This is a genomic window from Micromonospora sp. DT228, assembly GCF_049841595.1.
Lineage (GTDB): Bacteria > Actinomycetota > Actinomycetes > Mycobacteriales > Micromonosporaceae > Micromonospora.
This window is the reverse complement of sequence record NZ_JBNCKO010000019.1, coordinates 1-55727: the sequence shown is the minus strand read 5'-3', so window position 1 is coordinate 55727 and position 55727 is coordinate 1. Positions and strand designations below refer to the sequence as shown.

The window sequence follows — 55727 nt, the reverse complement described above, 5'->3', positions numbered from 1 at the left end:
TTGTTCGCTAAAACCCACCCCCACTCGGGTCGATCATGGAGTTGTGGTGGGGGGCGGGGGACGGCGGGGGTGGGTATGGAGCGGCGGTGGTCCGGGACCCCAGGCCGGGATCCGGACCACCGCCGTCGCGGGTGGCGCCGGGAGGATGGGCGCTCGTCAGCCGACGGCGGCCAGGTCGGTGAGCCGGGCCAGCGAGTCCTCCAGGTCGGCGCCGACCCGACGCAGTCCGAGGCGCAGCATTGCCGCCTTGACCGGGCCGGCCGGCCAGCGGACCACGATGAGCCGCACGATGGTCCCGCCCTCCTCCTCATCGGTGGTGAGCTGGACGTAGATCTCGGTGCGCGCCTCCGCCCGAGCACCGGCGCCCTTGGCCCGTTCCCGCCAGCCGATGAGCGTCGGCTCCTGGTAGGCGATCACCTCGGCCTCGTGCGCCGAGCCGCGCCCCGCCTGGACCAGTTGTCGCCGGCCGAAGCCCTCTCCCGAGAGCACTTCGGCCGCGCGGACGCCTGCCAGCCAGGCCGGCAACTGCTCCGCCCGCTGCACGACATCCCAGACCACTTCAATTGGCGCCGCCACGTGCGCACTGCGTTCAACGAGGATCATTTCCGTCTTTCCTCCGGTGAGGACATCCCACGATATCGGCACTCTATGCGCTAAATCGGACTTACCTGGACGGGTTCGGAAAAAGACACGCCGATCAACCATTGCGGATTGCGCCAAGCCGGCCTATGGCGCATTGATGGAGAGCGCCCTAAAGTCCCGAACACGTTTCACGTTGACCGGGAGGGCGCATGTCGACCGCACCGATGCCGGAGTTCCCCGCCGGCTTCCGCTGGGGCGTCTCCACCTCAGCCCACCAGATCGAGGGCGCCGCCACGGCCGACGGGCGCGCGGCGTCCATCTGGGACACGTTCGCGCGCTCCCCCGGACGGATCAGCGACGGCAGCAGCGGCGAGGTCGCCTGCGACCACTACCACCGCTACGCCGAGGACGTCGCGCTGATGGCCGGCCTCGGCGTCGACGCGTACCGGTTCTCCATCGCCTGGCCCCGGGTACGGCCCACCGGCACCGGCCCGGCCAACCCGGCCGGCCTCGACTTCTACGACCGACTGGTGGACGAGTTGCTGGCCGCCGGCGTCGACCCGGTGGCGACCCTCTACCACTGGGACCTGCCGCAACCCCTCGAAGACGCCGGTGGCTGGCTGCACCGCGACACCGCGGCCCGGTTCGCCGAGTACGCCGATCTGACCGCCGCGCGACTCGGCGACCGGGTCCGGCTCTGGATCACCCTGAACGAGCCGTTCATCCACATGAGCCTCGGGTACGGCATGGGCGAGCACGCTCCCGGCCGGACGCTGCTCTTCGACGCCTTTCCGGCCGCCCACCACCAACTACTCGGGCACGGGCTCGCGGTCGCCGCGCTGCGGGCCCGCACCAGCAGCCCGGTGGCGATCGCCAACAACTACTCACCGGCGCGGGTGCTCGGTGACCGCGACGCCGACCGGGCCGCCGGGGCGGCGTACGAGGCGCTGCACAACCGGCTCTTCACCGACCCGCTGCTCGGCCGCGGCTACCCGGAGCTGCCCGGCCTCGACGCGAACGTCGTCCGCCCCGGCGACCTCGACACCATCGCCGCGCCGATCGACGTGCTCGGGGTCAACTACTACAACCCCACGGGTGTACGGGCCGCCGCGGAGGATTCGCCACTGCCGTTCGACCTGGTGCCGTTGGACGGCTACCCACGGACCGCCTTCGACTGGCCGGTGGCCCCGGACGGGCTGCACGAGCTGCTCGGCTGGCTGCGCGACACCTACGGCGACGCCCTGCCACCCATCGAGATCACCGAGGGCGGCTGCGCGTACGACGACGCGCCGGACGCGAGCGGGCAGGTGGCGGATCCGGAGCGGATCGCGTACCTGGACGGGCACCTGCGGGCGGTCCGGGCCGCCATCGACGACGGGGTGGACGTGCGCGGGTACTTCGTCTGGTCGCTGCTGGACAACTGGGAGTGGGCCGAGGGGTTCACCAAGCGCTTCGGGCTGGTGCACGTCGACTACGCCACCCAGACGCGGACGCCGAAGTCGTCGTACACCTGGTTGCGGGACGTGATCGCGGCCTCCCGGGACGGGTCGGCGCGGTGACCACCCTCGACCCGACGCCGGCGTCGCTGCCGGCCGCGCTCGCCGAGCCGACCGTGCCGGTGCGGCGCGGCTGGATCGGTCTGATCTTCGCGGCCAACCTCGGGGTCTGGATGGCGTTCTTCACGCCCATCCAGGTGCTGCTGCCGCAACAGATCGAGCAGATCGCGCCCGGCAACAAGGAGAACATGCTGGCGGTGGTCACCGGCCTCGGCGCCCTGGCCGCGGTGCTCGCCAACCCCCTCGCGGGCGCGTTCTCCGACCGGACCTGCCTGCGGGTGGCGGGCCGGGAGTTCGGCCGTCGGCACGTCTGGACCGCGGGCGGCGCACTGCTCGGCGCGGTGGCCCTGATGCTGCTGGCCCACCAGCGGACCATCCTGGGGGTGGCCCTCGGCTGGGTGGCCGCGCAGGTCTGCTTCAACGCGATGCTGGCCAGCCTCAGCGCGGCCATCCCGGACCGGGTGCCGGTCACGCAGCGCGGCGGTGTCTCGGGTTGGGTGGGCATTCCGCAGGCGCTCGGGCTGGTGCTCGGCGCGGTGCTGGTCACCGCGGTGGTCACCGGCAACGCGGCCGGCTACCTGGCCATCGCGGTGGCCATCCTGCTGCTGTCGCTGCCGTTCGCGCTGCTCACCCCCGACGAACCACTGCCACGTACGCACCGGCCCGCGCTGCGCACGCGGGCGCTGCTGGCCTCGATGTGGATCAGCCCGCGCCGGCACCCGGACTTCGCCTGGGCCTGGATCACCCGTTTCCTGGTCCAGCTCGGCAACGCGCTGGGCACCCTCTACCTGCTGTACTTCCTCACCGACGGGGTGCGCCACCCCGACCCCGAGGGCGGGTTGCTGGTGCTGATCCTGCTCTACACGCTCGGCATGATGCTGACCGCCGTGGTCGCCGGCCGGCTGTCGGACCGCTCGGGCCGTCGCAAGATCTACGTCATCGCGTCCGGGCTGATCATGGCGGTGGCGGCGCTGCTGCTCGCGGTCGCGCCGGTCTGGCCGATGGCGATCGTCGCCGCGCTGCTGCTCGGCGCGGGCTACGGCGTGTACCTCGCGGTGGACGCCGCGTTGATCACCCAGGTGCTGCCCCGAGCCACCGACCGGGCCAAGGACCTCGGTGTCATAAACATCGCCAACTCCGCGCCGCAGGTGCTCGGCCCGGCCCTGTCCGCCCCGCTCGTGGTGTACCTGGGCGGTTACCCCACGCTCTACGCGGTCACCGCCGTGGTCACCCTGGTCGGCAGCGCCCTGGTGGTGAAGATCCGCTCGGTGCCGTGAGTCAGGGGGCCGTGGCCAAAAGCGATCGCCCGCCGCCGTAGGCTGGGGGACGTGACGGTACGCGTGCGCTTCGCTCCCTCCCCGACCGGTATGTTCCACGTCGGCGGTGCCCGCTCGGCGCTGCAGAACTGGATTTACGCCAAGCAGCAGGGCGGGGTGTTCGTGCTGCGCGTCGAGGACACCGACGCGGCGCGCAACAAGCCCGAGTGGACCGAGGGCATCCTCTCCGCGCTGGACTGGATCGGCATCTCCCGGGGCAGCTACGAGGGCCCGCACTTCCAGTCGGAGAACGCCGGCGAGCACCGGGCCGCCGCCGCCCGCCTCTACGACTCGGGCCGCGCCTACTACTGCGACTGCACCCGTGAGGACGTGCAGGCCCGCACCGGCTCCCAGTACCAGGGCTACGACGGCTACCACCGCGACCGTGGCCTCGGCCCGGGTCCGGGGCACGCCCTGCGCTTCCGGACGCCCGACGAGGGCACGACCGTGGTGGTCGACCTGATCCGCGGCGAGCCCACCTTCGAGAACAAGCTCATCGAGGACTTCGTCATCGCCCGGGGCGACGGCTCGCCGGTCTTCCTGCTGGCCAACGTCGTCGACGACATGACCATGGGGATCACCCACGTGATCCGGGCCGAGGAGCACCTGCCCAACACGCCCAAGCAGCAGTTGCTCTGGGACGCCCTCGGGGTCAAGCCGCCGATCTGGGCGCACGTGCCGGTGGTGGTCAACGAGAAGCGGCAGAAGCTCTCCAAGCGGCGGGACAAGGTCGCCCTGGAGGCGTACCGCGAGGAGGGCTACCTCTCCGGCGCGATGCGCAACTACCTGATGCTGCTCGGCTGGGCGCCGTCGGGCGACCGGGAGATCGTCCCCTGGTCGGTCATCGAGGACGAGTTCCGGCTGGAGGAGGTCAACCCCTCCCCCGCGTTCTTCGACGAGAAGAAGCTGCGCGCGTTCAACGGCGAGTACATTCGCGCGCTGTCCGTGCCCGACTTCATCGACGCCTGCCAGCCGTGGCTGACCGGCACCGGGACCATCGCGCCGCCGCCCTGGCAGCCGGAGGAGTACGACGCCGACGCGTTCGCCGCGGTCGCCCCGCTGGCCCAGACCCGGCTCGCGGTGCTCAGCGAGATCGTGCCGAACGTCGACTTCCTGTTCCTCGCCTCCCCGCTGATCGACGAGGCCGCCTGGGCCAAGACGATGAAGGACGGCTCGGCGGAGCTGCTGGACGAGGCCATCGCGGCGTTCGAGGCGCTGGAGTCGTGGGACGCCGACGCGCTGAAGTCGACACTGGAGGCGGTCGGCGCCGAGCGTGGCCTCAAGCTCGGCAAGACCCAGGCGCCGGTACGCGTCGCGGTCACCGGCCGCACCGTGGGCCTGCCGCTGTTCGAGTCGCTGGAGGTGCTCGGTCGCGAGCGCACCCTGACCCGGATGCGCGCCGCCCGACTCCGCCTGGTCTGACTGTCGCTCGGCGACGCGTCAAGTACGCGTCACCGGCGCAACTCCGCATCGCCGCGCCTTTGCTCTGCACCCCGATAGGCACCGGTCACAGACCGTAGCCGTCGCACCCGCGGGTGCAGAGCAAAGGATGACCGGCGCACCTGGCCCACCGGGAGCGGTGAGTGTCAGAGGGTCACCGAACTCGTTGCCGGCGGCGGAACACGAGGCCGGCTGCGAGGGCGGCGAGCAGCAGGCCGCCGAGCGCCCAGAGCCACGGGCGACCGCCGGAGTCGGACTGCTCCGACGCCGCCGGCAGCGCGGAGACCGTCGAGTTGTCAGGTGTCGGCGACGCCGGCCCGGCGGAGGGTGCGCCGACGGCCGCGGGCGAACCGGCCGGACTGGTGCCGACGGCGGCCGACGGCGAGGCGGACGGGTTGGCGGCGGTCCCGGTCGTGAGGGTGAACCGCACCTCGCCCTTCACCGGGTGCCCGTCGCTGGACGCGAGCTGGTAGCCGACGATGTAGAGCCCCGCGGCCGCCGGCGTGAACGGCACCCGCACGCGGTTGCCGGCGAAGACGGGCGGGCCGCCAGCGGCCACATTGTCCGGTCCCGTTATTGTGATCTTCGTCGTAGCCGGTGCCGGCTTGGCGAGGAACCGCAGCTCGATCCGGGCCGGGGCCGTCGCCACTCGGGCACCGTCGCGCGGATCGCTGCCGGTCAGCGAGTTGTGCGCGGCGGCCGGAGTGGGCGGCGCCAGAAACGACACACCGAGCGCCACGCCGAGCACCACTGGCACGACCCGCACCGTACGTGTAACCCTGCCCCCCATGAACCCCTCCGTAAGGGTACGATCCGCCCGCTGATCAAACGGCTCCTCATTAGTCGAGCAGAGATCGCAGATAGTTCCAAATACTGTTCCAAAGGCTGCAACTCATCGACGTTTTGCGGAGTCTGTAGGTGTAGGACCGACCCTCTGGTCGGCGTCGCATCGGCAGACCGCTCCTGGCGTCACACCGAAGCCATCCATCGAACGGGGCGAGGAGGCGGGATGGTCCGACACATGAGGCGGTTGGCCACCGTGTTGGCGGGCGCGCTGGCGACGGCGCTGCTGTCGCTCGGCACCGCCGGCCCGGCCTCGGCGGCGCCGAACCCGGCACCGCCCGGGGTGGACATCACCGGCACGGGGCTCTCCGCGCCGCTGCGGTTGCGCGTGGACACGCAGCCCGCCCACGTGAGCGCGGTCATCGACCAGGTCAACTTCCTGGGGGGCACCGGCATGCCGACGGGGCCGAAGCCGGCCGACCTCGGTCCGAAGTACACGGTCGTGGTGTTCGTCGGTGAGACGCCGCAGCAGACGTTCGACCTCTATCCCAAGGCGGCCGGCGGCCCGCGGGTCTACCGGCCGGCGAAGCAGCCGGACGCCCGCAAGATCAGTGCTGGCTGGTTCCTGGGTCGGCTCAGCATGTCCGAGACCCTGCGCACCGCGGGTGTGCCGCTGGAGCGGCAGTTCGACACGGTGAGTGGCGGCGCGGGCGGTGGCGAACGGGTGCTCCCGGAGGAGGCGCTCGACCCGGCGAAGGACCTCGACGACGCGCTCGGCGATCTGCAGCGCCTGCTGCTGCTCAACGTCGGGGTGATGCTGACGATCACGGTCGGCCTCGCCGGGATCGCCCTGCTGATCCGCCGTCGTACCCGTTAGCTCCTGGCCGCCGTCGCCGAGGCGGCGAGGGCTCAGCACCAGCGGCGCGGTGGGCGCTCCCGACGGGTGGCCCGTGGGCGCGGCCGGACCGGGCCGTGCCGATGTGCCCCGGCCCAGCCGGGAAGTTCACTGAGGCAACCAGCAGGGACGTCCGCGTCGGGCTCGCTCCGGGCGGGGGCCTCGGCGGAGCGCTGGCGCGGGAGCGCGGTCTCGTCGTCGGCCCACGGCTCCACCGGGTGCGACGGCGCGCCGGCGGCCGGCCGACGGTGCTTGCCAGCCACCTGCGGGTCGTGGTGCCCCGGCCGGCAGGACTCGCCCTGGGCGCAGCCGTGCTCGGCCTCCCCGTGCGCCATTCCCGGTCTCCCTCACGCTCGTCTCACCCGCGGGTGCTCCCCCGACGTGCCCCTGTCACCGTACTGGCCGGGGCCGACGGGCCGCGCGCAGCGTACCCGGGGTCGGCACCGGCGAGCTGCCGAAGACGGCGGTGAGCGCGGAACCCGGTCGCGCAGTTCACAGCTTCTTTTCGTGCCGTTCACGCGGAGGCCGCAACCCCATCGGGCCGGCGCTCAGCGGACGCGGTGCGCCTCCAGGTCCGCCCGGCGCAGGAGCGCCCGCAGCGCCACGCCGTGACCGGCGAGAGCCTCGGCCCCACCCTCGACGCGGTCGATGACGCAGAGGGCGTGCTCCACCCGGGCACCCAGTTCGCGTAGCTGGCCGGTGGAGATGACCACCTGCCCGCCGGAGGTGACGACGTTCTCGACCACCAGCACCTGCCGCCCGGTGAGCTCCGCACCCTCGGCGAGCCGGGCCGTCCCGTACGGCTTCGCGCTCTTGCGGACGAACGCGCAGGGCAGCCCGGTGTGCCGGCCGAGCGCGGTCACCACCGGGATCCCGCCCATCTCCAACCCGGCCAGCACCTCGGTGCCGGTCGGGACCAGGTGCGCGAGGTGGGCGGCCACCCGGTCCAGCAGGCGGGGGTCCGCCTCGAAGCGGTACTTGTCGAAGTACTCGTCGGCGGTCCGCCCGGAGCGGAGCACGAACGTGCCGGTCAGCCGGCAGGTGCTGTCGATCTCGCGAGCCAGCGCGGCCAGGTTCTCCCGATCAGTCATGATGATCATTCTTGCGCTGTCGGCCCGTGCTCCGCGTACCCCTTTCGGCGCATGTCGGTGCCGTCGGGCTCGTTCTCCAGGCGGTGTCGAAGCGTCGGGGGCTGTGGTGGGATCGGGGGCATGCGACCGCCACCGTGGCTCGGCTCCGGCACCCTCGGCCGCGACCTCGCGCTCGCCGCCGCGTCGCTGGCCGGCGGCCTGGTGCTCTTCGCCCTGGGCTGGCAGCCGCAGGTCCGTCCGCACACGGGCGTGCCGTCCGCGCTGTTCCTGCCGCCGCTGCTGGTGATGTGCGCGGCGGTGGGCATGCGTCGGGTCGCCCCACGCGCCAGCCTGGCCGTCGGCACCGGGGCGCTGGTCGTGGACACCGCGCTCGGCAACTCGCTGGGCACGATCCTGGTCTACACGCAGGTGCTCTACGACGCCTGCGTGTACGGCCCGCCACGGCTGTGGCGGTGGCTGCTGCGGGTGACCATCGGACTGAGCCTGGTCGGCGCCGCCGTCGGTGTGGTCGCCTTCGACAACTGGCGCGGGGTCACCATCGGGGTGCTCGTGGTGCTCGCCGGGCTGCTGCCGGTGCTGACCGGCATCAGCGTGCGGCAGTACCGCGACCAGGCGGCCGCCGAGCGGGCCCGGGCCGAGCAGACCGCCCGGCTGGTCGAGCTGGACCGCCGACAGGCGGTCAGCGCCGAACGGGCCCGGATGGCCCGGGAGCTGCACGACGTCGTCGCCAACCACCTCAGCGCGGTCGCCATCCACGCCACCGCCGTGCTGTCCGTACCCGGCCTGGATCGCGACCAGGTCTCCTCGGCGTTGCACGTGATCCGGGAGAGCAGCGTGCAGGGCCTCGCCGAGATGCGTCAGATGATCGAGGTGCTGCGGGAGCCGGCGACCGGCGACGGGACGGATTCCGCGGGCGACGGCCCGGCGGTGCCGGAGGCGGTCACCGCCCGGCTCGCCGAGGCGGACGGGCTGGTCGAGCGGATCCAGGCCGCCGGCCTCACGGTGCGGGTACGCACCGACGGCACCCCGGCCCCGCTGCCGGTGGGGGTGGACCTCGCCGCGTACCGGATCGTGCAGGAGTCGCTGACCAACGCGCTCAAGCACGGCACGGGTGAGGCGGAGCTGACCATCGCGTACCGGCCGGCGGAGGTGGTGGTGACGGTGGAGAATCCGGTACGCACGCCCGGGGGCGGGTTGCCGGGCGCCGGAGCCGGGCTGACCGGGATGCGGGAGCGGGCCACGCTGCTGGCCGGGCGGTTCAGCGCCGGGCCGCGCGACGGTCGCTGGCAGGTCCGGGCCGCGCTGCCGACCGGGGCGGGCGGGTGACCGGCCCGGCGGACGACACGGTCGTACGGGTGGTGCTTGCCGACGACCAGCCGGCGGTACGCGCCGGACTGGCCCTGATCCTGGGCGCCGCCCCCGGCCTGACGGTGGTCGGCGAGGCGGCCGACGGCGACGAGGCGGTCCGGCTGTGCCGGGAGTTGCGCCCGGACGTGGCCGTGTTGGACGTACGGATGCCCCGCCGGGACGGCATCTCCGCGACCCGGGCGATCGTCGCCGACCTACTCGCCGACGTGCTGGTGCTCACCACCTTCGACCTCGACGAGTACGTCTTCGGCGCGCTGCGCGCCGGCGCGGCCGGGTTCCTGCTCAAGAACACCGACGCCGCCGGCCTGGTGGCCGCGGTGCGGATGGTGGCGCGTGGCGACGGGTTCATCGCCCCCGCGGTGACCCGCCGGTTGATCGCGGCCTTCGCGGCCACCGCGCCGGGCGCGTCGGCGGCCACCCGGGCCGCCGTGGGCACCCTCACCCCGCGGGAACGTGACGTGTTGGCCTGCCTCGGCCTGGGCCTGTCCAACCAGCAGATCGCCGACCGGCTGGCGACGGCGGAGAGCACCACCAAGACGCACGTGAGCCGGATCCTGGCGAAGCTGGGGCTGCGCAGCCGGGTGCAGGCCGCGATCCTGGCCCAGGAGCTGGGGTTGCCCGCTCCCCCACAACCGTGAGTCCCCGCGTCCACTCCGGACGCCGACGGACCGCCCGTCTGCCGTACGCTGCGCGCCACCGACGTCGATGTCGGCCGCTGAGAATGGGGAGACCGTGCGAAGGTGGTGGGGGACGACGGTCCTGGCGGTGTTGATCATGGGGGCGGGCGGTTGCGACAGCATCTTCGCTGCGGAATCACCCCCGTCCTTCACCCCCGAGGCGGGGGTGTGTCACGCCGTGGCCTCCGACGAGCGCAGCCCTGAGACGTACACGCCGATCCCCTGCTCGTCGAAGCACGAGGTGGAGACGTTCCTGGTCGGCCGGTTCGGTGGCGCGGACGCCGACGCGTCGAAGCCACCGGCCGCCGGCACCGAGGGCATCGGGCGGGCGTACGAATCCTGCGACGCCGAGGCTGCCCTCTTCAAACCCCCGGGCGAACAGCCTGAGCGGCGCGCTGACCGGTGATTCGCCGTTCCGGTACACCTGTTTCACCGATCCGACCGAGTCGGGCGATCTGCCGCCCGCCTCCTGCACCGGGCCGCACGACACCGAGTTCGCCGGCATCTGGCGGCCGGGTCCGGAGGTCGAGAAGCTCACCGACGACAACACGGACGCGGGCTGCCTGTCCACCGTCTCGCGCTACGTCGGGTTGCCGGAGGGTGACGTGGGATACCGGTTCCAGGTGTTCTGGTTGACGCCGGAGGGCGAGCCCGAGTGGCTGGCGGGCAGGCTCGGCGTCCTGTGCTTCCTGCACAGCCCCGGTCCCGTGCTCAACAGCTCGGCGAAGGGTGGCGGGCGAACCCTGCTTCCGGCGGCCCGCTGACCGGTGCCGACGTGGTTGGCCTGGTCACGACGTGTCAGGCTAGGGCGGTGAGTACGCCGGGGGGTGGAGAGCTGGCGGCCACGCTGCGCCGGATCGAGCGTTCGGCGGGGGCGTTGGCCACCTCCAGCGTGGCCCGGATGGACGAGACGCTGCCGTGGTTCCGGGCGCTGCCGGCCGACCAGCGCTCCTGGGTGATGCTCGTGGCCCAGGCGGGCGCCCGGTCGCTGGTGCAGTGGCTGAGCGAGGGTGGCGGCACCGCGGACAGCACCCAGGAGGTCTCGGACGAGGTCTTCGCCGCCGCCCCGCAGGCGCTGGCCCGGTCGATCACCCTTCAGCAGACCGTCGCGCTGATCAAGGTGACCATCGACGTGGTCGAGGAGCAGGTGTCGCAGCTCGCCGCCGAGGGTGAGGAGCAGCAACTGCGCGAGGCGGTGCTGCGCTTCTCCCGGGAGATCGCGTTCGCCGCCGCCCGGGTGTACGCGCGGGCAGCCGAGTCACGCGGCGCGTGGGACGCGCGGTTGCAGGCCCTGCTCGTCGACGCGCTGTTGCGCGGTGACTCACCCGATGTGCTGGCCAGTCGGGCCGCCGCGCTCGGCTGGGCGGACGCGCCGCCGGTGGCGGTGGCGGTCGGTCGATCGCCGGGCGGCGAGGTCTCGGCGGTGCTGCACGTGGTCTACCGGCAGGCCCGCCGGATCGGCGTGGAGGTGATCGGTGGGGTGCACGGCGACCGGCTGGTGATCGTGCTGGGCGGGGCGGCGGACCCGCTCACCGCCACCGCGAAGCTGCTCAGCGCGTTCGGCGACGGGCCGGTGGTGGTCGGTCCGGCCGTACCGAGTCTGGACGAGGCGACCGAGTCGGCACGCGCCGCGCTGTCCGGTTTCCGGGCCGCGCCGGCCTGGCCCGGTGCTCCCCGTCCGGTGCCGGCCGCCGATCTGCTGCCGGAGCGGGCCCTCGCCGGCGACGCGGAGGCTCGTCGGCGGTTGCGCCACGACGTGTACGCGACGCTCGTGCGCGCCGGCGGCGAGTTGCTGGCGACCCTGGACGCCTTCCTGGCCGCCGGTGGCACGTTGGAGAGCGCCGCCCGCGCGTTGTTCGTCCATCCGAACACGGTGCGTTACCGACTGCGGCGGATCGCCGAGGTGACCGGCTTCTCGCCGCTGTCGCCCCGGGACGCGTTCGCGCTTCAGGTCGCGCTGACCGTCGGTCGGTTGGATCCGGTCGTACCGCTCGCCTCGCCGGTCCCGAGTCAGACAATGACCCCGGCCACCCGGAAATCCGCCCAAAATGAGGATGATCCCCGCCGATCTTTGTAGGAAACCTCCAAAGGTCCTAGTACGGTTTGGTCGGAGGCCGCACCGCGTTACCCGCCTTTATCCGGGAGAGTCATAGGCGTGCTCGCCGTACTTAGTCCCGGCCAGGGTTCTCAGAAACCCGGCTTCCTGACCCCCTGGCTCGACCTGACCGGCACCGAGGCGCGGCTGCGCGAGTGGTCGGCGTTGGCCGGGGTCGACCTGGTGCACCTGGGCACCGCCGCCGACGCGGACGAGATCATGGACACCGCCCGTACCCAGCCGCTGCTTGTCGCCGCGGCGTTGCTCGCGGCCGAGCACCTGCCACTGGACGGCGTCGGACTCACCGCCGGCCACAGCGTCGGCGAGTTGGGCGCCGCCGCCATCGCCGGCGTGCTGACCCCCGAAGCCGCGATCACCCTCGCCGGCGTACGCGGCCGGGCGATGGCCGCCGCCTGCGCGCTGGAGCCGACCGGAATGGCCGCGATGCTGGGTGGCGACCCGGACGAGGTGCTCGCCGCGATCGAGGCGCAGGGGCTCTATCCCGCCAACCGCAACGGCGCCGGGCAGACCGTCGCCGCGGGCGCGCTGAACGGGCTCGACAAGCTCGCCGCCGAGCCGCCCGCCCGGACCCGGGTCATCCGACTGAAGGTGGCCGGCGCGTTCCACACCCCGTACATGTCCTCGGCCGAGACGGCGCTCGCCGCCGCCGCCGCCGAGATCACCCCCGCCGACCCGGCCCGAACCCTGCTGTCGAACCTCGACGGCACCGCTGTCGACAACGGCCCGGAGATGGTGCGGCGCCTCATCCACCAGGTCACCGCGCCGGTGCGCTGGGATCTGTGCATCCGTGCGCTTGCCGACCTCGGGGTCACCGGCGTGATCGAACTACCACCGGCCGGCACTCTCGCCGGGCTGGTCAAGCGGGACCTCAAGGGCGAGGGCGCGCCGGAGATCGTCACCCTGAACACCCCGGACGACCTGCCGGCCGCACGGGACCTGATCGCCCGTATCGGAGGTCGTTCATGACTGGCAGTCGCATCGTCGCGATGGGGCACTACCAGCCCTCGCGGGTGGTGACAAACGACGACATCGCGCAGCTCGTCGACACCAACGACGAGTGGATCCGCGACCGGGTCGGCATCGTCAGCCGGCGGATCGCCGACACCGAGACGGTTGCCGACATGGCCGCTGCCGCCGCCGGCAAGGCTCTTGCCAACTCGGGCCTGAGCGCCGCCGACATCGACCTGGTCGTGGTCGCCACGTGCACGTCGATCGACCGCAGCCCCAACGTGGCCTGCCGGGTCGCCGCCAAGCTGGGCATCACCGCGCCCGGCGCGTTCGACCTCAACACCGCCTGCTCGGGCTTCGCGTACGCCCTGGGCACCGTCGACCACGCCATCCGGGCCGGGGCGTCGCGCAACGCGATAGTCATCGGCGCCGAGAAGCTGTCCGACTTCACCGACTGGACCGACCGTTCCACCTGCATCATCTTCGCCGACGGCGCCGGCGCCGCGGTGGTCACCGCCACCGCCGACGACGAGCCGGCCGGGATCGGCCCGGTGGTCTGGGGTTCGGCGCCGGAGAAGAGCGACGCGGTACGCATCGAGGGCTGGCGCCCGTACGTCCAGCAGGAGGGGCAGGCGGTGTTCCGCTGGGCCACCACCGCGCTGGCGCCGCTCGCGCTGCAGGCCTGCGAGCGGGCCGGGGTGGACCCGTCGGAGCTGGCCGCGTTCGTGCCGCACCAGGCCAACGCCCGGATCATCGACGGCATCGCCAAGCGGCTCAACATCCCCGACGCGATCATCGCGAAGGACATCGTCGAGTCCGGCAACACCTCCGCCGCGAGCGTGCCGCTGGCCCTGTCCAAGCTGGTCGAGCGCCGGGAGGTGCCCTCGGGCGCGCCGGTGCTGCTGTTCGGCTTCGGCGGCGGTCTGACCTATGCCGGTCAGGTCGTCCGCTGCCCCTGATGACCCCCTTCGACGCGTACGCGTCGAGGAATGGCGGTCGGCGACGCCGTCCGTCGGACAACCCCGATGAAAGGAACCAACCGCAATGACCCGTGACGAGATCACCACCGGCCTCGCCGAGATCCTCGAAGAGGTTGCCGGAGTGAACCCGGACGACGTGGCCGAGGGGAAGTCCTTCACCGACGACCTCGACGTCGACTCGCTCTCCATGGTGGAGGTCGTGGTGGCCGCCGAGGAGAAGTTCGGCGTCAAGATTCCGGACAACGAGGTGCAGAACCTCAAGACCGTCGGTGACGCCGTCAGCTACATCGCGGCGCAGTCCTGATCATGAGTCGTCCTGACGTCGTCGTCACCGGGCTCGGCGCGACGACCCCGCTCGGCGGGGACGTCGCGTCGACCTGGGACGCCATGCTCGCCGGCCGCTCCGGGGTGAGTGCCCTCACCCAGGAGTGGGCCGCGCAACTGCCGGTCCGGATCGCCGCCCAGTTGGCCGTGGACCCGTCCGAGGTGCTGGACCGGGTCCGACTGCGCCGACTGGACCGCTCCGAGGCGATCGCGATCATCGCGGCGCAACAGGCCTGGGCGGACGCCGGCCTCGCCGGGTCCGACCTCGACGGGGAGCGGTTGGCCGTCAGCGTCGGCTCCGGCATCGGCGGTGCCACCACCCTGCTCGCCCAGGACGACATCCTCGAGGCGTCCGGGCCGCGGCGGGTGTCCCCGCACACCATCCCGATGCTGATGCCGAACGGTCCGGCCGCCTGGGTCGGGCTGGAGCTGGGCGCCAAGGCCGGTGTGCACGCGGTGGCCAGCGCCTGCGCCACCGGCGCCGAGGCGATCGCTCTGGGCCTGGACATCATCCGGTCCGGCCGGGCCGACGTGGTGGTGGCCGGCGGCACCGAGGCGGTCATCCACCCGCTGCCGATCGCCGGTTTCAGCTCGATGCGGGCCATGTCGACCCGCAACGACGAGCCGGAGCGCGCCTCCCGCCCGTGGGACCGGGGCCGGGACGGCTTCGTCCTCGGCGAGGGCGCCGGCATCGTGGTGCTGGAGCGGGCCGAGCACGCCGCAGCCCGGGGTGCCCGGGTGTACGCGCGCCTCGCCGGGGCCGGCATCACCTCCGACGCGTACGACATCGTGCAGCCGCACGCCGAGGGCGAGGGCGCCGTCCGGGCCATCGCCAAGGCGATCGCGGACGCGGACGTGGCCAAGCGGGACATCGTGCACGTCAACGCCCACGCCACGTCGACGCCGATCGGCGACATGCTGGAGATCGGCGGGCTGCACAAGGCGCTCGGCGACCACCCGGTGTTGTCCGCGACGAAGTCGATGACCGGTCACCTGCTCGGTGCGGCCGGCGCGCTGGAGTCGATCGCCACCATCCTGGCCATCCGCGACAGCGTCGTCCCTCCGACGATCAACCTCGACGACCCGGAGCCCGGCCTCACGCTTGATGTCGCGGCGCACAAGGCACGCCACATGGAGATCCCCGCCGCGTTGAACAACGCGTTCGGCTTCGGCGGCCACAACGTGGCGCTCGTCTTCGCCCGACCCTGAGATTCTGCGCAGGGGCCCCAACTCGTCGAGGAGGGGCCCCTGCGTCGTTCAGCCCCGGTTGCGGGGGTGCTGTTTCGCGGTGCGCTCGTTGCCGTGGCGGTAGTTGCCGGTCCAGCGGGCCATCACCAACTGCGGGTCTTCGTCGACCTCGGCCAGGAACTCCGCGGCCCGGGCACCACGCAGCGTGCCGGCGACCCGTCCGTGGTGGGTGATCACGACGGTGCCGTCCGCCCGTCGCACGTGCCGGAATCCCGCTGCCGCTCCCATGGGGTGAGGTTGTCAGACCGACCGAGGCGGAGGCGACCGGATTTCCGTCGCGCGGGCGCCGACCTGGCCGCGCCGGCCGGTCAGGTGCCGCAGGTGGTGGCGGGCAGGCCGGGCACGGCCACCGGGGATCGGCCCCCCGGCTTGGCCTTGCCGGCCAGTACGGCGGCCAGCGCGGTCATGGACGCCCGGCTGGAGGAGTACGTGGCCAGCAACGTCGGAGACTTCGCCGCACCCAGCACGTACGGCGTGTCCATGGCGACCGTGACCGCCGCGTCGGGGCGCAGGTCCTTGGCGCCGTCGCCGTAGCCCACCAGGTGCACGATCGTGCCACCGCTGGCCTTGACCTGCACCCCGGCGGCCTTCAGCGCGGCGGTGAGCGTGGCCCGGGTGCCGTCCCGGCCACCGGAGGAGGTGACGGTGACCGGCCCGGGCACCGGGCCGCCGCAGGTGCCGCGCAGCACGGTGACGGCGGCGGCGGCCAGCGCGTCGGCCGCGGCGCGGTGGGCCGGGGTGTTGAGCGTGGACATCTGCGCGGCCGGGGCCTCCGCGAGCCGGAACTTCATGGTCAGCACCCGGGTGACCGCCTCGACCAGCCGGGCCCGGGGCAGCGACCCGCCGCGTAGCGCGGCGAGCAGCCCGTCGTACGCCTGACCGACATTCGGGGTCATCAGGATGAGGTCGTTGCCGGCGTTCAGCGCCCGGACCGCCGCCTCGCCGGGTGGCCAGCGCTTGGCGGGCGGCATGTTCATCCCGTCGGTGATCACCACGCCCTTGAAGCCGAGCTGACCGCGCAGCACGTCGGTGAGCAGCTTGTGGGAGAAGGTCGCCGGGGTCCCGGGGTCGATCGCGCGCGCGTCCAGGTGCCCGGACATCACCGCCATCGCCCCGGCGTCGATGCCGGCGGTGAACGGTGGCCAGGCGCCGCTCTGCAACGTCGCGGCCGACTGGGTGAGCACCGGCAGGTCCTGGTGCGAGTCGTCGGCGCTGTGGCCGTGCCCGGGGAAGTGCTTCAGGGTGGCCGCGACACCCTCCGCCTGGAGGCCACGGACGGCGCCGCCCACCTGCGCCGCGGCCTGCTTCGGGTCGGCGCCGTACGAACGGGAGCCGATCACGGTGCTGCGGGTGGCCAGCACGTCGGCCACCGGGGCGAAGTCGATGTTGATTCCCATCGCCGCAAGCTCGGCGCCGGCGGCCCGCCAGGCGGTCTCGGTCAGCTTCGGGTCACCGGCCGCGCCGGCCGCGAGGGCGCTGGGCAGCACGGTGACGCCGTCGGTCACCCGGGTGACGACGCCGTACTCCTGATCGGTGCCGACGAGCAGTGGCGCGGGGCCGGCGGCGAGCCGACCGGCGGCGGCACGCAGCCCGCTGGTGAGGTCGTGCACCTGCTTCGGGTTGTCGACGTTCGTGGTCTCCTGGTTGCCCTTGGTCGGGTCGTCGGCACTGAACCCGACGAGGATCAGGCCGCCCAGCCGGTACTTGGCGATCATGTCGGCGGGGGTGTCGACCCCGGCGAGTGCCTGGTTGCCGGCGGCCGAGCCGGCGGAGACCTTCGTGGCCGAGTCGCCGTAGGCGTACGGCATCAGCACCTGGCCGACAAGATCTTCGTCGGACAGCGTGGCGACGAGCGCCGCGGCACGGGCGGCGGGGTCGCCGGCCGGCGTCGGGGCGGGGCCGCTCGGGGCGGCGGACGCGCCGAGCGGGCTGGTCGTCGGTGTGGGCCGTGCGGGGCCACCTGAGCAGCCGGAGGCGAGCAGGGCGGTCAGGGCGGCGACTGCGACAGTGGCGCGCCACGGGCGATTCGACACGCCGCCCATCCCACCAGCTTCCCCCTTATCGGGGCAACTTGACCTTACCGGTCGCGGGCGGCCCGACGGCCACCGCCAGCGCAGTGGCTACCGGGTCAGCCGACACGGGTGAGCAAGGTCACCGGGGCGCCGTCACCTGCGTACCGGTAGGGCTCCAGGTCGGCGTCCCACGCGGTGCCGAGCGCCTTGTCCAGGGCGTGTGCCAGCGCCTCCGGCGCCCGGGAGGCGGCCATCAGGGCTCGTAGCCGGTCCTCGCCGAGCTGGATGTCGCCGGCCACGCCGACGGTGGCCCGGAACATGCCCCGGGCCGGCACGTACATGAACCGCTCGCCGTCGGCGCCGGGACTCGGCTCCTCGGTGACCTCGAAACGGATCATGGGCCACTGCCGTAGGGCAACAGCCAGCTCGGCGCCCGTCCCCGGACGGCCGGTCCACCCGCACTCGGCCCGGCGTGCGCCGGGGTCGACGGGCTGAGCCGTCCACTGCAGGTTGACCGGCGCGGCTAGGACGCGCGCGATCGCCCACTCGACGTGTGAGCACACGGCGAGCGGGGTCGAGTGGACGTATACGACGCCACGCGTTGGCACGGTGACCTCCCGGGAGAGCGAGGTGCGTCTTCCCCTACGACCTCGTCCAACCAGGTGGCTGCTGCAACACATGATGACTCGTGTGGCCAGTGGTGCGCCAGGGAATCGGAAAAAACGCCTGTCGGAATAGCCGGACGGGTGGCTGCCGTTACCTCTCAGGACACCGCGGCGACCAGCATGATGTCGTGGTCCTGTACAGTTCCACCGGCGGCTTATGCCGCGTTACACCTTCGCGGGCCGAGCGCAGTGTGGCCCGCACACAGCCCCCGGACGTCCAGTCCTCCCGTACGTCTTGCAAGGAGTACCTCCGTGGCGAGCAACACCTCTAAGACCGCGCGCGCGTCCGTCCGGGCCGGCCAGGCTGGCCAGGGTGGCGCCCTCAGCGTGCTGGGCGAGTTCAAGTACCTCATCCCGCTCAACGGCGGCAAGCACGCCTACGTGCGGAACCTGACCAACGGCAAGACCGCGCACCTGCGCACGGACTCCGACGCCTTCGTCGAGGAGATCCGCGTGCTGGCCGCGGCCGGTCACGCCACCAAGATCCGGGCCGAGATCAACAACCTGGCTGCCGTTCACCCGAACGACGGCTGGGAGGCCACCGAGAAGCGCCTGGTCGCCGCCGGCGTCTTCGAGGGCTGAGCCCTCCCCCACCGCATCATCGAAACCGCCCGTCGGGAGTTCCCGGCGGGCGGTTTCGCGCGTCCGGCGCGAGATCCACTCAGCTTTCTGGAAACCGGGGTGTCCCGGCAGGCCGGACACCCCGACATCACAAAACCCGAGTCGATCATGCGCTTGGAGCGGGTCGCTCCAGCGGCGTCGGGCCAAGGGTCGGTCGGGGCGTCGGAGTCGGCGCCGGTCGGGGCGCGTCGGGGCACGGTCAGTCCAGATCGAGCAGGGCGACCTCGCCGGTGGCCAGGTCGTAGAGGCCACCGACCACGGCCACCCGGTCGGCGGCGACCGGCCCGGCCAGCAGGTCGTCCTCGCGCAGCGTGCGCACCGTCCGCCGCACGTGCCGGCGGATCGCGAGCGGCAGCACCGCCGGGTCGTCGATCCCCACCCCGGTCACCGCCGGGGCGATCTCGTCCACCAGGTACGCCAGCGAGCCGCCGGGGCGCTCCCCGGCGCGCACCGCGTCCACGGTGGCGCCGACGGCACCACACCGCTCGTGCCCGAGGACCATCACCAGCGGCACGCCGAGCTGGCCGACCACGTACTCGATCGACCCGCACACCGCCCGATCGAGGACGTGCCCACCGGTACGGATCACACAGATCGCGCCGAAGGTCTGGTCGAAGATCGCCTCCAGCGGCACCCGCGAGTCGATGCAGCCGAGCACCACGGCGTAGGGCTGCTGGTCGCCCGAGGCGGCGGCCGCGGCGGCCGTGACGTCGTGCCCGTGGATCGGCTGCCCGCTGACGAACCGCCGGTTACCGGCGAGCAGGTCGGCCAGCGCCGCGCGAGGAGTGCCGCCGGTCTGCCGCCGCTGCCCCGACATGTCGCCCATGGGCGCTTCCGACGACCCCATGCCGTCCAGCTTGGCCCGCCGCCGGGCCCCACGGGCGGGGTCGGGGAATGTCAGCCGCGACGCGATTGGCGTGGTGTCCTGGCGGGTAGCCGGGTATTCGAGGGACTGGTGGGGTGCCGGGCGGCCGGGGGAGGTGGCGATGCCGGAGCGGTTCGAGGTCGGTCTGCCCGACGGCGTACGGCTCAACGTCGAGGCGACGGGGCCGACGGACGCCCAGGTCACCGTCGTCCTGTTGCACGGCTGGACGTTGGACGGGCGCGCCTGGCACCGGCAGGTCGACGCGCTCACCGCGGCGTCGGTCGGCGGGTCGGTGCGGGTGGTCACCTACGACGCGCGCGGGCACGGCCGGTCCAGCTGCATGACGTTGCCCACGGCCACCCTTGCCCAACTCGGCGACGACCTGGCCGCGGTGCTCGACACGGTGGCGCCGGTCGGGCCGGTGGTCCTGGTCGGGCACTCGATGGGCGGTATGACGATCATGGAGTACGCCCACCGCCACCCGGCGCACTTCGCCGCCCGTACCGCAGGTCTGGTCTTCGTGTCGACCACCGCCGAGGGGCACACCCACACCGTCTACGGGCTCTCGCCGCGGATCGCCCGACTGATCCGGCTGGCCGAGACGACGGGTGCCGGAGTGCTGGCCCGGTGCGGCTCGTGGCGAGCGCCCCGGGCGCTGCTGAACGCGCTGCAACCGAGCATCCGGTGGATGCTCTTCGGCGACCGCTGCGAGTCGGCCGACATCCGGCTGGTGACGTCGGCGGTGGCTCGGGCCTCGCTGCGGTCGATCGGCGGGTTCCGTGCCTCCATCGGCACCCAACACCGACTGGACACCCTCACCGCGTTGGCGCACCTGCCGGCCGCCGCCCTGGTCGGCGACCGGGACCGGCTGACCCCGCCGCCGTGCGCCGAGTCGATAGCCGCGGCCCTGCCGGCCACCGAGCTGACCGTCTGCCCGGGCGCCGGACACATGTTGATGATGGAGCGCCCGGACGAGGTGAACGCGGCGCTCACCGGCGTCCTGCGTCGGGTGTTCGCCGAACCGACGCCCCAGATTTCCGGCCCGGCCGCCGCCGGGACGGGCGTCTGAGCGCGTTCCCGCACCTCGGGCGCGGCGGGCCCGGCGCGGGGCCGTACCCTTCTGCGGTTGGCTTGCGCGGTTCTCGCCGCCCGCTGGCGACCTTCGAAGGAGCGTGCGTTGACCGACCAGACCGGCCTGGAGCAGGAGATCGCCGCCGAGCAACGACACCTCGACCGGGTGTACGCCCGACTGGCCGAACTGCGGCGCTCGGCGGTCCGCGCCGAGCGCGACGGCTACCGGATCGCCCGGGTGGGCACGCACGGCTCGTTGGTCGAGCGCGACGCGATGGTCTTCCACGCGGCGCAGCGGCGGCACGTCCTGGACGCTGAGTACGAGGGGTTGGTCTTCGGCCGGCTGGACCTGCGGGACCGGCAGGTGCTGCACGTGGGGCGACTCGGGATCCGCGACGAGGACGCCAGCACGCTCGTCGTGGACTGGCGGGCACCGGCCGCCGCCGCCTTCTACCAGGCCACGCCGGCGCAGCCGCTGGACGTGGTGCGTCGCCGCACGATCCAGTCCCGTGCCGAGCGGGTCACCCGGATCGAGGACGACCTGCTGGACCCGACGGCCGCCCCGGAGGGGATGACTGTCGTCGGCGACGGCGCCCTGCTGGCCACCCTGTCCAAGGCGACCGGCCGGGGCATGCGGGACATCGTGGCGACCATCCAACGGGAGCAGGACGAGGCGATCCGTTCGCCCGGCTCCGGGGTGACGATCGTCGCGGGCGGCCCGGGCACCGGCAAGACCGCTGTCGCCCTGCACCGGGCGGCGTTCCTGCTCTACTCCGACCGCAGCCGGTACGCCGGTGGCGGCATCCTGGTGGTCGGCCCGTCGGGGGTCTTCGTCGAGTACATCGCCTCGGTGCTGCCCTCGCTCGGTGAGGACACCGCCACCCTGCACTCGCTCGGCACCCTCTTTTCGGGGATGACCGCCACCCGCACCGACCCGCCCGAGGTGGCGGCCGTGAAGGGCTCGCTGCGGATGCGCCGGGTGCTGGAACGCGCGGTCCGCGACGCGGCGCCGGGTGGCCCGAATGAGCTGCGGATGCTCTACCGGGGCACGCTGCTGCGGCTGGACCGGGCCGGCCTGGACCGGATCCGGGACCGCGCGCTGCACCGCGGCGCCCGCCGCAACGAGGTGCGCCGGGCCGGCTTCGACGGCGTGTTCGCCGCGCTCTGGGCGCAGGCCCGCGAGGTGGGCATCCGCCTGCCGGAGCAGCGGACCTTCGAGGCGGAGATCGCCGAGCGGTCGGAGTTCCGCGAGTTTCTCAAGGCGTGGTGGCCTCGGCTGCACCCGCGGCACGTGCTCGGTTGGCTGGCCCGGCCGGACCGGCTGCGGCGGTACGCCGGCGGGATCCTCTCCGGCGCGGAGATCCGGCTGCTCAGCGCCGCGTACCGGAGCCTGGACTCGGACGGGTTGACGATCGCCGACATCGCGCTGCTCGACGAGTTGGACGCCCTGCTTGGCAAGCCGGCGCAGCCGGCCAAGGCCCGTCGCGACCCGTTCCAACTCGCTGGCGGCGTACGCGAACTGAGCACCGCCAGCGACCGTCAGCGGGCGGCCCGGGCGGCGGCCCGGGAGCGGCCGGAGGACTACCGGGAGTACGCGCACGTGGTGGTCGACGAGGCACAGGACGTCTCGCCGATGCAGTGGCGGATGGTCGGACGGCGGGGCCGCCTGGCCTCCTGGACGGTGGTGGGTGACCCTGCGCAGACCGCGTGGACGGGTGATCCGGAGGAGCTGAACCAGGCCCGGGACCAGGCGCTGGGCCGGCGTAAGCGACACGACTTCACCCTCACCACCAACTACCGCAACTCGTCGGAGATCTTCGCGGTGGCGGCGGCGGAGATCCGCCGGCTCTACCCCGACCTGCCGCTGCCGACCGCCGTGCGCTCCACCGGGGTCGACCCGGTCGAGCTGGTGGTGCCCGCGACCGGGTTGGAGACCGCCGTCGTGAAGGCGGCCGCCGGACTCCTGACCGAGGTGGAGGGCACGGTCGGCGTGATCACGCCGGTCCCCCGCCGCGACGAGGTCGCCGGCTGGCTCGACGCGCTCGGCGCGCCGCGCCTCCAGGTGGTGACCAGCCTGGAGGCCAAGGGCATGGAGTACGACGGTGTCGTGCTTGTCGCCCCGAGCGAGATCCGGGCGGATCCGGGTGCGGGGGTACGCACCCTGTACGTGGCGCTCTCCCGGGCCACGCAACGACTTACCACGATCGATCCGACCGGCTGATCCGGTGCACCGTGCCGGGCGGGCCAGCGGTCTACGCCACACTTGCATACATAGCGATGTGAGCATACATTTGACCCGGCCCCAACCGGCGGCGGAAGGTGGATCTCGTGGGCGCAGGTCATGACCACCACCATGGGTCGGTCGCCAATGCCGCACACCAGCACAGGGGCCGGCTCTGGGCGGCGTTCGGGCTGCTCGCCACCCTGATGGTGGTCGAGGCGGTGGCCGCCCTGCGCACCGGCTCACTCGCCCTGCTCTCCGACGCCGGGCACATGTTCACCGACGTGCTCGGCATCGGGATGGCGCTCGCCGCGATCACCGCGACCCGGCGGGCCACCACCGACCCGCAGCGCACCTTCGGGCTCTACCGACTCGAGGTGCTCGCCGCGCTCGCCAACGCCGTCCTGCTCTCCGGCGTCGCGATCTACGTGGTGATCGAGGCGATCCGCCGCTTCGGCGACCCGCACCAGGTCGTCGCCGGCCCGATGCTCGCGGTGGCCGTGCTCGGCCTGCTCGCGAACATCGCCGCCTTCGCCCTGCTCCGCGCCGGAGCCCGGGAGAGCATCAACCTGCAGGGGGCCTACCTGGAGGTGCTCGGCGACCTGCTCGGCTCGCTCGGCGTCATCGGCGCGGCGCTGCTCATCACCGTCACCGACTGGTGGTGGGCCGACCCACTCGTCGCGGTCGCCATCGGCGCGTTCATTCTGCCGCGCACCTGGCGGCTGGCCCGCGCCGCCGTCCGGATCCTGGTGCAGGCCGCCCCGGAACACCTCCAGGTGACCGCCGTGCACGACCGGTTGGCCGCGGTCCCCGGGGTGGTCGAGGTGCACGACCTGCACGTCTGGACGCTCACCTCGGGCATGGAGGTGGCCTCGGCGCACCTGACCATGGCACCCGGCGCGGAGGTCGGCACGGTGCTCACCGCGGCGCGTACCGCTCTGCACGACGACTTCCGGATCGAACACGCGACGTTGCAGATCGAGCCCGGCGCCGCCCCCGGCGCCTGCGGCTCGATCGAGTGGTGACAGCTTTCTCGTGACGACGCACGCACCGTCTGTCACATCGGCTGCAGCAGCCCCACCGGCACCGGTAGGCTCGGTCCCGGCCTCCACCAGGCGGCGCCCTCCAGGCGCCGGTGACGGTCGCCGCCTAATCGCCCAACCGGGCGAACCGGGGAACCACGTTCCTGGGGTGCATCCGCGTCAGCGGTAGGGATCTTCCGTCCCGAACCCGTCAGCTAACCCGGTCGGCGGCTGACGGAAGGACATGCGCAGTGGCACCAGCACGACCACCCGCCGCCCGACTGGCGGCCCTGATCGTCGCGATGTTCGCCCTCGGCGTCGCGCTCCCGGCCGGCACCGCCTCGGCCGCTCCCCCGACCGGCCAGCGGGCCGCCGCCGCACCCGACTCCGACGAGGAGGGCGGCACCCCCTCGCTACGCGCCCAACTCGAGGCCGCCAGCAAGGGCTACCTGGACGCGAAACGCGCTCTGGACACCTCCGTCAAGCGGCAGCAGCAGCTCGCCACCCAGCTCAAGGAGATCGAGGTCGAGCTTGCCCAGCGCGACGGCAAGGTCGGCCAGATCGCCGGCGTGGCGTACCGCACCGGGCGGCTCGGCGTGGTGTCGGCGCTGCTCAACAGCAGCAGCCCGGAGGGCTTCATGGACCGGGCCGCCGCGCTGGACGCGGTGGCCGCCAACGAGGACCGGGTGCTGCGCGACCTGCTCGCCACCAAGGACCAGGCCAGTCGTACCCGGGCCGCCCTGAACGGCGAGATCGTCGAACAACGCAAGCAGGTCACGGTGATGGCCAAGCGCAAGGACCAGGCCGAACGGGCCCTGACCGTGGCCAACACCCCCAAGCCGCGGACCACCGCCGACACCGGCTCCAACCGGGGCACCTCCAGCGTCAACGCGAAGGCCGCGCCGCGCAACTCCGACGGCTCGTGGCCATCCGAGTCGTGCAGCGTCAACGACCCCACACCCGCCAACGGCTGCATCACCCCGCGCACCCTGCACGCGCTCAACCAGGCCAAGGCCGCGGGCTTCACCAGGTACGTCTCCTGTCACCGTCCCAGCGGCTCCGGTGAACACCCCAAGGGCCGGGCCTGCGACTTCGCCGCGCAGACGAGCGGCTTCGGCGGCAACGCCACCGGCGGCGACAAGACGTACGGCAACAACCTGGCCGCGTACTTCATCCGCAACGCCGACCAGCTCGCCGTGCTGTACGTGATCTGGTACCGGCAGATCTGGCTGCCCAGCAGCGGGTGGAAGTCGTACAGCGGCGCGGGTGGCACCCCGTCCACCGACCACACAAACCACGTGCACCTGTCGGTCTACTGACCCAGCCGACGGGTGACCCGGCCCGAGCCGGGGTTGATCCACTCGCCATCGTCGACTCCGGGGTATTCGGACCACGGGTTACCCCGGAGTCGGCGGCGTCGTGTTGATCGTGGCGTCGGGTGACGTCGTCGCCCGGGCGGGCTACGTTGCCGGGCCGGCTACGTCGCCGGGCGGGCTACATCGCCGGGCGGGCTACATCGCCGGGCGGGCTACATCGCCGGGCGGGCTACGTTGCCGGGCGTACCCCTGATGTCGTCGGCGGTCGGACGACCCGGCCCGGGTCGGCGGGCAGCATCGCGGTATGCGTCGGATTTCTCCCACCGCCCGCAAGGGACTCCTCACCCTGCACCTGGTCACGTCGCTCGGCTGGCTCGGCGCCGACCTGGTGCTCCTCACCCTCGGCGTCGCCGTGCAGCGTGGCGCCGACCCGGCGGTGGTCTACCCGGTCACGGCGCTGGTCGGCACGCTGCTGTTCGCGCCGCTGAGCGTTGTGGTCTGGCTGATCGGGGTCGCCAGCGCGCTGCTCACCCCGTGGGGCCTGTGGCGCTATCGCTGGGTGCTGGCCAAGCTCGTGCTCACCACGGTGATGCTCGGGCTGGTGCTGTTCCTGCTCACGCCGAATCTGCGGCACGCCGGTGCGGTGGGCGCCGCCCTCCCCGCCCGGGACCGCGTCGACCTGGTGATCGCACCCGCGGTGTCGACGAGCCTGATGATCATCGCGACGGTGCTGTCCACGTACAAGCCGTGGGGCCGACGCCCCGTCGCCCAGCCCGCCCGCACCCCCACCCCGTAACCGCACCCCGTAACCCCCATCCCCGCTCCGCGATCTTGCACTTCCTGCCCCGACATAAGGGGTATAACAACCCATGTCGACGACCGAAACTGCAAGATCGGCGCGATCTTCTCGCTTCACACCCGGGCGGCGGGCGCGGGCGGGCGCTCAGGCCGGGGGTGGTGCGTCGCCGGTGCGGTCGAGGGCTGGGCCGAGGCGGGCGGCGAGCGCCAGGTGAGCGGCTCGCGCCTGGCGAAACGCGTACCGGAACAGCGGCGTCGGCGCGGTCAGGGTGATCTCGACGTCGATCCGGACCAGGCCGTCGGGCTCGGCGCGCAGTCGGGTGTGGTTGCGTACCGTGGTGGCGGGCCACTGGCGGGCCACCATGACGATCTCGTCGGGCTCGCTGATCAGCACGTCCGCGTGGTACGTGGTCCGGAAGCGCAGTGGGCCGGCCACCAGTCTGTCGTTGATCGTGTAGCTGGCCCGGGCGCCGGGTCGGGGCGGCAGTTGGCGGACCCGGACGATGAGCGGATGCAGCTCGCCCTGTCGGGTCAGGTCACTGAGCATCGCCGCGGCCTCGGCCTGCGAGCACCGGGCCTGGACGGTGTAGCTGAAGGTATCGCTGCTGAGCACACGTCTCCCACCGTCGCTTGTCGCACGATCGTCCCGTACCGATGTCCGGCTGGCAACGCCCGACGGCCGCCGATGCCAGGACGAACCCCGGCCGATGAGATGTCGCATCGCCAGTTGTCGCATTAGGGTCGGTTAGTGAGGAATCATCCGACCGGGTGGAAGGGCGGCAGCATGAGCGGCGACGACGGATGAGCGGGCACGTGATGGTCTTCGCGCCCACCCCGCAGCTCACGGTCACCGTGGACCAGCCGAACGACCACCCCGAGCTGCATCTGCACCCCGGCGGGCAGGGTGTCTGGCAGGCCCGGATGGCGATGTCGCTGGGTGTGGACGTGGTGCTCTGCGCGGCTCTCGGCGGCGAGATCGGCCAGGTGCTGGAGCCGCTCCTGGTCAGCGAGGGCGTGGACCTCAAGGTGGTGGTCCGCGACTCCGCTAGCGGCGGGTACGTGCACGACCGCCGGGACGGCTCGCGGCAGGAGATCGCCGACGTGCCCGGGCAGCCGTTGAGCCGGCACGAGCTGGACGAGCTGTACAACCTGGCTCTCGGCGAGGGCCTCCGGGCCGCGGTGAGCATCCTCAGTGGGCCGAACGAGCCGTGGCTGGTCCCGGCCGACCTGTACCGGCGCTTCGCCGCCGACCTCGCCGCCAACGGCGGCCGGGTGGTGGTCGACCTCTCCGGCGACCACCTCGGCGCGGTGCTGCAGAGCGGCGTGTTCTTCCTCAAGGTGAGCCACGAGGAGCTGATCCGCGACGGCCGCGCCCGCAGCGACGACAGCCTGGAGCTGACCCGGGCCATGTACGACCTGCACGCCGCCGGCGCGGAGACGGTGGTGGTGAGCCGGGCCGACCAGCCGGCGCTGGCGCTCATCGACGGGGAGCTGTTCGAGGTCGAGATGCCCCGGTTGGAGGCCGCCGATCCGCGTGGCGCGGGCGATTCGATGACCGCCGGGGTGGCCGCCGTCGTGGCCCGCGGCGGGGACATCCGGACCGCCATCCGCACCGGCGCGGCCGCCGGCGCGATGAACGTGACCCGGCACGGCCTGGGCACCGGACGACTGGACTCGATCACCGGCCTGGTCGACCGGGTCCGGCTGGTGCCGGCGGACAGCCGGCCACAGGAACGGACCACCCCGGACGAGTTGGCCGACCGGGTGGTCGAACGATGACGTTGCGGGTGCTGATCACCAACGACGACGGGATCGCCGCACCCGGCATCCAGGCACTGGCCTGGGCGGCGGCACAGCGGGGTATGGACGTGGTGGTCGCCGCGCCGCTGGAGGAGGCGAGCGGCACCAGCGCCGCGATGAGCGCCGTGGAGCGCGACGGGCGGGTCGTCGTGAACGAGCACCCGCTGCCGGACCTGCCGGGAGTGCCGGCGTACGGGGTGGGGGGCTCCCCCGGTTTCATCACCCTGATCGCGTTGCACGGCGCGTTCGGCCCACCGCCGTCGGTGGTGCTCTCTGGCATCAACCGGGGTGCCAACGCGGGCCGGGCCGTGCTGCACTCCGGGACTGTGGGTGCCGCGTTCACCGCCGCCACGAACGGTTGCCGGGCGATGGCGGTCTCCCTCGACGTGCTCTCCGCCGGTGAGGCGACGGCAGCCAGCGGTGGCGCCGCGGTGGACGCCGCCGCCCGGGTACGCGACGCCGAACGGCACTGGAGCACCGCCGCGCGGGTCGCCCTGGACCTGCTCCCCCGGTTGACCTCCGGGCCGATGGAGAGCGTACTCAACGTGAACGCCCCGGACCTGCCGCACGGGCGGCTGCGCGGGGTGCGACACGGCACGCTTGCCAGCTTCGGTCAGGTGCAGATGACGGTGGCCGAGTCCGGCCACGGCTTCGTCCGTACGTCACTCGAGGAGCCGGGGCAGGCCGCGCAGCCCGGCACGGACGTGGCGTTGCTGGCCGCCGGGTACGCGTCGGTGACGGCCATCCGAGCAGTCACCGAGGCGACGGACATCGACCTGACCGGACTGGACGACCAGCCCTGACCATGCTGCCTGGTGGCGCTCAGGCGCCGGGCAGCACCTCGGGGGTGGCAGCGCCGGCGAAGTAGGGCTCCGGGGCGCCGAACAGGCCGAGCAGGCCGGTCACCCAGAGCTGCCGGTGCACGAACCGGCTCGGCTCGGTGACCACCAGCTTGACGTCGCTGACCTCGGCCGTCTGGAAGCCGGCAACCATGGCGCTGATGCCCACGGAGTCGATGAAGGTGACAAGCCTCATATTCAGCTCGATGCGGAGCGGCCGGCCCTTGGCCAGCACCTCCGCGATCGCCTCGCGCACCTCGTACGCTGTGTCGACGTCGATCTCGCCCCGCGGGGCGATCTCCACGACTCCACCGGACAAAACCGACTTCACGATCGACAGGCTCACGCGAGCACCTCCACCCGCCCGTCCCCCGGGCGCCTCATCAGTACGCGGGCCGCGACCGAGAGTATTCCTCTGACGGCCTCGGTCGCCACCCCTCGGGATGAGCAATTCACGGATCCGACCCCACAAAGGCACCCATATCCGTACTTTTGAGTATCTGATTGCTCAAGACTTTTTGTTATTTGACCTCCGACGACCGGTCCGGACCGAGCGCCGCGAACCAGGGTAGCGGCCTGGGCCCGACGCGCCCGACAACCGACCCCGACCGACGGCCCGCCCCGCGCCACCGGCGTGTCGCCTGCGGACACCCGCCAGACCCGGTCCCCCGTTGCCGGCGCCACCCAGGGCCTGTGTCAAAGCCTTCGGTCGAGCCGAGGCGGAGTCCAGGCGGCGATCCGGCAAGGCGGAGATTCGTCCGGATACCGGTGTTGTATCCGGACGAATCTCCAACGCGGCCGGTCGTCGTCTGGGCCCGCCGCAGGCCGGCCAGGAGCTTTGACACAGGCCCTAGCATCGGGCCGGGAGACCCCCCGCAACGGAGAGGACCTTCGATGATCAAGCGACTTGCCGGTCTGGCCGGCGTCGGCGTTCTGCTCGCTCTCGTACTGGCCTGCGGTTTCGGCGGTGGGGACGACGATGACGACGATGACGACGACTTCGCTCGCGGCGTCGCCGTGGTGGGGGTGCGCTGAGCTCCCGGCGGCGCGACGGAGCCGGCCGGGTTTGCGCCCGGGCGGCCCTGGGCACTGGCGGGGTAGGCGAACCGTGACGCGCTGAACAGACGCCGAAGTCCGAAGTGGCCGGCGGCTTCGGCACCCGAGGAGGTAACCACGATGTTCGGAACCAACGTGCTGGACCGCCGCAGCAAACCGGAGCGGATTGCGGACCATGCCTGGGAGCACCTGCTCTCCGCCGTCAACTCGGCCGGAGACAGCGTGCGGGACACCGCCCGCTCGGCCCGTCGCAACAGCGGCGACCTCGCCGACGGCGCGGGTGACCTGGTGGGCTCCGCCGCCGAGGAGGCGCGACGTCGCGCCTCGCTGGCTCTCGACGCGCTCGCCGGCCGGCAGCCGGCGCTGCCCTGGACCCTGCTGATCGGCGCCGCGCTTGTCGGCGCCGCCGTCGGCTGGGCCGTCGGCTCCGCCGCGCGGGCCGCCGGCAGCCGGGACGACCACGCCCTCGACGACGTGGAGTTCGTCGACGTGGACCGGCCCAACTCTCCGGCGGTCTGACCGCCCGAACGACGCAGGGCCGCATTCGACCTCGATCGAGTGCGGCCCTGCGTCGTTCGCGTCTCACGTGTCGATCATGGAGTTGTGGTGGGAGACAAAAGGCGCAAGCACCTTTCTCCCCCCACCACGGCTCTATGATCGACGTTGTCGGGCGGGGCGAGGGGCCGGGCGGGGCGAGGGGGGACCGGTCCGCCGGGTGCCGGACCCCTCAGGCAGCCCGACGGACCGGTGTTCGGGTGGTGATCCGGCCCGGATCACCAGGTCAGCGACTCAGGCAGGTGATGGTGGCCGGCGGCGCGTTGCTGCCGGTCCACGAGCCGAGGAAGCCGGCAGTGGTGGTGGCCCCGGCACCGAGCGCGCCGTTCCAGCCGCTGTCGCGAACCGAGACGACAGCCCCGGCCTGGGTGTGTGTCCCGCCCCAGAATTGGGTGATCTGCTGCCCGTTGGGGAAGGTCCAGCCGAGCGTCCAACCGGCGATGGACACGCTGCCGGCATTGCGGACCACCAGCTCCGCCTGGAAGCCACCCGACCACGAACCGGTGACGCGATAGGTCGCCGTACACCCACTCGCCGGCGGCGGCGTCGTGGGAGGGGGTGTGGTCGGCGGCGGCGTGGTCGGAGGAGGCGTCGTGGGCGGCGGTGTGGTCGGCGGCGGTGTCGTCGGAGGAGGCGTCGTCGGAGGAGGTCCATCGGCCCGATCGGCGACCAGGATGCCGCGCCCGTTGGAGCCGAGGTACACCCGGCCGTAGACGCGGGGGTCACCGGTCAACGCCTCGGCCGGGTTGCCGTACTGGTGGCGGTCGTCGTTGATGCGTACCCACGTCGCGCCGGCGTCGTCGGAGCGGTGCACGCCGGGCTGACCGTTCACCGTGCCGTACAGGAAGACGGCGGGGTTGGTCCGCCCGGGCGCCGCCTTGCCGAAGCCGACGTTGCCGGAGGCGCTGACGCCGTCCAGCGTGGTGAAGCTGGCGCCGGAGTCGGTGGATCGCCACAGGCCGCCGGGCCCGGCCAGCCACAACTCGCCGGAACGGCCGGGCAGCGCCTTGAACCGGACGTCGGTGGCGGGCAGACCGGTCGCCGCTGTGGCGGTGAAACTCGCCCCACCGTTGGTGCTGAGGTAGAACCGCCCGCCGCTGAAGCCGTAGAACCGGTTGGGGTCGACCCGGTCGGACTCGATCGTCGCGTTGGCGGGGATGCCGGCCGAGGGCGCCCACGAGTTGCCGAAGCCCACCGAGTAGACCACCCGTTGACCGGCGTCGCCTGGCGCCCAGACGAACCGGCTGCCGTCGGCCGCGGCGGCGACCGTGCCGCCGGTGTTGACCCCGGACGGTTCGGTGCCCTGGAACCAGGTGGCCCCACCGTCGGTGGAGAACGCGACATGGCTGTCGTTGGGCCGGTCGGAGTCGGTGAAGCTACCGGCCCGCACCAGTACGGCCGGCTTGCTCTCGGCATAGTCCAGGCTGGTGGTGGTGGTGAATACCGGCTGGGTGAACAGCATGGGCGGAATGGCGTCCAGGTCGGTGTGCCGGAAGCCACCGACGTCACCGAGCGCGCTGATCAGCGGTGCGCCGCTGGGCGGGCTGACCAGGTCGAGCACCGCCGTCTCCTCCAGCCCGCGGACCATCGGACGGATGGTGAACTGGCTGCCGGTGTCCCACTTGGTGAGGTCGGTGGTGCCGTAGATGGTGGCCCCGGTGCCGTACATCATCCGGTTGGAGTCGTGCGGATCGATCTCCACCGACTCGTTCATCCAGCCGAGCTTGGGCGAGGCCTCCGGGGGCGCCGGGTTGACGCCGAAGGTCAGCCAGGGCACCGAGCTGATGTCCATGGTGTAGCGGCGGGACCGCTCGGGATAGCTGGTGAAGTCCCAGATTCGGGTCCAGGTCGCCCCGCCGTCGGTGCTGCGGAAGAAGATCGCGTCCGGCCACCAGGAGACCTGGGTGGCCACCATCAGCGTGTTGGGGTGCTGTCGGTCGATGGTCAGGCCGCTGTAGCCGAAGTAGTCGTCGGCGCTGGTGGAGGGCACCGGGCTGATCCGGGTCCAGGCTCCGGTCGACCGGGTGAACTTCCAGACGTCGCCCTTGCCGCCGTCGTACGGGCCACCGGTGTCGCTGGTGGCGATGTAGAGGTGGCCGCCGACCGGGTCGACGACACCCTTGTGCGCCAGGTAGCCGGTGGGCTGGCCGGGGATGCGCGACCAGCTCACGCCCCCGTCGGTGCTGCGGTAGACCGGATTCTCCTTGTCCGCCACGCCCACGTAGATGGTCTGCGTCGTGGATCCGGCGGTGCCGGTGCTCTTGTCGAAGCTGACCCAGGTCAGGCCCTGGTTCTGCCCGTTGTAACCGTTCGGGTCGCTGGGGTCGGCCCGGTAGTTGCCGACGTTCGGGAAGGCGGTGACCCTGGCCCAGCTCGCCCCGTGGTCGGTGCTGCGCCAGAGCCCGTTGCCGCCCTCGGCGCCGTAGTAGACGATGCTGTTCCGGTTGGGGTCGACGGCCAGCCGCTCGCCCATCCCTCGGCCCGGCATGTTGCCGCCGTTCTTGAACGGCAACTCGGTGGTCTGCCAGGTGGCGCCCTTGTCGGTCGAGCGCAGGATCGCGCCGTTGTTGGGGTCCCAGCCGTTTGTGTACATGCCGACCGCCGCGTACACCCGGTTGGTCTGCACCGGGTCGGTGGCGATGCTGACCACGCCGTTGTAACCCCAGCGGTCGGCGCCGACCCAGTCGAGCAGCGGCGTCCACGACTGGCTGGCCTGTTCCCAGCGGTACGCCCCACCGATGTCGGTGCGCGCGTAGATCAGGTTTTTCTCGGTGGGGTTGAAGACGATGCCGGGCACGAAGCCGCCGCCACCCACCGGGACGTTGCGCCAGGTGTACGCCTCCGCCGCGGTCGGGGCGGAGGCCGACCCGGCGGGGGTGAGCGGGACCACCACGACGGCTGTGGCGGCTGCCAGCACGGTCACGACCGTGCTGGCGAGACTTCTGGGCATCTGTGGTTCCTCTCGGGAGGCAACCCCGGGGGACGGGGTTGGTCACCTGGCGACGCCGTGGCCCGGGGGACGGGCACAACGACGGGACGGACGGAGCTGCCCTGGCTCCCACCACCCGACGCGACGGCTCCCGCAATCGAGGAATGTGACTACCGTAACCGAAGTTGACTCGCTTTGGAAGCGCTCCCAGCGACTGCGAGTACCGAGGTCCCGGCCGTGCCCTCACCCGGCGCGGGTGAGGACGGTTCACCCGGCCCGGCGGCAGGCTCGGACCCCGGCGGACCTCGGCCGCAGCCGCCACCGGTCCGCCACGCCCCGTCGAGGCGCCACGAACGCGGTGGCCGCCGCGAGGGCCAGCGAAACGCGCAGGGAGGAGGCCAGATGGCGATCGCCGAGATCGACCGCACCGACCAGGACATCCAGTCCGCCGTGCTCGACGAGCTGACCTGGGAACCGAGGGTGCAGCCGCACGAGATCGGCGTGACCGTCGCCGAGGGCGTCGTCACGCTCACCGGCCGGGTGGACAGCTACGCGAAGAAGTGGGCCGCCGAACGGGCCGCCCACCGGGTCGCCCGGGTCCGGGCGGTCGCCAACGACCTGGCCGTACGACTGGCCGACGGCGGCGAGCGCGCCGATCCCGACCTGGCCGCCGCGGCCAGCCACGCGCTGGAATGGGACGCGTTCGTGCCCATCGAGAAGCTCCAGGTCACCGTCTCGGCCGGCTGGGTGACGCTGCACGGCGAGGTCGAGTGGGAATACCAGCGCCGAGCCGCCGAGCGGGCCGTGGGACGGCTCACCGGCGTACGCGGGCTGAGCAACGGCATCACCGTGCGGCCGACCGCCGCACCGGACGGCCGAGATCTGGCCGACCGGATCGTCGACGCCCTCGCCCGCGCCGGGGCGACCGAGGCCGAACGGATAAGCGTCCGGGTGCACGGCGACACCGCGGTGCTCGCCGGGTTGGTCCACTCGATGCCCGAACGGGCCGAGGTCGAGCAGGTGGCGTGGTCCGCCCCGGGCATCCGGGAGGTGCAGAACCACATCGCCGTCGCGCCGGTGCTGCGCTGACCGAGCGCGGGCGAGCACCCGGCGGGCGCTGAGCGAGCGCGGGCGAGCACCCGACTCGCGCTGAGCGAGCGCGGGCGAGCACCCGACTCGCGCTGAGCGAGCGCGGGCGAGCACCCGACTCGCGCTGAGCGAGCGCGGAACCACCCGGGGTGGGTGAGCCGGACTCACCCGCCCCGGGGACAGGCTGGGGGCATGAGTGATCCGAACGGGCTGATCCGACCGGGGCGTCCCGCGCCCGGTTTCACCCTGCCGGCCACCCCGGACGGGGCCCTGACCGGGCCCGAGCAGTTCCGAGGACGACCGGTCGTGCTCGCCTTCTATCCCGCCGACTGGAGCCCCGTGTGCGGGGACCAGATGTCGCTCTACCAGTCGGCGGCACCCGTGTTCGCCCAGTACCGGGCGGTGGTGCTCGGCATCTCGGTGGACAGCATCTGGTCACACCGGGCGTTCGCGGAGAGCCGGGGCATCGAGTTTCCCCTGCTTGCCGACTTCGAGCCGAAGGGCGAGGTGGCCCGCCGCTACGGCGCGTACAACGCGCAGGGTGAGTCGGACCGCGCGCTCGTGGTGCTGGACCCGGCCGGGGAGGTGACCTGGAGCTACGTGTCGCCGCCCGACGTCAACCCGGGCGCCGACGGCATCTTCGACGCGCTCGACCAACTCGCCGCCGATCGGAAGGTGATGACCGGATGACCACGCCACTGCAGGTGACCGCCCGACTCCGGGACCCGGTCACCACCGAGGACCACATCCGCGGGCCGGCCGACGCGGCGGTGACCGTCGTCGAGTACGGCGACTTCCAGTGCCAGTTCTGCGGTGCGGCGTACCCGAACCTGCACGAACTGCTGCGGCAGCGGGCCGACACCGTCCGGCTGGTCTACCGCTACTTCCCCATCGCCAACGTGCACCCGTACGCCGAACGCGCCGCCGAGACGGCCGAGGCCGCCGCGGTCCGGGGCCGGTTCTGGGAGATGCACGACTGGCTCTACGAGCACCAGGACCAACTCGACCCGGTGCACCTCTCGCTCGGTGTCGAGCAGGTCGGCCTGCCGCCGGACGAGTTGAACGCCGAGGTGGAGAACCGGGCGCACGCGGACCGGGTGCGCCGGGACTTCGTGGGTGGCATCCGCAGCGGGGTGAACGGCACCCCCACCCTGTTCGTCAACGGTGTCCGCCACGAGGGCGGGTACGACCTGCCCGATCTGCTGGCGGCAGTGGACGGGGCCGGCGACGCCTGACCGCCGACCCGCTCAGATCAGCCGCAACTCGCGCGCCCGCCGGACCGCTTCACGCCGGCGGGTCGCGTCGAGTTTGCGGTAGATGTTGCGTACGTGGGTCTTCACCGTGTTGACCGACAGGGACAGCTCGCTGGCGATCTCCACGTTGGACAGGATGCTCTGCAGGTAGCGCAGGATGGTCAGCTCCCGCTCGGTGAGCGGCTCGTCGAGCCCGCCCCTCGGCTCGGCGGCCGGCCGGGCGGCGCTCGGGCCGGCACCGCGTACCAAATCGCTGACCAGGGTGAAGTGGGCGGTGCCCGCATCCAGGTGGGCGGCCAGCAGGTCCCGGACCGGCCCTCCGGCGTGGGTGAAGACCCGCCGGCAACCCTGCGGCCCGGCCAGATCCAGCACCTGCTCCAGGAGCCGGCCCGCCCGTCGCCCGTCCCCGGCCTGCTCGGCCAGCACCGCGTCCAGCAGGCCCGCGTCCAGGCGTACCGGCAGGGGCCAGGCCGTGGCCGCCGGCGCCTGCCAGCCCGGCAGGCCGCGGCCGGCGGCAGCGGCGTCGCCGGCCAGCAGCTCCACCTTCGCCGACGCCACCGCGAGCACCGGGTCGGCGCCCGCGTCGGCCAGCAGGTCACGGGCGGCGTCCAAATCGCCCCGCTCGGCGCGCAGCTCGGCCTCGGCGGCCCGCAGCAGACCGGTCAACTCGACGGCGGACGGCTTGTCGGCAAGAGCCTCCCGAGCCCGGACGAGAAGTCGTTGGCCGGCCGCCGGGTCGCCGGCGTCGCGGTGCAGGTGCGCGCGGCACAGCGCGGCGACCGCCGCGGCCACCGGTTCGTCGCGAGCGCCGGCAGGCCAGCCGTCCGCCTCCGGATCGGGGCCGCCGACCCGGTCGCCGGTGACGCCGAACGCCGGGCCGGCGAGGTTGAGGTTCGCCGTGGCCTCGTCGGGCTGGTCGCGCAGCAGCGCCACCTGGGCCAACGCCAGGTACGCGTAGGCGCAGTCGAGCCGACAGGACCAGCCCCGACACGGCGGCATGCGCAGCGCTTCCCGGGCCGCCTGCTCGGCCGCCCGCAGCTCACCGCGGACCGCGAGCAACAGCGCGGCGCGGCTGGTGGCGACCAGTTCGGTGCGGGGCCGGCGCGCCTCCCGGCCGGCCGCCCGGGCGCGGACGAACCGGGCGGTCGGCAGCGCGCCGCCGGCCAGCTCGACAAGCCCCAGAGCGGTGCCGGTGAACGCCCGCAGGTCGGCGTCGTCGGCGGCGCCGCCCCCACCGGACGTCGGCGCGGACCCCGCCGTCGACGCGGAGTCCGACAGTCGAGTCGACGCGGAATCCGGCGGGCGGGTCCGCAACAGCCGGGCGGCGGCGGCCCGCACCTCCACCGGGTCGTCGGCGAGCCGGGCCACGGTCAGCTCCAGCACGGTGACCAACCGCAGGAATCGTTGCCGGCGCGGCACCGGCAGGTCTCTGGCGTGTCCGGCGGCGGCGCGCAGGTGACCGGTGGCGGCCGCGAGATCGCCCGCGAAGGCGCGTTCGGCGGCGTAGGCAAGGGCCACCTCCGGGTCGGCGCGGATCACCTCGGCCGGCGGGGCCACCGGCGCAGGGGCGTACGCCGGGGAGCTGTCGTACCGGATCAGTTCCGGCCAGTGCGCGACGAACAGGTCGCCGGCCAGGTCCCACCGGCCGGCGGTCAGCGCGTGCCGCAGCGCGTCGGCCGGCCGTCCGTCGCCCGCGTACCAGTCGGCCGCCCGCACGTGCAGATCGCGTACCTCGGGGTCGGGCAGCCGGGCCAGGTCGGCGCGGAGCAGGTCGGCGAGCAGCGGGTCGCAGCGGTACCACGGCGGTCGGGTGTCCTCCCGGTGCAGCAGTCCACCGGTCCCGGCCAGGTCGGCGAGCGCCCGCCCGGCGTCGGAGCGGCCGGTCAGCGCCGCGGCCAGGTCCGCGCAGACGGCCCCGACGACGGCGGTCCGGCGCAGCAGGTCCTCCTCGGCCGGGTCGAGCGTCGCCAGCACCTCCTCGCGGAGGTATCCGGCGATCTCCGGTTGGTCGCCCCCGAACTGCCCCACCCAGCGCCCCGGGTCGGGCTGCCCGCGTACCGCCAGGGCGGCGATGCGCAGGGCGGCCGGCCAGCCCCCGGTGCGTTCGCGCAACTGGCGCACGTCGGTCGCCGGCAGGGCCGCGCCGTGCGCGGTGAGCAGGTCGGCCACCTCGTCGTCGGTGAACGCCAGCTCGTCCGGGCCGATCTCGGTCAGCTCGCCCGCGAGGCGGAGCCGGTGCAGGGGCAGGTGCAGCCCGGCCCGCGCCCCGATCACCAGGCGTAGTCGCTGCCCGGCATGCCGCAGCAGGAACTCCACGCCGCTCAGCGCCGCCGGGTCGGCGACCCGGTGCAGGTCGTCGAGGATCAGCAGCACCGGCCGGTCCGCGGCGGCGAGGGTGGCGGCCAGCACCTCCAGTTGGTCGGGGCGGGGCGGCCGGTCGGGCACCGGGCCGTCCTCCGCCGACCCGGTCGCGGTCCGTAACGCCGCCGCGAGGTACGCCCAGAGCCGAGAAGCGTCGTCGCCGACCTCCACCGACACCCACGCCAGGACCGGGCCGGCCGGGACCGAGAGGTCGCCGGAGTCGGGCACGACCGCGCCCGGCGCGACGTCGGGCGTCCCACCGTCCAGCCGCGTCCACGTGGCGAGCAGTGTGGTCTTGCCCCAGCCGGCGGGGGCGGCGACCAGGGTGACGGGTCCGGCAGCGCCCTCGTCCAACCGGCGCAGCAGCCGGGGCCGGGCCAGCACCGGCTCCGGGGGCACGGCCGGGCTCAGCCGCGACGCGAGCAACGGTCGCTCCGGTGCCGTGTCCACGCGTACACGACTCTGCTGTTCCGGCACTCAGCCCCACCCCCACCACGCGCTCCGCCCCCGGTCGGCGAGCGGTTACCCGGCGCGGGCCGGTTCACCCCTTCCGGGCGAGCACGCTTCACCCGACCGCGACCGACGATCGGGGGACGTGGACGGGGAGGACGTGGGACCGGTGGGAGCGATGGGACGGCTGGTGCGGGCGGGACCCGCCCTCGGCGGCGCGGCGCGGACCGGGATGCGCCGGCTGCGCGTACCCCGGTGGCACGGCCGCGGTGGCGGGGACCGCGCCCCGGTCACCACGCCCCGGTGGGAGGTGGTGACCGTCGACCGGCCGCCCGAGCAGGTGCTTCCCGCTGGTCCGTGGCCGGAGCCGCTGCGCCGCCTGGACGGCGCCGTCGAGGTGCGGGTGCGGCCGGCGCCCGGCGACCGGGGCACCGAGTTGGCCGCCCGGCCGGTGGCCGGTGCCACCCCGCCGGTCGGGCTGGCCGCCCACCTGGTCGGCGACGACCCGGGTCTGCTCGTCCGCCGGGCCCTGCGCCAGATCAAGCAGCGGGTGGAGGCCGGCGAGGTGCTGCGCGCCGACCGCTCCGCGCTGGACCGCCCCGAGGTCCGCGGGTGAGGGCGCTGTGCTGGGTGGCCGCCGACGAGGTGGCGGTACGCGAGGTGCCCGACCCGGAGCTGCGCAACGAACGCGACGTCATCGTCCGGGTCCACCGCAGCGCCACCTCGGGCGGCGACCTGCCGCTGCTCGCCGGCCGCAACCCGCTGCTGCGCGCCGGCGACGTGCTCGGAGCCGAGTTCCTGGGCGAGGTGGTCGAGGTCGGTCCCGGGGTCCGCCGACACCGCAGCGGTGACCGGGTGGTCGTCGGCGCGAGCGTCGCCTGCGGCGGCTGCTGGTACTGCCGCCAGGGCCTGCACTCCTGCTGCGACAACGCCCATGCCGACCCGGCGAGCGCCGACCCCGGATGGGAACGCGCGGACGCCGGCTGCTTCGGCCGTCCCCGGGCGGCGGGCGGGTTCGCGGGCGGCCACGCCGAGTACGTGCGGGTGCCGTACGCCGACGTGGGCGCCTTTCGGGTGCCGGACGCGGTCGACGACGACGGGGCGGTGTTCGCCGCCGACGCGGCGCCGACCGGGTGGCTGGCCGCCGAGTTGGGCGCCGTGCGTCCCGGTGACGTGGTGGCGATCTGGGGTGCGGGGGCGGTGGGCCAGTTGACCGCGCGGGCGGCGGTGCTGCGCGGTGCCGCCCGGGTGCTGGTCGTCGACAGGTACGAGGAGCGGTTACGGATGGCCGAGCGGCACGTCGGCGCGGAGCCGCTGGACTACCGCCACACCGACGTCGCGGCGGAGCTGCACGACCGCAGCGGTGGGCGGGGTCCGGACGTCTGCGTGGTGGCCGTCGGCACGCCGCCGCCCGAGCGGTTCGGTGGCCATGCCGACCGGCCGGACGCGCGACGCGAGGCCGTGCACGCGTGCCGCAAGGGCGGTGTGGTGGTGCTGCTGGGCGGGATGGACGGGTTCGTCGACGCGTTCCCGCTGGGCACGGTGACCGACCGACGGCTGACGCTGCGCGGGGCCGGCCGGCCGGACCTGCGGGACGTGCCGATGCTCCTGGACCGGATGGCCCGCGGCGAGCTGCGCACCGCACACCTGGCCACCCACCGACTGCCGTTGGCGCACGGCCCCCAGGGGTACGAGCTGTTCCGGGACCGGGCCGACGGCTGCGTACGCGCCGTGTTCACGCCCTGACGCCCTCCTCGTGAGCTGCCGTCGGGCACCGCGAATGGCACACTCTGGGCATGGCTGGGGAGCGGACGTACGACGTGGTGCTGTTCGGGGCGACCGGGTTCACCGGCGGCCTGACCGCCGATTACCTGGCCCGACACGCGCCGGCCGGGCTGCGCTGGGCGTTGGCCGGGCGTAACCCGGACCGCCTCACCGCCGTCCGGGACCGGCTCGCGGCGGTCGACCCGACACTCGCCGACCTGCCGCTGCTCACCGCCGACGTGACCGACGCCGACTCGTTGCGGGCCGTGGCGGAGAGCGCGCGGGTGGTGGCCAGCACGGTCGGCCCGTACGTCCACCACGGCGAGCCGCTCGTCGCGGCCTGCGCGGCGGCCGGCACCGACTATCTGGACATCACCGGCGAGCCGGAGTTCGTCGACCTGATGTACGTGCGCCACCACGCCGAGGCGACCCGCACCGGCGCGCGGCTGGTGCACGCCTGCGGGTTCGACTCCGTCCCGCACGACCTGGGCGTCTGGTTCACGGTCAAGCAGCTTCCCGCCGACGCTCCGCTCACCGTGGACGGTTACGTCCGCGCCGGTGGTCGGTTCTCCGCCGGCACCTACCATTCGGCGCTCACCGCGTTCTCCCGTACCGGGCAGGCCAGCCAGGCCGCCCGGGAGCGCCGGGCGGTCGAGCCGCGCCCCACCGACCGCCGGGCCCGCGCGGTGCCCGGCCGGCTGGCCCGCTCCGCCGAGCTGGGCAGTTGGACCGTGCCGCTGCCGACAATCGACCCGCAGGTGGTCCGCCGGTCGGCGGCGGCCCGACCGGAGTACGGCCCGGACTTCCGGTACCGGCACTTCGCCGCCGTGAAGCGGCTGCCCACCGTGCTGGCCGGCGCGGTCGGGCTCGGCGCGCTGATCGGGCTGGTGAAGCTGCCGCCCAGCCGACGCTGGCTGCTCGGCCGGCTCGCCTCCGGGCAGGGGCCCACCCCCGAGCAACGGGCGAAGTCCTGGTTCCGGGTCCGGTTCGTCGGCGCCGGCGGCGGTCAGCGGGTGGTCACCGAGGTGGCCGGCGGCGACCCGGGGTACGACGAGACGGCGAAGATGCTCGCCGAGTCGGCGCTCTGCCTGGCGCTCGACGAGCTGCCGCCGACCGCCGGCCAGCTCACCCCGGTCGCCGCGATGGGCGACGCGCTGCTGGACCGGCTCGTCCGGGCCGGCCTCACCTTCCGGGTGCTGGAACGCTCGGCTTGACCCTCGACCGGGTCGAGGGGGCAGGATGCCCAGCGTGAGTGACCTGCACAGCATCGGCGAACTGGCCCGGGCCAGCGGCCTGACCGTCAGCGCGCTGCGCTTCTACGACTCGGCGGGGGTGCTGGAGCCGGCCCTTGTCGACCCGGTGACCGGCTACCGCTGGTACACCGACGAGCAGATCACGCCGGCCCGGTTGGTGGCCGGGCTGCGCCGCATCGGCATGCCGGTCCCGGAGATCGCCGCCGCGGTACGCGCCGAGCCGGCCGCGGTGCGCCAGTTGCTCGACACGCACCTGCGCCGGTTGGCCGACGGCCTCACCGACGCGCGCCGCGAGGCCGCCCGGCTCCGGGCCCTGGTCGACCCGGCCCAGCCGGCCACCACCTCGCTGCTGCTCTCCCCCACCGACCTGGCCGCCGCGCTGGACGCGGTGCGCTTCGCCGTCGGCGTCGACCCGGAGCTGCCGATGCTCTCCGGCGTACTGCTGGACGTGGAGCCGGACGGCGTACGGCTCGTCGCCACCGACAGGTACCGGATCGCGCTCGCCCGCGCCACGGCGGACGTCGACGGCCCGCCGGCCCGGGTGTTCGTGCCGGTGGCCCTCGTCGACCAGCTCCGACCCCTGCTCGACGCCACCGACGCCCGGCCGGTGTGGCTGAGCGTGGCCGGCGCGGAGCTGCGGGTGCTGGTGGCCGGTCGCACGCTCACCGGCACCGCCCTGCCGTACGACTTCCCCGACTACCGTCGGCTGCTGCGCAAGGCCGTCGGCGAGCGGCCGGCCGCGTACCGCATCCCGGTGGACGTGGTGGCGCTGCGCGCGGCGCTGCGGGATCCGGCTGCTCCCACGCTGGCCCGCGAGTACGCCGGCACGCCGCTGGCGGTCTCCGTCCTCGGTCTCGACGACTCCGGCGGCCTGCGCCTGCTGCACCCCGCCGAGCTGTCCACGGCCGACCCGGCCAACGATCGGGTGGGCGGGCTGCGATTCGGGGTGAACGGCGAGTACCTGCTCGACGCGCTGGACGCGGCCGGCGGCCCGCAACTGGTGCTGGAGCTGGACGGGCCGATCGCCCCGCTGGCCGTGCGCCGCCCGAACGACGAGGACACCTACTCCGTGTTGATGCCGATCCGGCTGTAGAAACCGGTCGCGCTCCCCGTCCCCGGGTGGAAACGTGCGCGACGGTAACATCTGATGGTTCACCAGTGAACCCCGGACGGAGGCGTACAGAGCAGCATGCTCGACATGGAGTTGATCCGGAAGGATCGCGAGGCGGTGGCGACCGCGCTGGCGAAGCGTCTGGATCCCGCCGAGGTCAGCCGGGCGCTGGACGAGATCCAGCGGCTCGACCAGGAACGCCGCGCCCTGATCACGGGGATCGACGCCGAGCGGCAGCGCCGCAAGGCGGAGGCCCGGGCGTACGCGCAGGCGAAGCGGGCCGGCGAGGAGCCGCAGGCCGCCGCGCCGGAGGCCGAGCGTCAGCAGCTCGCCGAGCTGGAGTCCCAGCTGGACGAGGTGCAGTCGCGGCTGCGCACGGCGATGAGTGAGCTGCCCAACCTGCCGGCCGACGACGTGGTGGCCGGCGGCAAGGAAGCCAACCGGGTCGTGAAGACCTTCGGCGAGCCGCCGGTGATCGACAAGGTCCGCGACCACGTGGAGTTGAGCCGCGCGCTGGGCCTCGTCGACTACGAGCGCGGGGTCAAGCTCGGTGGGTCCGGCTTCTGGATCTACACGGGCATCGGCGCCCGGCTGGAGTGGGCGCTGCTCAACTACTTCATCGACCAGCACGTCAAGGCCGGGTACGAGTTCCTGCTCCCGCCGCACCTGCTGCTCGACTCGGCCGGCTTCGCCGCCGGGCAGTTCCCGAAGTTCTACGACGACGTCTACCACCTGGACGCCGAGTCCGCCCCGCGCGGGCAGTTCCTGCTGCCCACCTCGGAGACGGCGATCCTCGGGGCGTACCAGGACGAGATCCTGGAGACCCCGAAGCTGCCGCTGAAGGCCTTCGCGTACACGCCGTGCTACCGGCGGGAGTCGGCCGGCTCGCACTCCGACGAGCGCGGCACGGTGCGCGGGCACCAGTTCAACAAGGTGGAGATCTTCCAGTTCACGCTCCCGGAGCAGGCCGACGCGGCGCTGGAGGAGATGCTCGCCCACGCGGAGAGCCTGGTCGAGGGGTTGGGCCTGCACTACCAGCGCAGCCTGCTCTCCGCCGGTGACGCCAGCGCGTCGATGAAGAAGACCCTCGACATCGAGGTGTGGATGCCGAGCACCGGCAAGTACAAGGAGGTGTCGTCGGTCTCGTGGGCCGGCGACTACCAGGCTCGGCGGGCGGCCATCCGCTACCGCGAGCCGGGCGGCAAGCAGACCCGATTCGTGCACACCCTCAACGGCTCGGCGCTGGCCACCAGCCGACTCTTCCCGGCCATCCTGGAGCAGAACCAGCAGGCCGACGGCAGTGTCCTGATCCCCAAGGTCCTCCAAGACCGCCTAGGAACAGACCGCCTAACCCCGCGCTAGCCCCCGCGTCCCCGCGTCCCGGCCCAGCCCTGTTGATCATGGAGTTATTGCCCCTCGCCTCGGCGTGTCGCGGCAATAACCTCATGATCAACAGGGCTGGGCTGGGTGGGCGTGCGGTGGGAGCGCTTGATCAGGAGTGCGGTCAGGACCAGGGTTCCCAGCGCGGCCAGCAGCACCTGTGGGCCTACGGCGTCCAGGGTGTCGGCCAGGGTGTGTTGTAAGCGGGACGCCGCCTGGATCACCGGGTCCCGGAGCGCTTCTCGCCGGCCGGCGGCGAGCCTTAACTCGTACCAGCCGTACCAGGCGACGTACCCGCCGGCGAGCAGCAGCACCAGGCCACTGAGCCGGGGCACCAGCGCACCGGCGACGCGCAGCCGGGCCACCAGGCCGTCGCGCAGCAGCGCCACGCCGAGCGCGGCGACCGCGACCACCAGGCCCATCCCGAGGGCGTACGCGCCGAACAGCGCCAACCCGCGCCCGGTCGAGCCGGCCTGGAGGCTTGTCACCACGATGGCCAGGAACGGCGCGATGGCGCAGCCGAGCGACGCCAGCGCGTACGCCGCGCCGAACAACGCCATCGACGGCCAGGTGCGGGTGAGCCGGGGCGCACGGGCCGACCAGCCGGGCGCGGGCAGCCGCCGGCCGGCGATTAGCCAGCAGCCGGCCACCGCCAGCAGCACGCCGAGCACCACGGTCATCCAGGGCAGCCGGGGCCGCAGCCAGCCGGCCAGCGGCGCGAGCGCCAGGCCGAACGCGCCGAAGACCAGCACGTACCCCAGGGTCAGCCCGGCCGCCGCGGTGAGCGCGCGGCCGACCGCGCCGCGGACGTCCGACGCCCCGGCGACCAACAGCGAGAGGTACGCGGGCAGCAACGCGAAGCCGCACGGGTTGACCGCGCCGAGCATGCCGGCGGTCAGCGCGAGCAGCAGTGGGCCGCTCACGCCCCGGCCAGTGCGGCGACCCTGGCGGTGAGCGCCTCACCGTCCAGGAACCCCTTGTGGACGACCGCGCCGTTCCGGTCGATGATCACGAAGATGCTCTGCTCGGTGACCCGGAACCGCTTCCAGAGCGCGCCCTTGCTGTCCTCGATCTGCGGCGTCCCGGCGAGGTCGAACTCGGTGACGAACTCGTTCATGGCCTTCCGCTCGCCCAGCCCGGCGACGCCGACGATCGGCACGGTGTCCCGGTAGCGGGGCGCGATCTCGGCCACCGTCCAGGCCTGGCTGGCGCAGGTGGCGCACCACGGCGCCCAGAACCACAGCACCACAGGCTTGCCGGCGAGCTGCGCCGCGTCGAACGCGGCGCCGCCGAGGGTGGTGCCGGTGAAGCGCAGCACGTCCGGAACCTGCGCCGGGGGCGGCGAGCTGGTCGCGGTGGGGGCGGGGGTTGACGCGGTACCTGTGGTGGCCGGCGCGGTACCGGCGACCGCCGCTGGCGGACTGGCCGTGCCGGTGCAGGCGGCCGTGCCGAGGAGAGCGGCGGCCAGCGCCGCGGCGGTGCCGGCACGGCGGGCCGCACCAACCCCCGACGGTCGCCTCCGGGTGGGCCAGCTGGGCATGCGCGTCTCCGTTCGTTCGGCGAGAGGGCGCCCTTGCCTACTCGGCCTTGGCGAGGCGGAGAGCCAGCTCGGGGCATACCTTTACCGCCTTCAGCGCGCCCTCCCGCAGCCAGGTCGGCACGGGGGTGGGCGGGAAGGCGGGATATCCGTTCGCGTCGAGCCGGATGAAATCCGGTACGACGTGCGCGCACAGGCCGTGCCCGTCGCAGCGCGACCAGTCCAGGGTGAGCTTCTGCGGGTTCGCGTCGGGTGCGCCGGGCAGCCCCATCACACCCTTGACCCGTCGGCCACAGCCGTCACCGGTGCTGTGCAGCCGCAGGTCCTCGGCGAAGACCTCGATCGCGGAGAGCGCGAAGCGGGCGGTGCCGTCCGGGTGGCTGCACGCGCCCCGGCCCTTCACCTCGCCTGCGGCGGCCCGCACCACCTCGGCCGGCTGACTCCCGGCCACGGCCAGGTCCACCGCGCGGGCCAGGTCCGGCAGGCCCATCTTGCACGGTCCACACTGGCCGGCGGACTCCCCGGCGAGGTAGCGCACCACCTGGGCGGCCTCCCCGAGCGGGCAGGTGTCGACACCGAGCGGGACGATGATGCCCGCGCCGAGCGTGCCGCCGACAGCGGCCAGGCCCTTGCGGGACACCTCGGCCTTCTCCGCCGCCTCCGGGGTGATCCACTTGCCGTGGTAGCCGCCCATCAGGATGCCCTGGGTCTCCGGCACCTCGCACAGGTCGAGGACGTCGCGCAGCGGCATGCCGGCGGTGCACTCCACCACGGCCGGCCGGCCCGCCGCGCCGGTCACGGTGAGCAGCACGGTGCCCGGCTCGTCGTCGGTGCCGAGGGCCGCGTACTCGTACGGGCCGAGTCGCGCGCCGACGGCGAGCTGCGCGTACGTCTCGGCGTTGGACAGCAGGGTGGGCAGGCCGCTGACCCCGGAGTCGCTGGAGCGCTTCTTGGTGCCGGGCGGGATGTGCGGCAACCCGTTGATCCCGTTGACAAGCGCGCCGCCCTCGCCGGAGATGAACCGGTGCGGCACGGTGACGATCGTCGTCAGCACCGGCATCCGGCGCTCTTCGAGGGCCTCCATCAGCGACTCCCGACCGACCCCGTCGTCGGCCACGCCGATCACGATCTCGTCGGCGTCCAACGCGTACGCGGCCAGCGCCGCGCCGTCCAGGATCAGGTGCGGGGCACGGGTGAGCAGCACCTTGTCCTTCCAGCTCGCCGGCTCCCCCTCGGTGGCGTTGACGACCACGACGGCGGCGAGGTCCTGCCGTTCGCAGGACTCCAGCACCGCGCGCAGTTTGCGGGCGAACGGGAAACCCGCACCGCCCTTGCCCTTGAGCTGCATGCCCTCGGCGAGCCGGAGCAGTTGCGCCGGCTCCATCGGGCCGATCGGGCCGTGCACCTCCTCGTGTGCGGCCAGGTCCAGCCGACCGAACTCGGCGAAGCCGGCGGTGAGCCGAGGCTCCCCCACGCAGGCGACGGGCGGCACTGTCGTCCGCATCACTTCGCCTCACCCCGCAGCCCAGCCCAGTACGCCCCGTCCACCGCGTCGGCGCTGGCCTTGCGGCGCTTGGCGGACCGGCCCTCGCCGGCTGCCCGCCGAGCGCGCCGGGACGCCAGGTCGACAAGGGTCGGGGTGTCGTCGACGGGCGGCGCGACCTCGTCCGGCACGTACCGGGCCGGCGGACGCCAGTAGTCCGGCTCCTCCGGCACGTCGTCCTCGGCGCTGTGCCGGCCGCTGCCGCTGCGCGGCGCCGCCGAGATGGGGCTTGCCGAGATCGGGCCGGCGGAGATCGGCTCGGCGGAGACCGGCTCGGCAGCCTGCCACCGGCGCGGGCTGTCCCACGGCTCCTCCGGCTCGACCGTCGGCTGCGGCGGCGCCGAGTAGCGGCTGCCGTCGTCCTCGCTGCGGGACCGGCGGCGGGACCGCTCGGTGGCCGGCTCGTCGGCGCGTCGCCGACCGCTCGGAACGGCCTCGTCCCGGGTACGGGAGCCGCGCCGCCGGGTCACCGGCTCCAACTCGTCCTCGTCGTCGCGTCGGCGGGTGTCGGTCTCCTCCACGCCGCGGCGGGCCGATCGGCTGGTCGTGGACTCCTCGACCCGCCGGCCGCGCGAGGTTCGTTCGGTGTCGCGGCGGGCCGCCGGCTCCTCGTCGCGTCGACGTCGGCTCGGCCGGGTCGGCTCCACCAGGGAGCCGGGCTCGGGTACCACCGGCACGGTGAACCGTTCCGGGTCGCGTCGCGCGGCCGGCGCGGCCCACGTGGCGGTGGTGGTCTCCGCCCAGGCGGGACGCTTGTCCGCGTCGGCCTTCTTGCGGCGGCTCAGCCCGGCCAGCAGCGACCGGCCACTGTTCGTCTCGCTGGTCCGCCCGGCCAGCACCGCGTTGCGCACCGCCGCCTGGTGCTGTTCGCGGCTGCGTCGACCGATGGTGACCGAGAGCCGGACCAGCAGGGCCAGCACCACGAGCAGGATGCAGCCCAGGTAGCTGAACACCACCCAGGGCTGCGCGGCCCGGCCGGCGTTGAGGCCGTGCAGCACGGCGAACGGCCAGGCCAGGTACGCGGTGGAGTGCAGCGTGCGCCACAGCCACTTGGGACCGACGCCGGCGAAGCGGGCCCGGATGATGCCGGTCCAGATCACGCTGACCATCAGCAGGGCGGCCACGGTGCCGAGCCCGACGTAGAGCCCTCGGCCACCGACGAACGGCACCAGCGCGTCGGTCGCGGCGGCCCGCCCAGTGGCGATCTTGGTGAGGACGTGGAAGCCGAGCCCGGCCACGCCCAGCACGCCGGTGGCCCGGTGCGCCGACTGCATCAGCACCCGGTGCGAGATGCGCAGCACCAGCCGATCGGTGGCGAGCAGGCCGAGCATCACGGTGAGGCTCAACGTCACCAGGGAGATCACCCCGGCGAAGAACTCGGTGAAGAAGAAACCGTACGCGTACGCCGTCTGCCCGGCGCCCGTGAGCATGATCGCCGCCCACAGTGCCGCGAGCGCCGACGCGATCAGCAGTGTGGTCGCCGACCGTGACGGTGTGCGTACCCCCCGACTGCTGGCGCTGGTCCGGACGGTGGCCGCCTTCTGGTTCTGCTGTGCCCGGGCCATGTGCTCCTCGATCGTCTCGCGGCGGCGTACCACCGGCCGACCCCTGCTCCCCCATCCAGTACGGACCGGCGGGGCGCGCGGATCATCCGTCCGGAAAATTTCTGGGCCGCGATCGAACCGAACCGTGTCGACGTGCGTTTCGGCGCACGCCCGGGACCTTCGGTGGGCGCGTATCGCCGAACCGGGAGCCCGGCGGCGTCCGCCACCTTAGAGTGGTTTAGTGCCGTTTGACCGAAACTCCCCGTACCGTCGCCGCGGCCCCTGGGTGGCCGCCGCCATCGCCGTACCGACCCTGTTGGTGGCCGCGCTCCTGGTGGGCCAGGCCCTGACCCCCGGCACGACGGCCCCCGACCGACGGATCGCGGCGGCCGACCCGACGCCGAGCAGCGCGGAACAGAGCCCCGAGGAGTCGATCCCCCCGGCCGCGCCCGCCCCGGCCGGGCTGCCGGTCGTCGACTACGACCCCGCGCCCGGAGGCTTCCCCACGGACCCGGCCACCCTGGACACCACGCCGCTGACCGAGGGCGTGCACCCGACCAGGCGGATCACCGCGTACGACGCGCCCGGCGGCCGGCCGCGAGCCTTCCTCGAACCCATGATCAGCGGCGTCGACCTCACCATGCCGATCGCCGACCGGCGCGCCGGCTGGACGGCCGTCCTGCTGCCCTCGGCCAATCGGCGACTCGCCTGGCTGCCGCCCGGTGGGTTCGACACCGTGGCGCTGCGCGACCAGATCGTGGTGGAACGCGCGGTCCACCGGCTCACCTGGTACCGGGCCGGCACGGCGGTGCGTTCCTGGGAGGTCAGCCTCGGCCAGTCGGGGCAGGAGACCCCGCTCGGGCGGACCTTCGTCCTGGGCCGCACCCCGCCGCCCGAGGAGGTCTACGGCGGGGTGGACATCTACGCCCTCGGCTCGGTGCCCGACGACCCCGAGTCGGTGCCGGCCGGGCTGCGGGGCGCCCACATCGGGGTGCACACCTGGCACGACGACGACGAGTTGGGCGAGAACACCACGAACGGCTGTATCCGCCTGACCCGCAGCGGTCAGCGGGAACTGCTCGCCGAGGTCCGCCCCGGCAGCAGCGTGGTGGTCGTCGACAAGCTGGCCGCACCGCCCCCGACCGCCTGACCGGCAGCCGTCACTCGCCGAGCAGCCAACCGTTCTGCTCGGCGACCCGGATCGCCTCGGCCCGGTTGCGGGCGCCGGTCTTACCGATCACCGCCGAGAGGTGGTTGCGTACCGTCCCCTCGGACAGGTGCAGCGCCCCGGCCAGGTCGGCGACCGTGCCACCGCCCCGGGCGGTCCGCAGCACCTCGGTCTCCCGGTCGGTCAGCGGGCTTACCCCGGCGGCCAGGGTCTCGGCGGCCAGGGTGGGGTCGACCACCCGCAGGCCGGCGTGCACCCGACGAACCGCGTCGGCGAGTTGCCGGGCCGGGGTGTCCTTGACGACGAACCCGCTCGCGCCGGCCTCCATCGCCCGACGCAGGTAGCCCGGCCGCCCGAAGGTGGTCACCACAAGCACCCGGCAGGTCGGCAGCGCGATCCTTAGGGCGGCGGCGGCGGCGATCCCGTCCAGGCCGGGCATCTCCACGTCCAGCAGGGCGACGTCGGGGTTGCTGCGGCGGGCCGCGGGCACCACCTCGTCGCCCCGGCCGACCTCCGCCACCACGCTCAGGTCCTCCTCCAGCGAGAGCAGCGCGGCCAGCGCGCCGCGGACCAGCGCCTGGTCGTCGGCGAGCAGCAGCCGGATCGGCGGGGCGGCGCCGCTCACCGGGCCCCCGCCGAAGGCACTCACCGGGCCTCCGCCGGGGCGTGCACCCGGAGCAGGAAGCCACTCCCGTCGCGTCGGCGACCGACGCTCACCACGGCGTCCAACTCCCGCGCCCGCTCCCGCAGGCCGACGAGCCCGTGCCCGCTGGCGTCCGGGGTGGAGGGACCCCGACCGTCGTCGCTCACCTCGACCCCGGTCGGCTCTACTCGGATCGCGCAGCACCGCGCCCCGCTGTGCCGGACCACGTTCGTCACCCCTTCCCGCACCGCCCACCCGAACAACCGGTCCCACTCGTCCGGCAGCGCCGGCACCTCGGCCGGCAGGTCCGCCGCGATGCCCGCAGCGGCCAGCGCGGAGCGGGCGCCGGCCAGCTCCGCGGCCAGGGTGACCTCGCGGTACGCCCCGACCGTCTGCCGTACGTCGGCCAGCGCCGCGCGGGCCAGCGCCTCCACCTCGGCGATCTCGACGGCGGCGCGCTCACGGTCCACCTCGATGAGCCGGCCCGCCAACTCGGCCTTGATGGCCACCACGGTCAGCGAGTGCCCGAGAATGTCGTGCAGGTCGCGGGCGGCGCGGGCCCGCTCCTCGGCGACCGCGAGCCGGCCGATCTCCCGCTGGGCGGCCTGCAACTCGCTGTTGCGCTGAGCCAGGTGAGCCACCCCGAACATCGCGAACGAGGCGAGCAGCACCGCGAACGCGATGCCGCTCTCCGTCTCCCACCCCGGCACCAGCCAGGACGTCAGCGCGGGGGTCACGGCACAGATCAGTACGACGGCCAACGCCTCCCGCAGGGGCAGCAGGAACACCGCCGCCGCCGCCACGTAGACAAGCGTGGCCATCCAGTCTCCGCCGGTGCCTGGCATGCTGGCCAGGCCCACCGCGAGCAGCAGCACCAGCCCGACCCGCGCCCGACCCGCCGGGATCGGCCGCAGGGTCTGGCGCTGCCTGCGGGCCCACTGGAAGAGCAACACGTAACCGGCGCCGAAGGCGACAAGGGCCGCCACCCCGACGATCCGCCGCCACGGCTCCGGCTGGTGCAACGCGGTGCCGAGCGGCACGTTGAGGAAGAACAGCCACACGGCGGCCAGCAGCCAGCCGATGCGCCGCCAGTGGCGGCTCACCGGCCAGGGCTGCGCGGTCGAGAGGTCCATCGGGTTCACGCTAGCGCCTGCTTCATCAGGGCGGTCGAGCCGCTCAGACCCGCGCGGTGTCCCGGCGGAACAGCCGGGATGCGCCGACACCGAAGACCAGCGCCCAGCCGACGAGGTTGACCACTGCCGCCACGCTCACCCCGTCGCCGGTCAGCGGGGCGCGGGCCAGCACCCCCATGCCGTACACCGGGGTGAACTTCGCGACCTGCTGGAGCACCTCGGGCAGCACCTCGACCGGGACGAACAGCCCGCCGAACATGGCGAGCACGGCCAGGATCGGGCCGATGAACTGCATGACGTTCTCGGCCGGCACCAGATAGCCGATGAACAGGCCGAACGCGGCGAAGACCAGCGAGCCGACCCAGGCGGCGAGCCCGGACAACAGCCAGACGTACACGGGGATGCGCACACCGGCCGCGGCGCCCACCAGAAACTCGACGACGACGGCGAGCAGGCCGAGGGTCATCGCGGTGACCAGCTTCGTCGCCACGTACGCGGTCGGGCGCAACGGGGTGAGCCGCAGTTGACGGCTCCAGCCCAGGGCCCGCTCGGTGGCGACCGCCCCGCCCGCGCTGGTGGTCGCCACCATGGCCGCGTACACGGCCAGGCTGATCATGACGTACGCCGTGACCGGGCGGCCGTTGTCCAGCGACTGCCCGCCCTGCGGCAGACCGAAGATGAGGAAGAAGACGCCCGGCATGATCAGCGTGAAGGCAAGGGTGCGGCGGTTGCGCAGCACCCGGCGCAGCTCGATGCGCAGGACGCCCGGGGCGAAGCCGCCCAGGGCGGGCAGCCGACGGTCCGGCTCGACGGCACGGGTGGGGGTGGGGGTGACTGTGGTCATCTCAGGCTCCGGGGTGCGCGGTGGTCAGGGCGAGGAAGGCGTCCTCGAGGTTGCGGGAGGTGATCTCCACGTCCCGCGCGTCGGTCCGGGTCAGCAGGTGTCGGGCGATCGCGTCCGAGTCGCCGGTGCGCACCAGGACGCTGTCGCCGCGTACCTCCACGGCGTCCACGCCGGGCAGCGCGGCAAGCGCGGCCTGGTCGGCGCCGGGCAGGGTGGCCCGGACCGTGCGGCCGGCGGCCAGGTTCTTGATCTCCGCGGTGGTGCCGTCGGCGACGATGCGCCCCTGTCGGACCAGCACGATCCGGTCGGCGTACGCGTCGGCCTCGTCCAGGTAGTGGGTGGCGAAGATGACGGTCCGACCGGCCCGCGCGTCGCGACGCAGTGCCTGCCAGAAATCCCGCCGGCCCTCGACGTCCATGCCGGTGGTCGGCTCGTCGAGCACCATCAGATCCGGGTCGGGCAGCAGCGCCAGCGCGAAGCGCAGCCGCTGCTGCTGACCGCCGGAGCACCGCCCGACGATCCGCCCGGCGATGTCGGCGATACCGGCCCGCTCCAGCACCTCGGCCGTCGGGCGGGTGTGCCGGTAGAAGTGGGCGCTCATCTCGACCGTCTCGCCGACGGTGAGGTCCTTGAGCAGCCCGCCGGTCTGGAGCACGGCGGCGACCCGACCTCGGGCCACCGCGTCGTCCGGGGTGCCGCCGAGGATCCGGACGCTGCCCTCGTCCGGGCGGGCCAGACCGAGCAGCATGTCGATGGTGGTGGTCTTGCCCGCCCCGTTGGGGCCGAGGAACGCCACCACCTCGCCGGGCTGCACCCGCAGGCTCAGCCCCTCGACTGCGGTGACCGCGCCGAAGGTCTTGGTGAGGCCGTTCAACTCGACGGCCGGATGCGTACTGGTCATGGCACTCATGCTCCGGCGACGCGGACCTCGCCACCCGGAGCGGTCGTCACGTTCCGACCGTGACATTTGTCAGGGGCCGTCCCCGGACGCGTGACGGCGGCGGGAGCGGAGCGGGCCGCCGTCGGCGCTCCATCGCCGGCGGGGAGGAATTCCCGGCGCGGCAGCGGGTAACCGCCGGGCCGGACGCCGCGACACCGGGAGGACGCGATGGGTGCCACGCCGCAGGGCCAGGTCGACACGGTCGTGCTGATCCACGGACTCTGGATGACCCCGCGAAGCTGGCAGGGGTGGGTGGAGCGGTACACCCGACGCGGCATGCACGTCATCGCCCCGGCCTGGCCCGGGATGGACCGATCCGTGGAACAGTTGCGCGACGATCCCACACCCATCGCCGACCAGAGCATGGCCACGATCGTCGCGCACTACGACAAGATCATCCGGGCGCTCCCGCGACCACCGATCATCATGGGCCACTCCTTCGGCGGCCTGTTCGCCCAGGTCCTCGCCGACCGGGGTCTCGGCGCGGCCGTGGTCGGTGTGCACCCCGCCGCGGTGAAGGGGGTGCTGAAGGTGCCGCTGAGCCAACTGCGCTCCGGCTTCCCGATCCTGCGCAGCCCCGCCAACCGGAGCAAGGCCGTCCCGTTCACCGCCGACGACTTCGCCTACACCTTCGGCAACACGATGAGCCGCGAGGACTCCGACCGGGCCTGGCTGCGCTACGCCGTCCCCGGTGCGGGCCGGGTGTTCTTCGAGGGCGCCTTCGCCAACGTCGACCCGCGCTCGCCGGCCCGGGTCGACACCACACGCGACGACCGCGCGCCGCTGCTGCTGCTGGCCGGCGGGGCGGACCACGTGGTGCCGGCATCGGTGGTCCGGGCCAACGCGGCGCTCTACCAGAAGTCCCGGGCGCTCACCGCCTACCAGGAGTTTCCCGACCGGTCACACTTCACCGTCGGCGCGGACGGCTGGGAGGAGGTCGCCGACTACGCGCTGGACTGGGCGCTGCGCGCGGCGGCACTGCCGCGGGAGGCGACAATCGCCAGCGAGAGCCCTCGCCGCTGAGCCGTAGCGATCATGAGGCGCAGTCCGCGCAGATGAGCGCGGGCACTGCCCGGTGGTTGATGGGCGGCTTCCGGTGGCTGTCGATGCCTGACGAGATTTGGGATCGAGCGATCGACGTGCAGGTGGAGGCCCTACACGAGGGCGACCACCGGGCGTTGTCCATGGCGGATCTGCTGATCGCCGCCACCGCCGAGCGACACGGGGTCACCGTCCTGCACTACGACGGCGACTTCGATCTCATCAGCGCGATCACCGAGCAGCCCAGCTCTTGGGTTGTCCCACCCGGCACCGCCGACTGATCACGGGGTATGCCTGATGCCTCGGCATGCCCAGGGTCTGGCGGGGTATCTCGGGGGGATGAGGGCCAGTTTCCGACTCGGTCGGATCGCGGGAGTGCCGGTCGGCGTCAACTGGAGCGTTCTGGTCATCTTCGCGTTGATCGCGTGGGGTCTGGCGGCCAATCAGTTCCCCCGCTCGTACCCGGACCGCTCGTCCGTGGCGTACCTCCTTGCCGGGTTGGCCGCGGCGGTGGTCTTCTTCGTCGGCCTGCTGGCCCACGAGGTGTCGCACGCGGTGGTGGCCAAGCGCAACGGGCTCACTGTCGACGGCATCACGCTGTGGCTGTTCGGCGGCGTGGCCGAGTTGCGGGGCGAGCCGCGCGACCCGGGCGCGGAGTTGCGGATCGCCGGCGTCGGTCCCCTGGTCAGCCTGCTGCTCGGGGCGTTCTTCGGCGCGATCGCCGCGCTGCTCGCGCTGGCCGGGCAGGACGGGCTGCTCTTCGGGGCGGTGGCGTGGCTGGCCGGCATCAACGTGCTGCTGGCCATCTTCAACGTGCTGCCGGCCGCGCCCCTGGACGGTGGCCGACTCCTGCGCGCCGCGGTGTGGAAGGCCACCGGCGACCGGACCAGAGCGTCGGTGGTCGCGGCGCGGGCGGGCTGGGTGCTGGGCGTCCTGCTGATCGGCCTGGGGCTGTGGCAGTTCCTGTCCGGGGTCGGCTTCGGTGGGCTCTGGCTGGCCCTGATCGGCTGGTTCCTGATCGGTGCCGCCGGGACCGAGGAGCGGCAGGCCCGCACCGGCAGCGCGCTGCGCGGGGTCCGGGTGGGCGACGTCATGACGCCGCAGCCACAGACCGTCGCGGCGGAGATGACGGTCGCCGACTTCGTCGACCACTACCTGTTCGCCTACCGGCATTCGGCGCTGCCACTCACCGAGGAGGGTCGGCCGACCGGCCTGGTCACCGTCGACCGGGTACGCGGCGTGCCGGCCGAGCGGCGGGCGACGACCACCCTGGCCGAGGTGGCCTGCCGGGCCAACCAGTTGGTCCTCGCCCAGCCCGGCGAGCAGCTCAACGACCTACTCCCCCGGCTCAGCGACTGCGCCGACGGCCGAGCCCTGGTGGTCACGGACGGTCAGTTGGTCGGCATCGTCAGTCCCAGCGACATCAGCCGAGCGGTCCAACGAAACACCCTCCGCACCCCGGCCACCTCTCGGTGATCATGAGGTTATCGTCGCGACACGCCGCTTGGGGTCAAGGGTTGAGTGCAATCGTTAGGGCGCGATGAGTTCCGCGAGGCGTTGGGTTGGGGTGGCCCAGCCC

54 protein-coding genes, 1 pseudogene and 1 riboswitch are annotated in these 55727 nt (G+C 73.3%); of the genes and pseudogenes, 35 read left to right on the top strand and 20 right to left on the bottom strand.

Translation table 11 applies throughout. The annotated features are described in order from the left end of the window. Positions 1 to 156 precede the first annotated feature (156 nt). Positions 157 to 603 carry an SRPBCC family protein gene (locus ACLQ29_RS29320; protein ID WP_393363997.1) on the bottom strand — a complete coding sequence of 149 codons (447 nt, stop codon included), beginning with the start codon at positions 601 to 603 and terminating at the stop codon, positions 157 to 159. A 188-nt stretch (positions 604 to 791) separates the two neighbouring features. On the opposite strand from ACLQ29_RS29320, the gene ACLQ29_RS29315 reads away from it, so the two are divergent. From ACLQ29_RS29315 to gltX, 3 genes are read left to right on the top strand one after another with little or no spacing between them, the layout of a single operon-like run. Beyond that, on the top strand, positions 792 to 2141 hold the full coding sequence (locus tag ACLQ29_RS29315) for a GH1 family beta-glucosidase (protein ID WP_425774651.1): 1350 nt from the start codon (positions 792 to 794) through the stop codon (positions 2139 to 2141). Then, complete coding sequence (locus ACLQ29_RS29310; RefSeq protein WP_425774650.1) at positions 2138 to 3415, top strand: MFS transporter; 1278 nt, start codon at positions 2138 to 2140, stop codon at positions 3413 to 3415. Before ACLQ29_RS29315 ends, ACLQ29_RS29310 begins: the two co-directional genes overlap by 4 nt. Positions 3416 to 3466: 51 nt before the next feature. Next, positions 3467 to 4876 (top strand): glutamate--tRNA ligase, encoded by a 1410-nt coding sequence (gene gltX / locus ACLQ29_RS29305; RefSeq protein WP_425774649.1) that lies wholly within the window; start codon positions 3467 to 3469, stop codon positions 4874 to 4876. A 172-nt stretch (positions 4877 to 5048) separates the two neighbouring features. Here the strand turns inward: gltX and ACLQ29_RS29300 are convergent, their stop codons facing one another. After that, entirely contained in the window at positions 5049 to 5651 is a 603-nt protein-coding gene (locus ACLQ29_RS29300) for a copper resistance protein CopC (protein ID WP_425774648.1), read from the bottom strand. 252 nt (positions 5652 to 5903) lie between these two features. Between ACLQ29_RS29300 and ACLQ29_RS29295 the strand changes: the two genes are divergently transcribed. After that, positions 5904 to 6554 (top strand): hypothetical protein, encoded by a 651-nt coding sequence (locus ACLQ29_RS29295; RefSeq protein ID WP_425774647.1) that lies wholly within the window; start codon positions 5904 to 5906, stop codon positions 6552 to 6554. Between the two features lie 32 nt (positions 6555 to 6586). On the opposite strand, the gene ACLQ29_RS29290 is transcribed toward ACLQ29_RS29295, so the two are convergent. Then, complete coding sequence (locus ACLQ29_RS29290) at positions 6587 to 6907, bottom strand: hypothetical protein (protein ID WP_425774646.1); 321 nt, start codon at positions 6905 to 6907, stop codon at positions 6587 to 6589. Positions 6908 to 7120: 213 nt separating this feature from the next. Then, positions 7121 to 7663, bottom strand: coding sequence for an orotate phosphoribosyltransferase (locus ACLQ29_RS29285; protein ID WP_425774645.1), 543 nt, complete (start codon positions 7661 to 7663; stop codon positions 7121 to 7123). A 120-nt stretch (positions 7664 to 7783) separates the two neighbouring features. Between ACLQ29_RS29285 and ACLQ29_RS29280 the strand changes: the two genes are divergently transcribed. The 9 genes and pseudogenes from ACLQ29_RS29280 to fabF all read left to right on the top strand — a co-directional run bounded on the left by ACLQ29_RS29280 (position 7784) and on the right by fabF (position 15285). Continuing rightward, complete coding sequence (locus ACLQ29_RS29280) at positions 7784 to 8989, top strand: sensor histidine kinase (RefSeq protein WP_425774644.1); 1206 nt, start codon at positions 7784 to 7786, stop codon at positions 8987 to 8989. Then, the gene (locus ACLQ29_RS29275; protein WP_425774643.1) at positions 8986 to 9669 is read left to right on the top strand and encodes a response regulator; all 684 of its coding nucleotides are present in this window, start codon (positions 8986 to 8988) and stop codon (positions 9667 to 9669) included. The genes ACLQ29_RS29280 and ACLQ29_RS29275 overlap by 4 nt, the downstream gene beginning before the upstream one ends. 94 nt (positions 9670 to 9763) lie before the next feature. After that, entirely contained in the window at positions 9764 to 10114 is a 351-nt protein-coding gene (locus tag ACLQ29_RS29270) for a hypothetical protein (RefSeq protein ID WP_425774738.1), read from the top strand. Then, positions 10062 to 10472: a septum formation family protein gene (locus ACLQ29_RS29265; protein ID WP_425774732.1), complete on the top strand. Its 411-nt coding sequence runs from the start codon at positions 10062 to 10064 to the stop codon at positions 10470 to 10472. Before ACLQ29_RS29270 ends, ACLQ29_RS29265 begins: the two co-directional genes overlap by 53 nt. Then, positions 10364 to 11785, top strand: a complete 1422-nt coding sequence (locus tag ACLQ29_RS29260) for a PucR family transcriptional regulator (RefSeq protein ID WP_425774642.1) — start codon at positions 10364 to 10366, stop codon at positions 11783 to 11785. Before ACLQ29_RS29265 ends, ACLQ29_RS29260 begins: the two co-directional genes overlap by 109 nt. 78 nt (positions 11786 to 11863) lie before the next feature. Then, positions 11864 to 12781 (top strand): annotated as a pseudogene (locus ACLQ29_RS29255) (ACP S-malonyltransferase); the annotation flags it as partial. A gap of 5 nt (positions 12782 to 12786) precedes the next feature. Next, the gene (locus ACLQ29_RS29250) at positions 12787 to 13731 is read left to right on the top strand and encodes a beta-ketoacyl-ACP synthase III (protein ID WP_425774641.1); all 945 of its coding nucleotides are present in this window, start codon (positions 12787 to 12789) and stop codon (positions 13729 to 13731) included. Positions 13732 to 13816: 85 nt separating this feature from the next. Continuing rightward, on the top strand, positions 13817 to 14056 hold the full coding sequence (locus tag ACLQ29_RS29245; RefSeq protein WP_030330276.1) for an acyl carrier protein: 240 nt from the start codon (positions 13817 to 13819) through the stop codon (positions 14054 to 14056). Between the two features lie 2 nt (positions 14057 to 14058). After that, positions 14059 to 15285: a beta-ketoacyl-ACP synthase II gene (gene fabF / locus ACLQ29_RS29240; RefSeq protein WP_425774640.1), complete on the top strand. Its 1227-nt coding sequence runs from the start codon at positions 14059 to 14061 to the stop codon at positions 15283 to 15285. 48 nt (positions 15286 to 15333) lie between these two features. Here fabF and ACLQ29_RS29235 read toward each other — a convergent pair whose 3' ends face one another. The 3 genes from ACLQ29_RS29235 to ACLQ29_RS29225 all read right to left on the bottom strand — a co-directional run bounded on the left by ACLQ29_RS29235 (position 15334) and on the right by ACLQ29_RS29225 (position 17944). Beyond that, a complete protein-coding gene (locus ACLQ29_RS29235; RefSeq protein ID WP_393364037.1) occupies positions 15334 to 15552 on the bottom strand; it encodes a hypothetical protein in 219 nt (72 codons plus the stop codon). A gap of 80 nt (positions 15553 to 15632) precedes the next feature. Beyond that, on the bottom strand, positions 15633 to 17366 hold the full coding sequence (locus tag ACLQ29_RS29230) for a glycoside hydrolase family 3 protein (RefSeq protein ID WP_425774639.1): 1734 nt from the start codon (positions 17364 to 17366) through the stop codon (positions 15633 to 15635). An 86-nt stretch (positions 17367 to 17452) separates the two neighbouring features. Continuing rightward, on the bottom strand, positions 17453 to 17944 hold the full coding sequence (locus ACLQ29_RS29225; protein WP_393364043.1) for a DUF3145 domain-containing protein: 492 nt from the start codon (positions 17942 to 17944) through the stop codon (positions 17453 to 17455). A gap of 309 nt (positions 17945 to 18253) precedes the next feature. On the opposite strand from ACLQ29_RS29225, the gene ACLQ29_RS29220 reads away from it, so the two are divergent. Continuing rightward, the gene (locus ACLQ29_RS29220; protein WP_425774638.1) at positions 18254 to 18583 is read left to right on the top strand and encodes a hypothetical protein; all 330 of its coding nucleotides are present in this window, start codon (positions 18254 to 18256) and stop codon (positions 18581 to 18583) included. A gap of 238 nt (positions 18584 to 18821) precedes the next feature. Here ACLQ29_RS29220 and ACLQ29_RS29215 read toward each other — a convergent pair whose 3' ends face one another. Beyond that, on the bottom strand, positions 18822 to 19448 hold the full coding sequence (locus tag ACLQ29_RS29215) for a carbonic anhydrase (protein ID WP_425774637.1): 627 nt from the start codon (positions 19446 to 19448) through the stop codon (positions 18822 to 18824). 160 nt (positions 19449 to 19608) lie between these two features. On the opposite strand from ACLQ29_RS29215, the gene ACLQ29_RS29210 reads away from it, so the two are divergent. The 5 genes from ACLQ29_RS29210 to ACLQ29_RS29190 all read left to right on the top strand — a co-directional run bounded on the left by ACLQ29_RS29210 (position 19609) and on the right by ACLQ29_RS29190 (position 25913). Further along, on the top strand, positions 19609 to 20556 hold the full coding sequence (locus tag ACLQ29_RS29210) for an alpha/beta fold hydrolase (RefSeq protein WP_425774636.1): 948 nt from the start codon (positions 19609 to 19611) through the stop codon (positions 20554 to 20556). A gap of 108 nt (positions 20557 to 20664) precedes the next feature. Beyond that, positions 20665 to 22779, top strand: a complete 2115-nt coding sequence (locus ACLQ29_RS29205) for a HelD family protein (protein ID WP_425774635.1) — start codon at positions 20665 to 20667, stop codon at positions 22777 to 22779. A 107-nt stretch (positions 22780 to 22886) separates the two neighbouring features. Further along, on the top strand, positions 22887 to 23804 hold the full coding sequence (locus tag ACLQ29_RS29200; RefSeq protein WP_425774634.1) for a cation diffusion facilitator family transporter: 918 nt from the start codon (positions 22887 to 22889) through the stop codon (positions 23802 to 23804). Positions 23805 to 23915: 111 nt separating this feature from the next. Continuing rightward, positions 23916 to 24047, top strand: a riboswitch (cyclic di-AMP (ydaO/yuaA leader). 5 nt (positions 24048 to 24052) lie between these two features. Then, complete coding sequence (locus ACLQ29_RS29195; protein ID WP_425774633.1) at positions 24053 to 25120, top strand: coiled-coil domain-containing protein; 1068 nt, start codon at positions 24053 to 24055, stop codon at positions 25118 to 25120. A gap of 301 nt (positions 25121 to 25421) precedes the next feature. Further along, positions 25422 to 25913, top strand: coding sequence for a hypothetical protein (locus ACLQ29_RS29190; protein ID WP_425774632.1), 492 nt, complete (start codon positions 25422 to 25424; stop codon positions 25911 to 25913). Between the two features lie 147 nt (positions 25914 to 26060). On the opposite strand, the gene ACLQ29_RS29185 is transcribed toward ACLQ29_RS29190, so the two are convergent. Beyond that, positions 26061 to 26528: an SRPBCC family protein gene (locus ACLQ29_RS29185; protein WP_425774631.1), complete on the bottom strand. Its 468-nt coding sequence runs from the start codon at positions 26526 to 26528 to the stop codon at positions 26061 to 26063. A gap of 188 nt (positions 26529 to 26716) precedes the next feature. Between ACLQ29_RS29185 and ACLQ29_RS29180 the strand changes: the two genes are divergently transcribed. Then, positions 26717 to 27694, top strand: a complete 978-nt coding sequence (locus tag ACLQ29_RS29180; protein WP_425774630.1) for a 1-phosphofructokinase family hexose kinase — start codon at positions 26717 to 26719, stop codon at positions 27692 to 27694. Continuing rightward, positions 27691 to 28518: a 5'/3'-nucleotidase SurE gene (gene surE / locus ACLQ29_RS29175; protein ID WP_425774629.1), complete on the top strand. Its 828-nt coding sequence runs from the start codon at positions 27691 to 27693 to the stop codon at positions 28516 to 28518. The genes ACLQ29_RS29180 and surE overlap by 4 nt, the downstream gene beginning before the upstream one ends. A gap of 19 nt (positions 28519 to 28537) precedes the next feature. Here surE and ACLQ29_RS29170 read toward each other — a convergent pair whose 3' ends face one another. After that, the gene (locus ACLQ29_RS29170) at positions 28538 to 28900 is read right to left on the bottom strand and encodes an STAS domain-containing protein (protein WP_030330302.1); all 363 of its coding nucleotides are present in this window, start codon (positions 28898 to 28900) and stop codon (positions 28538 to 28540) included. Positions 28901 to 29448: 548 nt separating this feature from the next. Here ACLQ29_RS29170 and ACLQ29_RS29165 point away from each other — a divergent pair. Both ACLQ29_RS29165 and ACLQ29_RS29160 read left to right on the top strand, forming a co-directional pair. Beyond that, positions 29449 to 29589, top strand: coding sequence for a hypothetical protein (locus tag ACLQ29_RS29165; protein WP_393364072.1), 141 nt, complete (start codon positions 29449 to 29451; stop codon positions 29587 to 29589). 141 nt (positions 29590 to 29730) lie between these two features. Continuing rightward, positions 29731 to 30129: a hypothetical protein gene (locus ACLQ29_RS29160; RefSeq protein ID WP_393364075.1), complete on the top strand. Its 399-nt coding sequence runs from the start codon at positions 29731 to 29733 to the stop codon at positions 30127 to 30129. A 262-nt stretch (positions 30130 to 30391) separates the two neighbouring features. Here the strand turns inward: ACLQ29_RS29160 and ACLQ29_RS29155 are convergent, their stop codons facing one another. Next, entirely contained in the window at positions 30392 to 33115 is a 2724-nt protein-coding gene (locus tag ACLQ29_RS29155; RefSeq protein WP_425774628.1) for a cellulose binding domain-containing protein, read from the bottom strand. A 381-nt stretch (positions 33116 to 33496) separates the two neighbouring features. Between ACLQ29_RS29155 and ACLQ29_RS29150 the strand changes: the two genes are divergently transcribed. The 3 genes from ACLQ29_RS29150 to ACLQ29_RS29140 all read left to right on the top strand — a co-directional run bounded on the left by ACLQ29_RS29150 (position 33497) and on the right by ACLQ29_RS29140 (position 35418). Further along, complete coding sequence (locus ACLQ29_RS29150) at positions 33497 to 34183, top strand: BON domain-containing protein (RefSeq protein WP_425774627.1); 687 nt, start codon at positions 33497 to 33499, stop codon at positions 34181 to 34183. Positions 34184 to 34375: 192 nt separating this feature from the next. Further along, the gene (locus ACLQ29_RS29145; RefSeq protein ID WP_425774626.1) at positions 34376 to 34873 is read left to right on the top strand and encodes a redoxin domain-containing protein; all 498 of its coding nucleotides are present in this window, start codon (positions 34376 to 34378) and stop codon (positions 34871 to 34873) included. After that, positions 34870 to 35418, top strand: a complete 549-nt coding sequence (locus tag ACLQ29_RS29140; RefSeq protein WP_425774625.1) for a DsbA family protein — start codon at positions 34870 to 34872, stop codon at positions 35416 to 35418. The genes ACLQ29_RS29145 and ACLQ29_RS29140 overlap by 4 nt, the downstream gene beginning before the upstream one ends. A gap of 12 nt (positions 35419 to 35430) precedes the next feature. Here ACLQ29_RS29140 and ACLQ29_RS29135 read toward each other — a convergent pair whose 3' ends face one another. Further along, positions 35431 to 38274, bottom strand: coding sequence for a LuxR C-terminal-related transcriptional regulator (locus ACLQ29_RS29135; RefSeq protein WP_425774624.1), 2844 nt, complete (start codon positions 38272 to 38274; stop codon positions 35431 to 35433). A 205-nt stretch (positions 38275 to 38479) separates the two neighbouring features. Between ACLQ29_RS29135 and ACLQ29_RS29130 the strand changes: the two genes are divergently transcribed. The 5 genes from ACLQ29_RS29130 to serS all read left to right on the top strand — a co-directional run bounded on the left by ACLQ29_RS29130 (position 38480) and on the right by serS (position 43737). Then, the gene (locus tag ACLQ29_RS29130; RefSeq protein WP_425774731.1) at positions 38480 to 38863 is read left to right on the top strand and encodes a hypothetical protein; all 384 of its coding nucleotides are present in this window, start codon (positions 38480 to 38482) and stop codon (positions 38861 to 38863) included. After that, complete coding sequence (locus ACLQ29_RS29125) at positions 38860 to 39993, top strand: alcohol dehydrogenase catalytic domain-containing protein (protein ID WP_425774623.1); 1134 nt, start codon at positions 38860 to 38862, stop codon at positions 39991 to 39993. Before ACLQ29_RS29130 ends, ACLQ29_RS29125 begins: the two co-directional genes overlap by 4 nt. 50 nt (positions 39994 to 40043) lie before the next feature. Then, on the top strand, positions 40044 to 41225 hold the full coding sequence (locus ACLQ29_RS29120) for a saccharopine dehydrogenase family protein (RefSeq protein ID WP_425774622.1): 1182 nt from the start codon (positions 40044 to 40046) through the stop codon (positions 41223 to 41225). A 25-nt stretch (positions 41226 to 41250) separates the two neighbouring features. After that, positions 41251 to 42357: a MerR family transcriptional regulator gene (locus tag ACLQ29_RS29115; protein ID WP_425774621.1), complete on the top strand. Its 1107-nt coding sequence runs from the start codon at positions 41251 to 41253 to the stop codon at positions 42355 to 42357. 96 nt (positions 42358 to 42453) lie between these two features. Next, on the top strand, positions 42454 to 43737 hold the full coding sequence (serS, locus tag ACLQ29_RS29110) for a serine--tRNA ligase (RefSeq protein ID WP_393364102.1): 1284 nt from the start codon (positions 42454 to 42456) through the stop codon (positions 43735 to 43737). 44 nt (positions 43738 to 43781) lie between these two features. Here serS and ACLQ29_RS29105 read toward each other — a convergent pair whose 3' ends face one another. Genes ACLQ29_RS29105 through ACLQ29_RS29090 form a run of 4 tightly spaced genes read right to left on the bottom strand, consistent with a single transcriptional unit; the run spans position 43782 to position 48433 of the window. After that, positions 43782 to 44678: a cytochrome c biogenesis CcdA family protein gene (locus tag ACLQ29_RS29105; protein ID WP_425774620.1), complete on the bottom strand. Its 897-nt coding sequence runs from the start codon at positions 44676 to 44678 to the stop codon at positions 43782 to 43784. Then, positions 44675 to 45295, bottom strand: coding sequence for a TlpA family protein disulfide reductase (locus ACLQ29_RS29100; protein WP_425774619.1), 621 nt, complete (start codon positions 45293 to 45295; stop codon positions 44675 to 44677). Before ACLQ29_RS29100 ends, ACLQ29_RS29105 begins: the two co-directional genes overlap by 4 nt. A 37-nt stretch (positions 45296 to 45332) precedes the next feature. Continuing rightward, positions 45333 to 46799, bottom strand: a complete 1467-nt coding sequence (locus ACLQ29_RS29095) for an NADH-ubiquinone oxidoreductase-F iron-sulfur binding region domain-containing protein (protein WP_425774618.1) — start codon at positions 46797 to 46799, stop codon at positions 45333 to 45335. Further along, the gene (locus tag ACLQ29_RS29090; protein ID WP_425774617.1) at positions 46796 to 48433 is read right to left on the bottom strand and encodes a hypothetical protein; all 1638 of its coding nucleotides are present in this window, start codon (positions 48431 to 48433) and stop codon (positions 46796 to 46798) included. The genes ACLQ29_RS29095 and ACLQ29_RS29090 overlap by 4 nt, the downstream gene beginning before the upstream one ends. 187 nt (positions 48434 to 48620) lie before the next feature. Here ACLQ29_RS29090 and ACLQ29_RS29085 point away from each other — a divergent pair, with 187 nt between their 5' ends. After that, positions 48621 to 49529, top strand: coding sequence for a L,D-transpeptidase (locus ACLQ29_RS29085; RefSeq protein WP_425774616.1), 909 nt, complete (start codon positions 48621 to 48623; stop codon positions 49527 to 49529). A 10-nt stretch (positions 49530 to 49539) separates the two neighbouring features. On the opposite strand, the gene ACLQ29_RS29080 is transcribed toward ACLQ29_RS29085, so the two are convergent. Genes ACLQ29_RS29080 through ACLQ29_RS29065 form a run of 4 tightly spaced genes read right to left on the bottom strand, consistent with a single transcriptional unit; the run spans position 49540 to position 53068 of the window. Next, positions 49540 to 50196, bottom strand: coding sequence for a response regulator (locus tag ACLQ29_RS29080; protein ID WP_425774615.1), 657 nt, complete (start codon positions 50194 to 50196; stop codon positions 49540 to 49542). Beyond that, entirely contained in the window at positions 50193 to 51323 is a 1131-nt protein-coding gene (locus tag ACLQ29_RS29075; protein ID WP_425774614.1) for a sensor histidine kinase, read from the bottom strand. Before ACLQ29_RS29075 ends, ACLQ29_RS29080 begins: the two co-directional genes overlap by 4 nt. Before the next feature lie 43 nt (positions 51324 to 51366). After that, on the bottom strand, positions 51367 to 52167 hold the full coding sequence (locus ACLQ29_RS29070; protein ID WP_425774613.1) for an ABC transporter permease: 801 nt from the start codon (positions 52165 to 52167) through the stop codon (positions 51367 to 51369). Between the two features lies 1 nt (position 52168). Further along, positions 52169 to 53068 carry an ABC transporter ATP-binding protein gene (locus tag ACLQ29_RS29065; RefSeq protein ID WP_425774612.1) on the bottom strand — a complete coding sequence of 300 codons (900 nt, stop codon included), beginning with the start codon at positions 53066 to 53068 and terminating at the stop codon, positions 52169 to 52171. Between the two features lie 207 nt (positions 53069 to 53275). Between ACLQ29_RS29065 and ACLQ29_RS29060 the strand changes: the two genes are divergently transcribed. The 3 genes from ACLQ29_RS29060 to ACLQ29_RS29050 are packed head-to-tail and all read left to right on the top strand — an operon-like array spanning position 53276 to position 55624. Beyond that, on the top strand, positions 53276 to 54130 hold the full coding sequence (locus ACLQ29_RS29060; protein WP_425774611.1) for an alpha/beta hydrolase: 855 nt from the start codon (positions 53276 to 53278) through the stop codon (positions 54128 to 54130). A 32-nt stretch (positions 54131 to 54162) separates the two neighbouring features. Beyond that, positions 54163 to 54429, top strand: coding sequence for a PIN domain-containing protein (locus tag ACLQ29_RS29055; protein WP_425774610.1), 267 nt, complete (start codon positions 54163 to 54165; stop codon positions 54427 to 54429). A 58-nt stretch (positions 54430 to 54487) separates the two neighbouring features. Next, positions 54488 to 55624 carry a site-2 protease family protein gene (locus ACLQ29_RS29050; protein ID WP_425774609.1) on the top strand — a complete coding sequence of 379 codons (1137 nt, stop codon included), beginning with the start codon at positions 54488 to 54490 and terminating at the stop codon, positions 55622 to 55624. The last annotated feature ends 103 nt before the right edge of the window (positions 55625 to 55727 follow it).

What these genes read in the sequence shown, in the direction of transcription:
- ACLQ29_RS29320 (WP_393363997.1), bottom strand. Translation starts at nt 603, where the DNA reads ATGATCCTCGTTGAACGCAGTGCGCACGTGGCGGCGCCAATTGAAGTG.
- ACLQ29_RS29315 (WP_425774651.1), top strand. Translation starts at nt 792, where the DNA reads ATGTCGACCGCACCGATGCCGGAGTTCCCCGCCGGCTTCCGCTGGGGC.
- ACLQ29_RS29295 (WP_425774647.1), top strand. Translation starts at nt 5,904, where the DNA reads ATGGTCCGACACATGAGGCGGTTGGCCACCGTGTTGGCGGGCGCGCTG.
- ACLQ29_RS29290 (WP_425774646.1), bottom strand. Translation starts at nt 6,907, where the DNA reads ATGGCGCACGGGGAGGCCGAGCACGGCTGCGCCCAGGGCGAGTCCTGC.
- ACLQ29_RS29285 (WP_425774645.1), bottom strand. Translation starts at nt 7,663, where the DNA reads ATGACTGATCGGGAGAACCTGGCCGCGCTGGCTCGCGAGATCGACAGC.
- ACLQ29_RS29280 (WP_425774644.1), top strand. Translation starts at nt 7,784, where the DNA reads ATGCGACCGCCACCGTGGCTCGGCTCCGGCACCCTCGGCCGCGACCTC.
- ACLQ29_RS29250 (WP_425774641.1), top strand. Translation starts at nt 12,787, where the DNA reads ATGACTGGCAGTCGCATCGTCGCGATGGGGCACTACCAGCCCTCGCGG.
- ACLQ29_RS29245 (WP_030330276.1), top strand. Translation starts at nt 13,817, where the DNA reads ATGACCCGTGACGAGATCACCACCGGCCTCGCCGAGATCCTCGAAGAG.
- fabF (WP_425774640.1), top strand. Translation starts at nt 14,059, where the DNA reads ATGAGTCGTCCTGACGTCGTCGTCACCGGGCTCGGCGCGACGACCCCG.
- ACLQ29_RS29235 (WP_393364037.1), bottom strand. Translation starts at nt 15,552, where the DNA reads ATGGGAGCGGCAGCGGGATTCCGGCACGTGCGACGGGCGGACGGCACC.
- ACLQ29_RS29230 (WP_425774639.1), bottom strand. Translation starts at nt 17,366, where the DNA reads ATGGGCGGCGTGTCGAATCGCCCGTGGCGCGCCACTGTCGCAGTCGCC.
- ACLQ29_RS29215 (WP_425774637.1), bottom strand. Translation starts at nt 19,448, where the DNA reads ATGGGCGACATGTCGGGGCAGCGGCGGCAGACCGGCGGCACTCCTCGC.
- ACLQ29_RS29210 (WP_425774636.1), top strand. Translation starts at nt 19,609, where the DNA reads ATGCCGGAGCGGTTCGAGGTCGGTCTGCCCGACGGCGTACGGCTCAAC.
- ACLQ29_RS29190 (WP_425774632.1), top strand. Translation starts at nt 25,422, where the DNA reads ATGCGTCGGATTTCTCCCACCGCCCGCAAGGGACTCCTCACCCTGCAC.
- ACLQ29_RS29180 (WP_425774630.1), top strand. Translation starts at nt 26,717, where the DNA reads ATGAGCGGGCACGTGATGGTCTTCGCGCCCACCCCGCAGCTCACGGTC.
- surE (WP_425774629.1), top strand. Translation starts at nt 27,691, where the DNA reads ATGACGTTGCGGGTGCTGATCACCAACGACGACGGGATCGCCGCACCC.
- ACLQ29_RS29165 (WP_393364072.1), top strand. Translation starts at nt 29,449, where the DNA reads ATGATCAAGCGACTTGCCGGTCTGGCCGGCGTCGGCGTTCTGCTCGCT.
- ACLQ29_RS29160 (WP_393364075.1), top strand. Translation starts at nt 29,731, where the DNA reads ATGTTCGGAACCAACGTGCTGGACCGCCGCAGCAAACCGGAGCGGATT.
- ACLQ29_RS29155 (WP_425774628.1), bottom strand. Translation starts at nt 33,115, where the DNA reads ATGCCCAGAAGTCTCGCCAGCACGGTCGTGACCGTGCTGGCAGCCGCC.
- ACLQ29_RS29150 (WP_425774627.1), top strand. Translation starts at nt 33,497, where the DNA reads ATGGCGATCGCCGAGATCGACCGCACCGACCAGGACATCCAGTCCGCC.
- ACLQ29_RS29145 (WP_425774626.1), top strand. Translation starts at nt 34,376, where the DNA reads ATGAGTGATCCGAACGGGCTGATCCGACCGGGGCGTCCCGCGCCCGGT.
- ACLQ29_RS29140 (WP_425774625.1), top strand. Translation starts at nt 34,870, where the DNA reads ATGACCACGCCACTGCAGGTGACCGCCCGACTCCGGGACCCGGTCACC.
- ACLQ29_RS29130 (WP_425774731.1), top strand. Translation starts at nt 38,480, where the DNA reads ATGCGCCGGCTGCGCGTACCCCGGTGGCACGGCCGCGGTGGCGGGGAC.
- ACLQ29_RS29120 (WP_425774622.1), top strand. Translation starts at nt 40,044, where the DNA reads ATGGCTGGGGAGCGGACGTACGACGTGGTGCTGTTCGGGGCGACCGGG.
- ACLQ29_RS29115 (WP_425774621.1), top strand. Translation starts at nt 41,251, where the DNA reads ATGCCCAGCGTGAGTGACCTGCACAGCATCGGCGAACTGGCCCGGGCC.
- serS (WP_393364102.1), top strand. Translation starts at nt 42,454, where the DNA reads ATGCTCGACATGGAGTTGATCCGGAAGGATCGCGAGGCGGTGGCGACC.
- ACLQ29_RS29100 (WP_425774619.1), bottom strand. Translation starts at nt 45,295, where the DNA reads ATGCCCAGCTGGCCCACCCGGAGGCGACCGTCGGGGGTTGGTGCGGCC.
- ACLQ29_RS29075 (WP_425774614.1), bottom strand. Translation starts at nt 51,323, where the DNA reads ATGGACCTCTCGACCGCGCAGCCCTGGCCGGTGAGCCGCCACTGGCGG.
- ACLQ29_RS29070 (WP_425774613.1), bottom strand. Translation starts at nt 52,167, where the DNA reads ATGACCACAGTCACCCCCACCCCCACCCGTGCCGTCGAGCCGGACCGT.
- ACLQ29_RS29065 (WP_425774612.1), bottom strand. Translation starts at nt 53,068, where the DNA reads ATGACCAGTACGCATCCGGCCGTCGAGTTGAACGGCCTCACCAAGACC.
- ACLQ29_RS29060 (WP_425774611.1), top strand. Translation starts at nt 53,276, where the DNA reads ATGGGTGCCACGCCGCAGGGCCAGGTCGACACGGTCGTGCTGATCCAC.
- ACLQ29_RS29055 (WP_425774610.1), top strand. Translation starts at nt 54,163, where the DNA reads ATGAGCGCGGGCACTGCCCGGTGGTTGATGGGCGGCTTCCGGTGGCTG.
- ACLQ29_RS29050 (WP_425774609.1), top strand. Translation starts at nt 54,488, where the DNA reads ATGAGGGCCAGTTTCCGACTCGGTCGGATCGCGGGAGTGCCGGTCGGC.